This is a genomic window from Agromyces kandeliae (assembly GCF_009674665.1).
GTDB classification, from domain to species: domain Bacteria; phylum Actinomycetota; class Actinomycetes; order Actinomycetales; family Microbacteriaceae; genus Agromyces; species Agromyces kandeliae.
The window spans coordinates 338,141-393,707 of sequence record NZ_WKJD01000016.1 but is presented as its reverse complement, the minus strand read 5'-3'; the positions used below and the strand labels follow the sequence as shown (position 1 = coordinate 393,707).

The following is a 55,567-nucleotide window of genomic DNA, read 5'->3' as shown; positions in this document are numbered from 1 at the left end:
GCTGGGCGGCGGCGCGCTCACGAGCGCGTTCGGTCCGACGTCGGCGAGGCGGGCGGCCGCGTCCGGCGCCGCCAGTCCGCGCGAGCCGTCGCTCCTCGCCTCGGCGACCGCCTCGTCGGGCTGGAGCGACCACCAGGCGGTGCCGGACTCCTCCGGTGCCGGCGACTGCGGCGACTGCGGCTTCGTATCGATGCTCACCGGACCCCCTCGGGAACTCGTCTGGCCACACCCTAGCGGCGCTTCCCACGCGGCACAGCAGAATGGACGGCGGAGGTCGATGATGATCACGCACGAGGTCCTGAACCAGGCTCCGCCCCGTGAGGGCGTCGACGAGTTCGCCGCGAACGTCCCCCTCGTCGAGGCGGTCGCGCGCTGGGGGACGGCCGCGTTCCCCGGGGGAGCGGGCGTCGAGGCGGATGCCGCGCCCTCCGCGCTGCACGAGCTGGGCCGGCTGGTCGGCGGGGCGGCCTTCCAGCGCGACGCCGAGCTCGCGAACACGAACCCGCCCCGGCTCGTGACGCACGACCGGTGGGGCGCGCGCATCGACGAGGTCGAGTACGACGAGTCGTACCACCGCATCATGCGGGCCGCGCTCGCCGCGGGGGCCCACACGTCGGCGTGGGCCGACCCGCGCCCCGGGGCGAACGCCGACCGCGCCGCGGCGTTCCTCCTCCTCGCCCAGGTCGAACCCGGCCACGCCTGCCCGGTGTCGATGACGCACGCCGCGGTCGCGACGCTCGAGCACGCCGCCGACGGACTGCGGGCCGAGTGGATGCCGCGGCTGCTGAGCCGTGCGTACGAGCCGGGGCTCGACGGCCGAGGTGCCGGCTCCGTTGCGGCGGCCGAGCCCTCCGCGCTCGTCGGCATGGCGATGACCGAGAAGCAGGGCGGCTCCGACGTCCGGGCGAACACGACGCGGGCCGTGCCGCGCCCCGGAGGAGGCATCCGCCCCGAATGGGGTGCCGAGTACGGCCTGACCGGGCACAAGTGGTTCTGCAGCGCGCCCATGAGCGACGCGTTCCTCGTGCTCGCGCAGGCGCCGGCCGGACTGTCGTGCTTCTTCGTCCCCCGCGTGCTCCCCGACGGATCGCGCAACGTCTTCCGCATCCAGCGGCTCAAGGACAAGCTCGGCAACCGGTCGAACGCGTCGAGCGAGATCGAGCTCGACGACACGACCGGCTGGCTCGTGGGCGAGGAGGGTCGCGGGGTGGCGACCATCGTGCAGATGGTGACCCGCACGCGCCTCGACTGCGTCATCGGCACCGCCGCGGGCATGAGGCAGTCTGTGGCCGAAGCCGCCTGGCACGCGCGGCACCGTCGTGCGTTCGGCGCGCTGCTCGTCGACCAGCCCGCGATGGCGGCGGTCGTGGCCGACCTCGCGCTCGAGTCCGAGGCGGCGACGCTCACCTCCCTGCGGCTGGCCCGCGCGTACGACGTCGACGCGAGCGAGTCCGAGCAGGCGTTCCGACGCCTCGCCACCGCGGTCGCCAAGTTCTGGATCTGCAAGCGCGGGCCCGACCACGCCGCGGAGGCGCTCGAGTGCCTCGGCGGCAACGGGTACACCGAGTCCTTCCCGCTCGCCCGGCGCTACCGCGAGCAACCGCTGCTGGCGATCTGGGAGGGCTCGGGCAATGTCATCGCGCTCGACGTGCTGCGCGTGCTCGCGCGCGAGCCCGAGGCGTTCATGGCCTACTTCGACGTCGTCGGAGAGGCGGCCGGCGAGCACCCCGCGTTCGACCTGGCCCTCGCCGAGGTCCGCGCAGTGGTGGGCGAGCTGAGCGGGGCGGATGCCTCGGCCGCGGCATTCCGCGCGCGGGAGCTCACCGAGCGACTCGCGCTCGTGCTGCAGGCGTCGCTGCTGCTGCGGCACTCGCCCGGCCCGGTGGCCGACGCGTTCGTGCGGTCGCGGCTCGAGGGCGACGGCGGATCGATGTACGGCGCGCTGCCGCCCGGCGTCGACGTCGCCGCGATCCTCGCACGCGCCTGACCCGCGACGCGAGAGGATGGACGGGTGAGGGATCGCGCGAACTGGCTCGTCGTCGCGCAGTTCGTGCTGCTCGCGCTCCTGCTGCTCCCCGGCGATCCGCTCTGGGCCGGGCAGCAGGCGACCGTGCTCGCCGTGCTGCTCATGATCACCGGGCTCGTGCTCTCGGGCGCCGGCGTGGCCGCGCTCGGCCGCGACCTCGTGCCCTGGGTCGCGCCGCGCGAGGGTGCGACGCTGAAGACCGGCGGGGTCTTCCGGCTGACCCGGAACCCGATCTACGTCGGGCTGCTCATCGCGGCCGCCGGCTGGGTGATCTGGCGAGCGCGCATCGAACTCGTCGTCGTGTGGGTGCTCCTCGCGGTCGTCCTCGTCGTCAAGGCGCACCTCGAGCAGCATCGGCTCCTCGACCGGTTCGGCGAGGAGTACCGCGAGTACGCCGACCGCACGCCGCTGCTGCTCTGGGCCCGCGGCATCCGCTGAGCCCGCCGCACGGGCGGCACCGCGTCACCCGATCGGATCGCCCGCCGGCGGTGCCGCGGCATCCGTCGCGTCGGCCGACGCCTGCAGCGGGCCGGACTCGAGCAGGTGCGTGATCGCGCGCAGCGGGATCGGCGCCCAGTCCGGGCGGTTGCGGGTCTCGTAGATCGCCTCGTACACGGCCTTGTCGAGCTCGAACGCCGCGAGCAGGTCCCGGTAGGCGCTGAGGTCCATGCCGGATGCCCCGACGTAGCCGTCGATGAAGGCCTGCCGAGCGGATGCCGCCCACGCGCGTGCGTCGTCCGCCCGCTCCGGTTGCACGAGCTCGGTGGCCCCGGCGACGTAGTCGAACGAGCGGAGCATGCCCGCCACGTCGCGCACGGGCAGGTCGGACCGTCGCCGCTCGGACATCGGCCGCATCGGCTCGCCCTCGAAGTCGAGCAGGAACCAGCCCCGGTCGGGCGCGAGGATCACCTGGCCGAGGTGGAGGTCCCCGTGCACGCGCTGCAGGTCGGGCCACGCGCCGGCCTCGGCACGCGCGTAGACCGCGGCGATCGCCGCCTCGTGCGGCTCGAGCGCCGGGACCTCCGCGACCGCGATCGCGAGCCGCCGGCGCCACGCCGCCGCGACGGCGGCGATGAGGTCGGGCGACGCGGGTTCCCGCCCGAAGCTCGCACCGAGCGACGCGTGCACCTCGGACACGGCCGCGCCGAGCGCGTGCGCCTCCTCGGAGAAGTCCCGAGCGGATGCCGCCGCGAGGAGGGCCACGCGCCACGCGTCCTCCACGCCGGGGAGGAACTCCTGCGCGAAGGCCAGGTGTCCGCGCGCGCGACCGTCGGCGCGGCCGACGTCGTCCCACTCGCCGAGCACGTCGCCGACGACGGGCGGGATGTGCGGAGACCCGGCGACGCCGAGTGCGGTCTGCAGGGTGACGTCGGGGTTGTCGCCGTGGTGCAGCTGCCGGAACACCTTGCAGATCACCGGTGGGGCGCCCTCGGGCCGGAAGACGATCGACGTGTTCGACTGCTCGCCGCCGAGCACGCTCGCCGGGACCCGGCGCGCCGGCGACGCGGCATCCGCCTCGGGACCTCGACCGTCGGACGGTCGCGCGACCGGGTGCCCCATCGCCGTCGCCCCGTGGGCGACCGCCCGCCCGCCGCCCCGGATCAGCTCGAGGAGCGCATCGGAGAAGGCGGGGTCGTGCGGGCCGTCGTACAGGCGCGTGCCGTCGTCGAGCACGCCGATGAGGTGTGCGTCGTCGGCGGGTCCGGGCGTCGCGCGCTCGACCACGGGGACCTGGTAGAGCACGGGCGGGTCGGGGGCGTCGTCCATGACGAGCATCGTCATCGCGCGGACGCCGGGCTCGTCGACGGGGAGCTCCCACGCGCCGACCAGCCGGAGGGCCGGGGCGTGGCCCTTCCCGCCGAACCAACGCTGGTCGGGCATCCATGCGGCGATCGCGGCCAGCGCGCTGTCCATGCCTGAACGATATTGCCGCGAGTCCGCGCCGTCGAGGTGCCACACGGGGCGTGGCCCCCGGACGGGGCGCGCCATCCGCCGATCGCCGGCCGCTCGCCGGTCGCGCGCCGCCGGCTCAGGGCAGGTGGTCGGTGCCGCGGTCGCGACGTCGCGACCGCGGTTCGTCGAGGCCGATGTGCACGCGCGTGCGGTGCCGCTCGATGACGATGAAGAGCGACCCGAGCAGCCACAGCGGCACCTGCGTGAGGAAGGCGATGCGGAACGCCTCGAGCGTGTAGGTGTCGGGCGTGCCTGCGCCCTGCGCGTCCATCGCGATGCCGATGAGCAGGATCGCGAGCAGGGCGGCGAGGAAGCCGCCGACGTTGGTGATGCCGGTCGCGGTGCTCAGCCGATGGCTCGGGTTGAACGTGCGCGCGTGGTCGAAGCCGATCATCGACCCCGGGCCGCCGGTGCTCATCGCGAAGGCGAGCACGAACAGCAGCCAGAGCGGTGCCGGTCCGGGCCAGAGGATGACGACCAGCCAGGCCAGTGCCTGGATGCCGATCACCGGCAGCACGAGCAGGCGCGATCGTCGGGTCGGATGTCGCGACGAGAGCGCGCCGATGACCGGCCCGACCAGGATGCCGAACACGACGTAGACCGTGAAGAGCAGCGACGCCGTCGCCGTCGACAGCCCCTCGCCGACCGTGAGGAACGGGAAGCCCCAGAGCAGCACGAACGCGGTGCCCGAGAAGGGCGTCGTGAAGTGCGACCAGAACGCCAGTCGCGTGCCCGGGTGCGCCCACGACTGGCGGAAGCCCGTGCGCAGGTCGGCGGAGGACCGGACGACGTGGATGGCGCCGGTGACCGTGTCGACCGAGACGTCCTCCACCCGCCCCGGCGGACGATTCCGGATGACGGCGAACGTGAGCACCGTGAACAGGGCGCCGAGCCCGGCCAGCGAGCCGAACGCGATCGACCAGCTCGTCGCGTGCAGCAGGGCTGCGAGCGGGAGCACGGCGAGGATCTGCCCGGACTGGCCGATGAGGCCGGTGAGCTGGACCATGAGCGGCGCCTGCCGTTCGGGGAACCACACGGCGATCACGCGCAGCACGCTCGGGAAGACCGCCGCGTCGCCCGCTCCGAGCAGCATCCGCGCGAAGATCGCCCAGCCGACGTCGGGTGCGAAGGCGAGCACGAGCTGGCCGACGGCCATGAGCGCCATGCCGAGCGTGATCATCGGCCGGGCGCCGAACCGGTCGAGCAGCAGGCCGACGGGGATCTGCATGCCGCCGTAGACCGCCAGCTGGATGACGGCGAACATCGACAGCGTCGAGGCGTCGGCGTCGAAGCGCACTGCCGCGTCGACGCCCACGGCGGACAGCGACGAGCGGTTCGTGACCGAGACGATGTACGCGGCGACGCCGACGCCCCACACCAGCCACAGGCGCCACGTCGGGGCGATGGGGAGCGGGGTGGGGATCGTCACGGCCCTACGAGGCTACCCCGGGTGCGTCGCTCAGTTCACGGGGGCGTCCGCTGAGGCCTCCTCGGCGCCGTCGTCGAACCCGAGCACCGACTCGCCGGGGGTGCCCACCGCCGCCTCGGCCTCCATCGCGAGCTCCGCGTCGACGTCGTACGCCGCCTGCTCGAACTGCGAGTTGTACAGGCGGTAGTAGGCGCCCTCGGCCGCGATGAGCTCGTCGTGCGTGCCCTGCTCGACGATGTCGCCGTGCTCCATCACGAGGATGAGGTCGGCGTCGCGGATCGTCGAGAGCCGGTGCGCGATGACGAACGACGTGCGGCCCTCGCGCAGCGCCGCCATGGCGTGCTGCAGGAGCAGCTCGGTCCGGGTGTCGACCGAGCTCGTCGCCTCGTCGAGGATGAGCACGCTCGGCTGCGCCACGAACGCGCGAGCGATGGTGATGAGCTGCTTCTCACCGGCCGACACGTTCGACGCGTCCTCGTCGAGCACGGTGTCGTACCCGTCGGGCAGCGAGTGCACGAACCGGTCGACGTAGGTCGCCCGCGCCGCGGCCGCGATCTCGCCGTCGCTCGCCGTCTGTCGGCCGTACCGGATGTTCTCGCGGATCGTGCCCCCGAACAGCCAGGGGTCCTGCAGCACCATCCCGGTGCGGGCGCGGACGTCGTGGCGGGTGAGCTCGGAGATGTCCTGGCCGTCGATGAGGATGCGGCCGCCGTCGAGCTCGTAGAACCGCATGACGAGGTTCACGAGGGTCGTCTTGCCGGCTCCGGTCGGGCCCACGATCGCCACGGTCTGCCCGGGTTCGACGCGGAAGGACAGGTCGCGGATGAGCGGTCGGTCGGGCGTGTACGAGAACGAGACGTGGTCGAACTCGATGACGCCGCGACCGTCGACGGCTGCCGGCGCATCGGCGGCGTCGGCCTCCTCCTCGTCGGCGTCGAGGAGCTCGAACACGCGCTCGGCCGAGGCGGTTCCGGACTGCACGACGGCGGCCATCCCCCCGAGCTGCGAGAGCGGCTGCGTGAACTGCTGCGAGTACTGGATGAACGCCTGCACGTCGCCGAGGCGGAGCTGGCCGCCGGCGACCATGAGCCCGCCGAGGACCGCGATGCCGACGTAGGTCAGGTTCCCGACGAACATCATGCCCGGCATGATGACGCCGGCGAGGAACTGCGCCTTGAAGGCGGCCTCGTAGAGCTCCTCGTTCTCCGCGCGGAACTTCTCGCTCGCGTCCTGCTCGCGGCCGAACACCTTCACGAGCGCGTGGCCCGAGAACGACTCCTCGACGCGCGCGTTCAGGCGCCCGACCTTGCGCCACTGGATGCCGAACGCGGCCTGCGACTTCGGCCCGATGATGCCGAAGATGACGGCCATGAGCGGCAGCGCGACGAGCGCGACGAGCGAGAGCTGCCATGAGATGGAGAACATCATCACGAGCACGCCGATGACGGTGAGGACGCTCGTCAGCGCGCTCGAGAGCGACTGCTGCATCGTCTGGGTGATGTTGTCGATGTCGTTGGTCACCCGCGAGATGAGCTCGCCGCGCTGCGTGCGGTCGAAGTAGCTCAGCGGGAGGCGGTGGACCTTCGACTCGACCTGCTCGCGCAGTCCGTACATCGCGCGGACCATGATCACGTTGATCACGTAGCCCTGGACCCAGGACAGGATCGACGCCACCACGTAGAGCAGCAGCACGATGATCACGAGCTGGCTGAGCCGCACGAAGTCGATGCCCTCGCCGGGCGTCAGGGTGGCCGCGCCGACGATGTTGGCGAGGTCGTCCTGGCCGGTCGCCCGCAGCTGCTCGACGACCTGCTGCTGGGTGACGCCCGCGGGCAGCTGCAGCGAGATCCAGCCCTCGAAGATGACGTTCGTGGCCTCGCCGAGCACCCTGGGCGCGATCACCGTGAGCACGACGCCGATGGCGCCGAGCAGCGAGACGAACGCGAACGACCACTTCCACGGAGCCAGGAGCCCGAGCATCCGACGGAAGCTGCGGCCGAAGTCCTGCGCCTTGCCCGGCGCGACGGAGTCCCACGATCCCGAGTTGATCCGCGCCTCCTCGGCGAGCTGCTGCTCCTCGAGCTGCTCGAGGGTCGGCTGCTGCGCCGCCTGCGCCGCCGCCTCGGCGCGGCCCCGGCCGCCGCGGCGCTTGGGGGTGCTGGTGTCGCGGCTCATGCCTGGGTCTCCACTCCGAGCTGGGATTCGACGATCTCGCGGTAGGTCTGGCACGTCTCGACGAGTTCGTCGTGCCGGCCGAGCCCGACCACGCGGCCGTCCTCGAGCACGACGATGCGGTCGGCGTCGGTGATGGTCGACACGCGCTGGGCGACGACGACCTTCGTGACCTCCGGCAGTTCGCGCCAGAGCGCCTGCCTGAGCCTCGCGTCGGTCGTCAGGTCGAGCGCCGAGAACGAGTCGTCGAACACGAGGATCTCGGGGCGGTGCACGATCGCGCGCGCGATCGCGAGCCGCTGCCGCTGCCCGCCCGAGACGTTCGTGCCGCCCTGCGAGATGCGGGCGTCGAGCCCGCCCTCCATCGCGGCGACGAAGTCACGGCCCTGGGCGATCTCGAGGGCGTGCCAGAGCTCGTCGTCGGTGGCCTCCTCGCGCCCGAACCGCAGGTTGGAGGCCACGGTCCCGGCGAACAGGAACGGGCGCTGCGGCACGAGGCCGATCGTCTTCCAGAGCGCCTCGAGGTCGGCCTCGCGCACGTCGGTCCCGTTGACGAGCACTGCGCCGCCGGTGACGTCGAAGAGTCGGGGCACGAGCGAGACGAGCGTGGTCTTGCCCGCCCCGGTGGATCCGACGATCGCCACGGTCTCGCCGCGCTCGGCCCGGAACGAGACGCCCTCGACCACGGCGTGCTCGGCGCCGGGGTAGGCGAACGCGACGTCGCGGAACTCGACCGTGCCCGGCGTCGGGAACTCGTCGATCGCCTGCTCGGGGCGGGGGAGCGTGGTCTCGGTGGCGAGCACCTCGCCGATGCGCTCGGCCGAGACGGCGGCACGCGGGATCATGATCGTCGTGAAGGCGGCCATGAGCACCCCGCCGAGGATCACGCCGACGTACTGCATGAACGCGAAGAGCGTGCCGACCTGCACGCTGCCCGCGTCGACCTCGGCCGCCCCGAACCAGATCACGCCGATGACGGTGAGGTTCAGCACGAGCATGAAGAGCGGGAACAGCGTGATGAACAGCGTGCCGACGCGGCGGCCGACGTCCATGATGTCGTGGTTGGCCCCCTCGAAGCGCTGCTGCTCGATGGGCTCGCGGACGAACGCGCGCACGACCCGGATGCCCGTCAGCTGCTCGCGCAGGATCCGGTTCACGGCGTCGAGGCGCTTCTGGTAGCTGCGGAACAGCGGGACCATGCGGCTGATGACGAGGCCCGCGACCACGAGGATCGTCAGCACCGAGACCCAGATGAGCCAGCTGAGCCCGACGTCCTGCTGCAGCGCCATGATGATGCCGCCGACGGCCATGAGGGGCGCGCTCACGAGCATGGTCGCGCCCGTCATCGCCAGCATCTGCACCTGCTGCACGTCGTTCGTGTTGCGCGTGATGAGCGAGCCCGGACCGTACTTCGACACCTCGCGCTCGCTGAACGCGCTCACCTTGTCGAAGACGTCGTTGCGGATGTCGCGCCCGACCCGCATGGCGGCCTTGGCCGCGAAGTACGTGGCGATGATGGCTGCGACGATCTGGCCGAGCGAGATCGCGAGCATGAAGGTGCCGGTCGACCAGATGTAGGCGGTGTCTCCCGTGGACACGCCCTCGTCGATGATGTCGGCGTTGAGGCTCGGCAGGTAGAGCGTCGCGAGCACGGACATGAACTGGAACAGCAGCACGCCGGCGATGAGCCACCGGTAGGGCTTCAGGTAGCGGATGAGGAGTCGTCCGAGCATGATTCTCCGCGAGGTGCGTACGGGGTGTGCGAGCGCGGGATGCCGCGTCGCCGGGGCTCGGGTCGAATTCCGAGTCGCGTCGTCAAGTCTGCATCCAATCGGATGCCACCGACATCCGTCGGGCGGCCGATATCGCTGATGGCGGAATCGAAACGGAGGAGAGTCCCCGCCGTGGAAGCCGGGCGGAACCGTGCCCCGTCCGCGCCCGGACATGATGATGGGACGCGCACCCCCGCGATGCGCGCCCCATCAGTGGTGGGCCGTTACGAGTTGAAGGCGTCCTTCACGTTCTCGCCGGCCTGCTTGAGGTTGGCCGCGGTCTGATCCCTGCGGCCCTCCGCTTCGAGGCGCTCGTCGTCGGTCGCCTTGCCGGCGGCCTCCTTGGCCTTGCCCTTGAGCTCCTCGGCCTTGTTGCCGATCTTGTCGGACTCACCCATTCGGGGCCCCCTTCCGATCGTCGCGTCGCGTTCGGGTGCGACGTCGACGGCCACGTTACGAGCGCCGCGCATCCGATCACAGCCCTTGTCAGGTGCGGATGCCTCTGCTAGCGATCCGAACGCGTTCCGCGCCGATCCCCCGCACGCATGTCGAGGACGCGGCGTCGGCCTCGACATACTGATGGGGACGAACCTCGCCCCCGCACACCAGGCAAGGAGCGAACCGTGAAGTACCTCATCCTCATCCAGTCCAACCCGCAGTGGGGCGCCGCGTGGGACGCGTTCACGCCCGAGCAGCAGGTCGAGGCCATGGCGGTCTACGTGGACCTCGTCCAGGAGCTGCGATCGTCGGGGGAGCTCGTCGACGCGGAGCAGCTCGCCGGTCGCGAGACCGCACGCGCCGTGCGATCGACCGACGGCGTCGCCACCGACGCGCCGCTCGCGGAGACGAAGGAGTTCCTCTCCGGCTACTACCTCGTCGACGTCGCGTCGTACGACCGTGCCGTCGAGATCGCCGCGCGGCTGCCCGAGGCCTCGTGGGGCGGCGTGCACGTGCACCCGATCCTCGCCGAGGACGCCGAGCCCGACGTCTCGGTGGCGTGAACGTCGACGCGCCGGGGGAGTCCGCGCGCGGCATCGAGCCGGTGCTGCGCGCGGCGGCTCCCTCGGCGCTCGCAGTGCTCGTCCGGCGCATCGGCGACTTCGACTCGAGCGAGGACGCGCTCCAGGAGGCGCTCATCGCCGCCGCCGCGCAGTGGCCGAGCGAGGGCGTGCCGGAGCATCCGCGCGCCTGGCTCGTCGCAGTGGCGCATCGCCGCCACGTGGACGCCGTCCGCAGCGAGATCGCGCGCCGCACGCGCGAGGAGCGCGACGCGGTGCTCGAGCCGATCGACCAGGACGGCGGGGCCGCGGCCTCCGCACGCGACGACTCGCTGGCGCTCCTGGTGCTCTGCTGTCACCCGGCGCTCTCACGGCCGTCGCAACTCGCCCTCACGCTCCGCGCGGTGGGCGGGCTCACGACGGCGGAGATCGCGCGCGGGCTGCTGGTGCCGGAGACCACCGTCGCCCAGCGCATCTCCCGGGCGAAGCAGCGCATCCGGGCGGCGGGCGCCCGGTTCCGCCTGCCGGAGGACGCCGAGCTCCCCGAGCGGACCGCCGCCGTCCGCCAGGTGCTCCACCTGATGTTCACCGAGGGCCACACCGCGAGCTCCGGCGACGTGCTCGCCCGCCCCGACCTCTCCGCCGAGGCCGTCCGGCTGACGCGGATGCTGCGCGACGCCACGCCGCCCCAGGCGTCATGGGCGGCCGAGACCGACGGCCTCCTCGCGCTGATGCTGCTCACGGAGGCGCGCCGCCCGGCCCGACTCCGCGGATCGGGGCCGGAGGAGCTTCCGGAGCTCGTTCCGCTCGACGAGCAGGATCGGACGCTCTGGCGCCGCGACCTCATCGACGAGGGCGTCGGCCTGGTCGAGCGCGCGCTCGTCGCGGGCGAACCGGGCCCGTTCCAGCTCCAGGCCGCGATCGCGGCCGTGCACGCCGAGGCGCCGTCGACGGACGAGACGGACTGGGTCGAGGTGCTCGCGCTCTACGACCTGCTGCGCGTGGTCGGCCCGGGTCCCATGGTCGAGCTCGGCCGGGTCGTGGCCGTGGCGATGGTGCACGGTCCGGACCGCGCCCTCCGCGACCTCGAGTCCGTCGCCCTCGAGCCCGCGCTCGCCGGGCACTTCCGCGTGCACGCCGTCCGGGGGCACCTGCTCGCGCTCGCCGACCGTCCGGACGAGGCGCGCGCCGAGTTCGGCATCGCGGCGCGCACCGCGCTCAACGCGACCGAGCGCCGCTACCTCGAGGGCAAGGCACGGGGCTGAGCGCCGACGCCGGCGGCGCCGTCGCTCGCATCACAGCGGCCGCGTGAACGCGACGCGATGCTCGCCCGGGCCGTCGTAGTCCCGCCACGCGCGCACGCCGTCGATGATCTCGTCGCCCGTCGCCTCGAAGCCCATCGCGCGGTGGAAGTCCTGGGAGCGCACGTTCGGCGGCCCGGTGATCGCCTCGACCCTGCGGCATCCGCTCGCCCGCATCGCCTCGAAGAAGCGCTCGTACAGGGTGCGCGCGAGGCCGGTGCGCCGCTGGTCGGGGCGCACGCCGACGAAGTGGATGTAGGCGACCTCGGGTCGGCTCGCCGAGCGGAAGCCGATCAGGAATCCGGCGAGCTCGCCGTGCTCGTCGTCGACGACGGTGGACGTGTCGGCGAAGTGCTGGAAGAACAGCCGGGGCAGGAGCAGGGCGAGCCGGTCGGCGTCGGGTCGCTCCCACCAGGGACCGATGACCGAGACCACCCGGGCGTGGTCGCCGACCTCGGCCCGCCGGAAGGTCAGCGACGGATGCCGCGCGTCGGCGTCGAGGCGGGGGCCGGATGCGCCGCTCATGCGTCGATCCTCCGCCACGGGGTCACGCCCTGCCGGCCCGGCGGGCCCGGATCGCGCGCACGGACAGTTGGACCGCGGCCGCGACGAGCAGCACGGCGAAGAGCCATCCGCCGACCGCAGGCGGGATGAGGAACGCGAGCGCGACGCCGGGCAGCGACGCGAGGGTCGCCGCGACGCCCACGATGAGCGCGATGCGCACGTCGACGAGCCGGCCGCGCACGTTCTTCACCGACCCGCTCACCGCGGTCGGGATCATCGCGACCAGCGACGTGCCGCGTGCGATCAGGTCGCCGAGGCCGAAGACCGTCATGAACGCCGGCACCATGATGAGCCCGCCGCCGACGCCGAACAGGCCGGAGGCGATGCCGACGACGAGGCCGAGTGCGACGAGGCCGAGCGCGGGGCCGGGCTCGAGCGGCACGGGGTCGGCGGCGCGGTCGGGTGAGCCGAACGCGAGGCGGATCGCCACGACGACGAGCATCGCGATGAACAGCCAGCGCAGCCACTCGAGGGGGAGCCTCGCGAGCAGGGTCGCGCCGATCCAGCCGCCGACGATGCCGCCCGTCGCGACGAGCGCGGCGGCGATGAGGTCGACCTGGCCGTTCACGAGGTACGCGATGGAGCCGGCGAGGGCCGTCGGGACGATCGCGGCGAGCGAGGTCGCCGAGGCGCGGCGCTGGTCCATGCCGGCGAGGAGGATGAGGAGCGGGACCATGACGATGCCGCCGCCCACGCCGAAGAGTCCGGAGAGGAGCCCGCCGAGCACGCCGACGACGGCGAGCCGCCAGAGGGCGGGCGCGGCCGGTGCCGCGTCGGGGTCGGGTGCTGGGTTCGGCACCCGGTCACTCTAGCGGCGGTCGGGCCGCCGGCGGACGTGGGCCGGCGCCCACGCGAGATGACGGATGTGACGGGGGCATCCTGCGGACGCACAGGCGGATGGGATACGCTGAAGGTTCCTCCATACGCGGGCGACCGCCCGTATCACGATTGATTGCCCGGAGGCGGCACGTTCCGCAGGCATGACCCGAGACCGAGGGCAGCGCACGCGACGCGTGGCCGGCCCCTCGGACCACCGCCCGGCAGTCAAGCGTTGCCGGGCCTGCGGACGGCCGAACGGCCGAACGTGACGGGCCGAACCGTTCGGCCCGGTTCGAACGAAGGACACAGCAGTATGGCTACCGGAACCGTCAAGTGGTTCAACTCCGAGAAGGGGTTCGGCTTCATCGCTCCCTCTGACGGGAGCCCCGACGTCTTCGCGCACTTCAGCGCCATCGCGGGCAACGGCTACCGTTCGCTCGAAGAGGGCCAGAACGTCGAGTTCGACGTCGTGCAGGGCCAGAAGGGCCTGCAGGCGGAGAACATCCGCGCGATCTGATCGCTCGCGGGCGCAGGCGCCCGCACTCCCGGACGCCGGGTCGGACACGTTCCGACCCGGCGTTCGGCGTCTCCGCCCGGCCCGCGTCGAGGGTTCGGGCGAACCCCGGACGACGTCGCGATCCGACGTTCAGCCCTCCGACGGCGTGGCCTGGCCGATGTTCACCATCCACTGCACGCCGAACCGGTCGGTCAGCATGCCGAACGCGTCGCCCCACGGCGACTGCTCGAGCGGGAGGACCACGCTGCCGCCCTCGGCGAGCCCCTCCCAGTACCCGCGGAGCGTCGCCTCGTCGTCCGGGCCGCCGCTGAGCGAGACCGCGAAGTTCGTGCCGGCCTCGTAGGGCATCTCGTTCGGGGTGTCGGCGCCCATGAGCGTCAGGTGGTCCGACGTGAGCCGGCCGTGCATGATCTTGTCGGCCTCGGCCGCCTCGTCGCCCTGGCCGAATTCGGCGAAGGTGCTGAGCTCGAGTTCGCCTCCGAGCACCGACCGGTAGAACTCCATCGCCTCGCGCGCTTCGTCGCGGAAGCTGAGGTACGGGTTGAGCGTGACGGACATGGCGACTCCTTCAGGGTCGTGGGCGGGCGGAATCGCCCGCACCGCCGATCCTGCACCCGAGGGGTGACATCTGCGAGAGCCCTTGACGGGGCGGGCGGGCTCGTCGTACATTAACAACCAGCTAGTTGATCAAGCGATTGGTTGAATAATGGATGCCGCAGCCGCCGACGATCGGCTCGACCGCGCCTTCATGGCGCTGGCCGACCCGGTGCGCCGCAGCATCGTCGCCCGGCTCAGCCGTGGGCCGGCGACCGTGACCGAACTCGCCGAACCGTTCGACATCACCACCCAGGCGGTGTCGAAGCACATCCAGGTGCTCGAGGCCGCAGGGCTCGTCACCCGGAGCCGCGACGCGCAGCGTCGCCCCGTGCACCTCGACGCGGCCGCCCTCGAGACGCTCACGGAGTGGATCGACCGCTACCGCCTCATCCACGAGCAGCGATTCCGTCGTCTCGACGCGCTGCTCGCCTCCGCCGACGGCGCCGACGCCGCGGCATCCGCCGAACAGGACTGACACCATGACCACCGAGACCACCAATCCCGTCACGATCGACGCCCCCGAGGGGCTGCCCTACGTCGACATCGAGCGCGTCTTCGACGCGCCCGTGGCCGCCGTGTTCGACGCCCACCGCGACCCCGACAAGGTCCGGCAGTGGCTCGGCCCGAACGGCTACGACATGCAGATCGAGCGCTGGGACTTCCGGCCGCAGGGCGGCTACCGCTACGTGCACGTCGACCCCGACGGCGGTCGCTGGGCCTTCAACGGCACGTTCCACTCCATCCGCGAGAACGAGTTCGCCGTCCAGACCTTCGAGTTCGAGGGCGCGCCCGACATCGTCAGCATCGAGTCGATGACCTTCGAGGACCTCGGCGACGGCCGCACGCGGCTCCGCGGCCACGCCGTCTACCCGAGCCTCGAGGCCCGCGACGCCATGGTCGAGCACGGCATGGCGAAGGGCGTGATCGAGGGCTACGAGCGGCTCGACGCCCTGCTGGCGGGCTGAGCCGCGGCATCCGCCCACCCGCCGACATCGGAGAGGAGCGTCACCATGGACTGGACCCTCGAGGTCGTCGTCGTCCCCGTCGCCGACATCGATCGTGCGATCGAGTTCTACCGCGACCGGGTCGGGTTCGAGCTCGACCACGACACGCACGCCGGCGAGCACCGGTTCGCGCAGCTCACGCCGACGGGCTCCGGCTGCTCGATCGTGATCGGCACGCTGCCGGCGCAGAACGCGATGGCGCCGGGCTCGCTGAAGGGCGTGCAGCTCGTGGTCGCCGACGCCGAGGCGGCCCGTGCCGAACTCGTCGCCCGCGGCGTCGAGGCGAGCCCGATCCAGGTCATCGACCCGCGCGACGGCGGCACGTTCTTCGGGTTCGCCGACCCCGACGGCAACACCTGGGCCGTGCAGCAGATCCGGGCGCGCGCCGATCGGCCGCTCATCCCGGTCGACGCCCGCGGCCGATTCGGCGACGAGCAGGCCCTCGACGGCGGCGAGTGAGATGACGCGAACTGCTCGACGGGCGCCACCGTCGAGCAGTTCGCGTCATCTCGGGGGCGGGGCGGGCAGGCCACCGGTGCCGAATCGGACCGAGACGGGGAGGTGGCCGGGGCGCGAGCATGGAAGCATGACCGCCCCGACGCCCGAGATCCTCCGCTACGCCGCGTTCACGACCGACCCCGACGGGGGCAACCCCGCCGGGATCGTGCTCGATGCCGCCGCGCTCGACGACGCCGCGATGCTCGCCGTCGCCGGGGAGGTCGGCTACGCCGAGACCGCGTTCGTGGCAGGCGGCGACGGCGAGGTCCGCGGCATCCGCTACTTCTCGCCGGTCGCCGAGGTGCCGTTCTGCGGCCACGCGACCGTCGCGACCGCGGTCGCCCTCGCCGAGCGGGAGGGGCCGGGTCGCATCCGGTTCGCGACCCCGGTCGGCGAGGTGGCCATCGAGACCGCCGAGGTCGACGGACGCATCGTCGCCTCCTTCACGAGCGTCGACCCCCGGGTCGAGCCGATGCCGACGGCGGTCCTCGCCGAGCTGCTCGAGCTCGTCGGCCTCGACGCGGGTGCGCTCGACGAGCGCCATCCGCCTCGGATCGCATTCGCGGGCAATCGGCATCCCGTCCTCGTGGTCGCCGACGCCGGGGCGTTCGATGCGTTCACCTTCGACGCCGGGCGCGCTCGCGCGCTCATGGACGAGCACGGCTGGCCGGCGACCATCACCGTGCTGCACCGCCTCGCCGACGCCGCCGACGGCGGCCTCCGATTCGAGGCGCGCAACATCTTCCCGGTCGGGCGGATCGTCGAGGACCCCGCCACGGGGGCCGCCGCGGCCGCGGTCGGCGGCTACCTCCGCGAGCTCGGCACGGTCGTGCCGCCGGCGCGCGTCGTCATCGCGCAGGGCCGGCACGTCGGGCGCCCGAGCGGGCTCGTCGTCGACATCCCGGCCACCGGCGGCGTCGTCGTCAGCGGGTCGGCCGTGCCGATCGCCTGATCGCACGGCCGCCGAGCCACGGTCCGCCGCCGACTCGGTCGGCTCCCGATCAGTGCAGCGGATCGCGCCCGTCGTCGTCGGTGGTCCGGTCCGGGACGGCCTCGACGTCGCCGCGCGCTCGCGGGTCGTGGTCCACGATGCCGTCCACGTCCTCGGTCGGGACTCCGGTCGACTCGGCGTTGAGCGTGTCCATCGCGCGCTGCGACGCGTGCCGCGGCACGAGTTCGCCGTCGATGTGCGTCAGGACGGGGTGCAGCGGCGGCTCGACCCCCGGCACCTTCTGGATCGGCATCGTCGGCAGGTCCTGCCTGATGCCGAGACGCCGTTGGAGCTGCCGCACCCACCTCGGCCCCCGGCCGATCGCGCCCTCCTCGAGCGGCGCCTCGACCTCGAGCCCGTAGTACTCGCCGATCTGGTCGACGAACTGCGCGCGCCGCGCGAGCTCGTACGCGCGACGCTCGCGACTGAACGCGATGATCGTGGACCAGCAGATCATGAGCATCACCACGCTGAACGGGAGCGCGATGATGATCGCCGCCGTCTGCAGGGCGCGCAGCCCGCCGGCGAGCAGCAGCGAGATCGACAGCAGGGCGGTGATCAGCGTGAAGAACGTGCGCACCCACTTCCGCGGGTTGATCTGGCCGCCGGTCGCGATCATGCCCATGACGAGCGCCCCGGAATCGGACGAGGTCACGAAGAAGATCGTGATCAGCAGGATGACGCCGAAGGTGAGCACCGTCGAGCCGGGGAAGTAGCCGAGCAGGGCGAACAGCGTGCCCTCGATGTCGACCGCGCCGTCGGCGCCGACGAGGCTGCCCGGTTCGGTGAGCTCGAGGTAGAGCGCCGAGCCGCCGAGCACGCTGAACCAGAGGATGCCGATGAGGGTCGGCACGATGATCACGCCCGCGACGAACTCGCGCACCGTCCGACCGCGCGAGATGCGGGCGATGAAGATGCCCACGAACGGCGCCCACGAGATCCACCAGCCCCAGTAGAACGAGGTCCACGACGCCTGCCAGGCCTCGCCGGCTGCGCCCTGGAAGGCGCTGACGTTGAACGAGAGGCCGATGAAGTTCTGGATGTACGTGCCGATCGACTGCACGAACTCGCGCAGCAGGAACTCCGTCTGGCCGAACACGAGCAGGTAGAGCACGAGGATGCCCGCGAGCACGAGGTTCGTGGAGGAGAGCCACTTCATGCCGCGCGTGACGCCCGAGAGCACCGAGGCGAGCACGAACACCGTGATCACCATGATGATGACGACCTGCGTGGTCTCGGTCGGCTCGGCGATCCCGGCGGCATCGAGGCCGGCGCTGATCTGCAGCACGCCGAGCCCGAGCGACGTGGCGACGCCGAACAGCGTGCCCGCGAGCGCGACGACGTCGATCACGTTGCCCCAGGCGCCGCGCACGCGCTTGCCCAGCAGCGGCTCGAGCGTCCAGCGGATCGAGATCGGCCGCTTGCGCCGGTGGATGGCGTAGGCCAGTCCGAGCCCGACGACGACGTAGATCGACCACGCGTGGATGCCCCAGTGCAGGTAGGTCTGGCTGAGCGCCGACGACGCGAGCTGCTCGGGCGTGCCGGCGACGCCCGGCCGCGGCGCGACGAAGTGGCTGAGCGGCTCGCTCGCCCCGTAGAACACGAGCCCGATGCCCATGCCCGCGGCGAACAGGAGCGAGAACCACGCTCCGAGCGAGAACTCGGGCTTGTCGTCGTCCTCGCCCAGGCGGATGTCGCCGTATCGGCTGAAGCCCACGAAGAGGCTGAAGGCGACGAAGAACGCCGCGATGAGCACGTAGTACCAGTTGAACGCGTTGACGATGGACGCCTGCACGGCGCCGAAGAACGTCTCGGCGAGGTTCGGGGCGAGGAGCGCGAACCCGCTGAACGCGAGCACCACCCCCGCCGCAGGCCAGAACACCCACCTCTCGATCGACGTCTTGGGGAGTCGGGGCCGTCGCCGGCCGTCGTGGTCGCTGGGCTGGGTCCGCGGCGTCCCGTCCATGCCCGCCACGATACGCCCCGGGCTAGGCTCGGTCGGGGACATCCGTCGAGGAGGAGCACGCATGCAGACCCGAACCCTCGGCCGCACCGGCCGCACCGTCTCGGTCATCGGACTCGGCACCTGGCAGCTCGGCGCCGACTGGGGCGAGGTCGAGGAGGCCGACGCGCTCGCGGTGCTCGACGCCTCGCACGAGGCCGGCGTCACGGTGTTCGACACCGCCGACGTCTACGGCGACGGCCGCTCCGAGACGCTCATCGGGCGCTGGCTCGCCGCGAACCCCGGTGCCGGCGTCACCGTCGCGACGAAGATGGGGCGACGGATGCCCCAGGAGCACGGCAACTACGTCCTGGACAACTTCCGCGCCTGGACCGACCGGTCGCGCCGCAACCTGGGCGTCGAGACGCTCGACCTCGTCCAGCTGCACTGCCCGCCGACCTCCGTCTACTCCGACGACGCCGTGTACGACGCGCTCGACACCCTGGTCGCCGAGGGCGCGATCGCCGCGTACGGGGTGAGCGTCGAGAAGGTCGACGAGGCGCTCGCCGCGATCGCGCGGCCGAACGTGGCGACCGTGCAGATCATCCTCAACGCCTTCCGGCTGAAGCCGGTCGAGGAGGTCCTGCCCGTCGCGAGGCAGTACGGCGTCGGCATCATCGCGCGCGTGCCGCTCGCGAGCGGGCTGCTCTCCGGTCGGTACACGCTCGAGACCGAGTTCGCGGCGAACGACCACCGCTCGTACAACCGTCACGGCGAGTCGTTCGACGTCGGCGAGACCTTCTCGGGCGTCGACTACGCGACCGGCGTGCGCGCGGCCTCCGAGTTCTCGGCGCTCGCACGCGAGGCGGCGCCGGATGCCACGCCGGCCCAGGTCGCGCTCGCCTGGGTCGCCGCGCAGGACGGCGTCTCGACGGTGATCCCCGGGGCGCGCAACCCGGAGCAGGCGCGTGCGAACGCGGCCGCCGGCTCGCTCGAGCTCCCGGAGCCGTTCGGCGCGGCCGTGCGCGACCTCTACGACCGCGACATCCGCGCCTCGGTGCACCACCGCTGGTGACACGCCGGGACCCCCGCGGCGGATCGGCGTCGATCCCCGCGGGATTCCCCGCCCGGCTCCCGGGCGGCGCGGCGTGATCGACATCCTCACCGGGTTCGCGGTCATCGGCCTCGCCGTCGTGGTCGGCTGGGTCGCCGGCCGCACCGGCGTGCTCGGGCCGAACGCGCGCCCGGTGCTCGCACGGCTGAACTTCAGCGTGCTCTCGCCGTTCCTGCTGTTCTCCGTGCTCTCGACGGCCGACGTGAAGGCACTGTTCTCGGCGCTGCTCCCGGTCTCGGCGATCGCCGCGGTCTCGGTCATGCTCGTCTTCTCGATCGTGTCGCTCCTGCTGCTCCGGCGGGGCGTCGCCCGCACGACGATCGGGGCGCTCGCGAGCGGGTACGTCAACGGCAACAACATCGGCATCCCGATCGCGCTCTACCTGCTCGGCAACGCCGCGTACTCGGCGCCGATCGTCCTGCTGCAACTGCTGCTCTTCGCGCCGATCGCGCTCGCGGTGCTCGGCGCGACCGTGCAGGGCCGGACGTCGGTCGGCGGCATCCTGCGCTCGACCGTGACGAACCCGATCATCATCGGCTCGCTCCTCGGCGTGCTCGTCTCGGTGTCGGGCATCGAGCTGCCGCCGATCGTGCAGGATCCGATCCACCTGATCGGGCAGGCGGCGGTGCCGCTCATGCTCATCGCCTACGGACTGTCGCTGCACGGCACGCGCCTGCTCGAACCCGGAACGGGCCTGCGCGACGTGGTGCTCGCCGCCACGCTGAAGCTCGCCGCGATGCCGGCGATCGCGTGGGCGCTCGGCGCGTTCGCGTTCGGGCTCGAGGGGCGCGACCTCTACGCGGTCACGGTGCTCGCGGCGCTGCCGACCGCGCAGAACGTCTTCAACTTCGCGCAGCGCTACGAGACCGCCGAGGTGGTCGCCCGCGACACGGTGTTCGTGACGACCGTCGGCTCGGTGCCCGTGCTGCTGCTCGTGTCGGTGCTGCTCGGCTGACGGCCGACGCGGCAGGATGGTGCAACGCACCGAGGCGAGGAGACCCGAATGCCCTTCCTGCGCGAGGACGGCGCACCGCTCGACGAGCTGCCGCTCGCCCAACGCCCGGCCGACGGGTACCGGTTCGCGCTGCGCGCCCCGCTCGTGTACGTCGACGACCCGAGCGGTCGCCGGTACCGCGCGCCGGCGGCGGGCGAAGGGCCTCCCCCCGTCGGCATCACCGACCTCGCCTCGGTGCCCACGCCGCTGTGGGGGCTCATCGCGAGCTACGGCCGCCAGTCCGCACCTGCCGTGCTGCACGACGCGCAGTCGATCGCCGCGGCGGCGCTCGACGACGACGCGGCCGCGCTCGTGCAGCGACGCGAGGACGACGACGTCTTCCATCGCGCGCTGCGCGAGCAGGGCGTGCCGGTCCTTCGCGCCCGGCTCATGTGGGCGTGGGTGTCCGCGGACCGCGAGCGCACGTACGCCGGATGGCGCGGGTGGCTCCTGCTCGCCCAGGTCGCGCTCGGCGTCGCGGCCGTTGTGGCCGCCATCGTGCTCGCCGTGGTCGCGCACCCGGTGTGGCTGCTGCTCGCCGCCGCGCCCGCGTTCGCCGCGCTCGCGTGGGGCGGGCTCGCCCGGCTCGTGATCGCCCTCACCTACCCGCTCGCGCTGCTCGGCCCGGTGCTCCTGGTGCACCTGCTCGCGGTCGGCGTCTTCCGCCTCGTCGAGGCGACCGTCGAGCTCATCGCCGGCGGCGACGTGCAGTCGGTCGTCCGGCCGACGGTGCTGCCGCCGGACGATCGCGCGGGGCGGGCATGACGGCCGTCGGCAGGCTGCCCGGCCCCGTCGTGGTGATGGGCGTCTCCGCCTCGGGGAAGTCGACCGTGGGGAGGCTCCTCGCGGAGCGCCTCGGGGTGTCCTTCGTCGATGCCGACGACCTCCACCCGCCCGCGAACGTCGCGAAGATGCGGTCGGGCGTGCCGCTCGACGACGCCGACCGCGAGCCGTGGCTCGATCGGGTCGGAGCGATCCTGGCCGACGGCACGGAGGACGGGGTGGTGGTGGCCTGCTCCGCACTCCGACGCGCCTATCGCGCTCGCCTCCTGGCGTCGGCCCCGGCGACCCGGTTCGTGCACCTCGACCTCTCGGAGGCGGAGCTCGCGCGGCGGGCCGGCGGCCGCGTGGGCCACTTCATGCCCGCCGCCCTGCTGGAGTCGCAGCTCGCCACCCTCGAACGGCTGGCGCCCGGTGAGCCCGGCATCGTCGTGGATGCGGACGGCCCGGCCGAGCGCGTCGTCGACTCGGCGGCCGAATCGCTCTCCGCAGGGTCGTCGTCCTGACTTCGACCCGGGGCGGGTTCAGGGCTACCCCTGATGCCCCCCTCGCGCGGCATCCGTACCGTTGACCTCGGTCGCGCACCGCGGACACGCAGGGGGAACTGTCGCCGCGGAGCCGACCGGAGAGCCGGCCGCGCTGGAACCCGACCCGAACGGGCAGCGCGGGCCGGCTCCCCCCATGTCGGGCCGCGTCGCGGCCGCCGCCCGCGCGAGCGCGGCGGACGGCGATGCGGCAGACTCGGACGGATGACCGCAACCCTGCTCGACGCCGCCCCGCGCCCGTACGACGCCGACGCGATGTACGACGCGTTCGTCGAGTGGGCCGAGGGCCGCGGCTTCTCGCTCTACCCGGCGCAGGACGAGGCCGTCATCGAGCTCGTCTCGGGCGCGAACGTGATCCTGTCGACGCCGACGGGCACGGGGAAGTCGCTCGTCGCGGTCGCCGCGCACGCGGCATCCGTCGCCCGCACCGCCGCCGACCGCGACGCGGGCCGGCCGTGGGGCCGCACCTACTACACGGCGCCGATCAAGGCGCTCGTGAGCGAGAAGTTCTTCCAGCTGGTCGACATCTTCGGCGCCGCGAACGTCGGCATGGTCACGGGCGACAGCTCGGTGAACGCCGAGGCGCCGATCATCTGCTGCACGGCCGAGATCCTCGCGAACCTCGCGCTCCGGCAGGGGGCGGATGCCGCGGTCGACCAGGTCGTCATGGACGAGTTCCACTACTACGGCGACCCCGACCGCGGGTGGGCGTGGCAGGTGCCGCTCATCACGCTGCCCCATGCGCAGTTCGTGCTCATGTCGGCGACGCTCGGCGACGTGACCGCGATCGCCGACGACCTGGCGCGCCGCACCGGCCGCGACACCGCGCGCGTGACCGGCGTCGAGCGACCCGTGCCGCTGCACTTCTCGTACGCGAAGACGCCCGTGCAGGAGACCGTCGAGGAGCTCCTCGAGACGAAGCAGGCACCGGTGTACATCGTGCACTTCTCGCAGGCCGCCGCGATGGAGCGCGCGCAGGCGCTCTCCTCGATCCGGGTCGTCACGCGCGAGCAGCGCGACGAGATCGCCGAGGCCATCGGCGGGTTCCGCTTCACGACCGGGTTCGGCAAGATCCTCTCCCGCCTCGTGCGCGCCGGCATCGGCGTGCACCACGCGGGCATGCTGCCCCGCTACCGCCGGCTCGTCGAGACGCTCGCGCAGCGCGGGCTGCTCCGCGTCATCTGCGGCACCGACACGCTCGGCGTCGGCATCAACGTGCCCATCCGCTCGGTGCTCATCACCGCGCTGTCGAAGTACGACGGGCAGCGGATGCGCCAGCTCAGCGCGCGCGAGTTCCACCAGGTCGCGGGGCGGGCGGGCCGGGCCGGCTACGACACGGCGGGCACCGTCGTCGTGCTCGCCCCCGACCACGAGATCGAGAACGAGACCGCGATCCGCAAGGCGGGCGACGACCCGAAGAAGCTGAAGAAGATCGTCCGCAAGAAGCCGCAGGCCGGGTTCGTCACGTGGGGCGAGGGGTCGTTCGAGCGCCTCGTCGCCGCGGAGCCCGAGCCGCTCGTGCCGCAGCTGTCGCTCAGCGCGGCGATGCTGATCAACGTGATCGGTCGCGGCGGCGACGTGGCCGGCGCCATCCGCTCGCTCGTCTTCGACAACCACGAGCCGCGGGCGCGGCGGTTCGAGCTCGCGCGTCGCGCGCTCGGCATCCTGCGCACGCTGCGCGACGCGGAGGTGGTCCACATCGTCCCGGCCGTCGAGGCCGGCCGGACGTACGGCGTCGACCTGCGGCTCACCGTCGACCTGCAGCCGAACTTCGCCCTGAACCAGCCGCTGTCGCCGTTCGCGCTCGCCGCGATCGAGCTGCTCGACCCGACCACGAGCGAGCAGGGCACCGGGCACTACTCGCTCGACGTCGTGTCGATCATCGAGTCGACGCTCGACGACCCTCGGCCGATCCTGTCGCAGCAGCAGTACAAGGCCCGCGGCGAGGCCGTCGCCGCGATGAAGCGCGACGGCATCGAGTACGACGAGCGGATGGCGCTGCTCGAGGAGGTCACCTGGCCGAAGCCGCTCGACGAGCTGCTCGCCCACGCCTTCGAGACGTTCGCCTCGAGCCAACCGTGGGTGCGCGACTTCGAGCTCAGCCCGAAGGCGGTCGTGCGCGACATGTTCGAGCGGTCGATGTCGTTCGGCGAGTACGTGTCGTTCTACCAGCTGCAGCGCAGCGAGGGCCTCGTCCTCCGCTACCTCTCCGACGCGTTCCGCGCGATCCGTCAGACCGTACCGGACGAGCACAAGGACGAGGAGCTGCTCGACCTCATCGAGTGGCTCGGCGAGCTCGTGCGGCAGGTGGACTCGAGCCTCGTCGACGAGTGGGCCGAGCTCGTCGACCCGACCGCGCACCTGCCCGAGGACGAGGCGCCGGTCGTGCCGCCCGCGCCGCCGTCGGTCGTCACGAACCGCCGCGCGTTCACCGTGCTCGTGCGCAACGAGCTGTTCCGCCGCGTGCAGCTCGCCGCGCTCGAGCGCGACGAGGAGCTCGCCGAGCTCGACCCGGACGTCGGCTGGCCCGACGTGCTCGACCGGTACTACGCCGAGCACGACGACATCCTCACGGGCGGGCCCGCGCGCTCGCCGCGGCTCGTCACGATCGACGAGACGGACGCCGCCGCCGGCACCTGGCGCGTCGAGCAGGTGATCGACGACCCCGCGGGCCACCACGACTGGCGGATCCGCGGCGAGGTCGACCTCGAGGCGTCGGCGGAGGAGGGCACCGCGGTCGTGCGCATCGCGGAGGTCGTCCGGCTCTGACGCCGATCACGTCGTGCCGCCGGTCCGCGTGCCGTCGGGGGACCGTGCCGCTCAGGCCACCGCGAGCAGGCCGGCCGCGACGAGCGCCAGCGCGAGTCCCGCCCACTGCACCGGCGCGATACGTTCGCGCAGGACGATCGCCGCGAGGAGGATCGTGCCCGCCGGGTACATGGCACCCAGCACGGCCGCGACGGCGAGGTCGCCCGCGCGGATGCCGAGGAGCAGCAGCACGTTCGCCGTCGCGTCGACGACGCCGCACGTGAGGGCGAGCGCGAGTGCCACGCGGAGGTCGCGGAAGCGCGTCGCGCCGGCCGTCGCCGTCCCGGAGGCGGTCGGCACCGCGCCGCGATCGGCCGACGCCTCCGCCGCTCCCGATCGGGCGGTGCCCGCCTCCAGCGCGCCGGACCGTGCCCGCACCGCGGCGAACACGGTCACCGCGCCGAACGCGGCGAACAGCACGGTCGCCGAGACGACGCGGTTCGCGACGAGCGGGACGACGCCCGAGGCATCCGCCGTGTGGGAGATCGCGATGTAGTACCCGCCGATCGCGAGCCCGGAGCCGACCGCGAGCAGCAGGCCGCGCGCGCTGGGCCGGACGGCACCGCGCTCGGGCACGAACCCGACGAGGACGACGGCGACCAGCGCGATGCCGATGCCCCAGGCCCCGAGCGGTCCGAACCGCTCGGCACCGACGAGCGTGCCCCAGAGCATCGGGGTGACGGCCGACATCAGCGCGGTGAGCGGCGAGAGGATGCTCATGGGGCCGATCGCGAGGCACGCGTAGAGCAGGGCGATCGCGACGGCGCCGATCACGCCGGAGAGCGCGCCCCACCCGAGGTCGGCGGCGGTCCAGGCTCCGCCGAGCACGGGCAGCGCGGCCACCATCGCGACGAGTCCCGCGACCGAGGCGACCGCCGTGGCCAGGAGCGCGCCCAGGCGACGTGCGGCGAGGCCGCCGAGGAAGTCCGCAGCGCCGTAGACGATCGCGCCGGAGAGCGAGAGGACCGCGGTGAGCATCGTCGTTCAGCCTAGGCCCGACGGCCGATCCTGCTCATCTGAGCACGGATCGCTGCTCATCTGAGCAAAATCGGCCGATTCGTTGAACGCCGCGTGACGAGTGGGTCAAGTCCCTTCCCTCGGCCGAGCCCCCGCCATAGGCTGCGAAGCAGTGCCCGCCCGAACCCGGGGCGGTCACGTGCGACGCCGGGGGAGCGCGAAGGCCGGTCTCCCGCATCCGCCCTTGCAGAGGAGATCACGCAATGCAGCAACGTTCCCCCGGTGCGGCTCGGACCCGCGCCACGTCCCCCATGCGCTCCCGCGGCCGCGCGGCCGCAGGAGCGCTCGCCGGAGCCACCGCTCTCGCGCTCGCCCTCGGCGGCGTCGCCTCGGCCCAGGCCGTCCCGCCGGACGGGCTCCCGCCGCAGGCGAAGGCGAAGGCCTTCGTCGACCTCAACCTCGTCACCGTGAACGACTTCCACGGCCGGATCGAGCAGAACGGCTCCGCAGCGGGCATCGCGCGGCTCTCGACGGCGGTGAACGAGATCCGCGACGCGAACCCGAACACCGTCTTCGCCGCAGCCGGAGACCTCATCGGGGCATCGACCTTCACCTCGTTCATCCAGCAGGACGTCCCGACGATCCAGGCCTTCAACGAGGCGGGCCTCGACGTCAGCTCGGTGGGCAACCACGAGTTCGACAAGGGCATGGACGACCTCACCGATCGCGTCATGCCGCTCGCGCTCTGGGAGTACCTCGGCGCGAACGTCTACGACAAGACCACCGGCGAGGCCGCGCTGCCCGAGTACTGGGTGGCGGAGTTCGAGGGCGTGCGCCTCGGCTTCGTCGGCGCCGTGACCGACGAGCTTCCGTCGCTCGTGAGCCCCGCGGGCATCGCCGACATCGAGGTGGGCCCACCCGTCGAGGCCGCCAACCGCGTTGCCGACCAGCTGAGCGACGGCGACGACGCGAACGGCGAAGCCGACATCGTCGTCCTGCTCGTCCACGAGGGCGCAGCCGACACGACCGTCGCGTCGGCGACCGACCCGAACTCGCGGTTCGGCGACATCGTGCTGAATGCCAACGACAACGTCGACGCGATCGTCTCGGGCCACACGCACCTCGCGTACAACCACGTGATCGACGGCCGACCCGTGATCTCGAGCGGCCAGTACGGCGAGCGCTTCTCCAACATGGAGATCACCTTCAACAAGAAGAGCGGCAAGATCGCGCGGATGAAGAACACCATCTACACGATGGCGGTCCGCGACGCGAGCGGGAGCATCACCGGCTACATCGCGGAGCCCGACCCGGCGCTCGTCCCGCTCGTGGCCGAAGCCACGGCCGTCGCCCAGGAGCTGGGCAGCGTCGTGCTCGGCGAGGCGACGGCGAACTTCGGCCGCGCCGTGCGCGCGAACCCCGTCGGGGCGCCGTCGTTCCCGGAGAACCGTGGAGGCGAGTCCACGCTCGGCAACTTCGTGGCCGACGTGCAGGAGTGGGCGCTGAACGTGGACGGCACGCGTGACGTGCAGATCACGTTCATGAACCCCGGCGGCCTGCGTGCCGACCTCGCCTCGGGTGAGGTCACCTACGCCGAGGCCGCGGCCGTCCAGCCGTTCGCCAACACGCTGGTCTCGTTCGACCTCACGGGAGCGCAGATCAAGCAGGTGCTCGAGGAGCAGTGGCAGCCCGAGGGCGTCAGCCGTCCGTTCCTCAAGCTCGGCGTCAACGAGGAGTTCACGTACACGTACGACCCGACCGCGCCGAAGGGCTCGCACGTGACCGAGATGTGGCTCGATGGCGTGGCGATCGACCCCGCGGCGACGTACTCCGTCGGTGCGAACTCGTTCCTCGCGTCCGGCGGTGACAACTTCTTCACCCTGGCCGACGGCACGAACAAGGCCGACAGCGGCAAGATCGACCTCGAGTCGATGGTGGACTGGTTCGACACGTTCGGCTCCGCGACGCCCGACCTCATGCAGCGCGCGGTCGGCGTCCACCTGCCGGGCGGCACCTCGGTCGCGGCGGGCGCCTCGGTGACCGTCGAGCTGTCGTCGCTCGACTTCTCGCGCGACGAGATCGACGCGGACACCGCGGTCGTCTCGAGCGGCGGGGTCGAACTCGGCAGCGCGCCGATCGACACCGCGTACACGCCGAACTTCGACGAGATCGGCCAGGCGAGCGTCATGTTCACCGTCCCGGCCGGCGCGAGCGGTCCGACCACGTTCGACGTGTTCGTGCCCTCGACCGGCACCACCAGCTCGTTCACGCTGAACGTGAGCTGACGCCGGTACCCAGTGGAACGGCCCCGGGCGCATGCCCGGGGCCGTTCCCGTGCGCGCCGGGCGGCTAGGCTGGTCGGGTGACTTCCCGGGGTGCGCGCACGGCTCGTGGAGCCGCGGTCGCCGCGTTCGCGGTGCTCGCGGCATCCCTCGCGCACACGGTCGGCGGCGGCACGCCGCCCGGGCCCGTCGCACTGGCCCTCGCGTTCGCCTTCTCCGTCCCCGTCGCGATGCTCGTCGTCGGCGGGCGGATGCCGCTGCTCCGCGCCTCGGTCGCCGCACTCGTCGCACAGGCCGCCCTGCACCTGCTCTACGCGGTGGGCACGCCCGGGTCCGACGCACTCGGCGCCGCGGCCGTCGATGCCCACGCACTCCACGCGGGCGGCACCATCCCGCTCGACGCGTTCGTCGCCGTCGACCACGGGCATGCGGCCATGCCCGTGGCGCACGTGGCCGCCGCGGCGCTCACGGTCGCGTTCCTCGCGGTGCTCGGCAGGTCCGTCGCCGCCGTCGCCGCGGTCGCCGGCGCGCTGGCGCGCGGCATCCGCCTGCTCGTCACGGTCCTCACGGGTGCGGCCGCGCCCGCCCCGCGCGACGTGGCGCGCCCCGTCTCGCGGCGCGACGGCCCGTCGGCCCTCGGCATCCTGCTCCTCTCCTCGCTCCGCCATCGGGGTCCGCCGGAGGTGCTCGCGGCCGCCTGAGCGGTCACGACACCGAATCCGTTCGCGCCGACGCGCCGAACCACTGCCGACGATCACGGCAGCGCGTCCGCGCACCCCCTCTTGGAGAAGAACACACCGATGCGATCCATCACCCGCACGACCGCCGCCGCCGCGACCGCACTCGGCGCCGGCACCCTGCTCGCCCTCGCGGCGCCCGTCGCCGCGCAGGCCCACGTCAACGTCACGCCCAGCTCGACCGCCGCCGGGTCGTACTCGGTGCTCGAGTTCGCCTCGGGCCACGGCTGCGATGCGTCGCCGACCACGTCGTACACCGTCGAGATCCCCGAGTCGATCCTGTCCGTCACCCCGACGCTCAAGTCCGGCTGGGACGTCGAGAAGGTCATGGTCGAGCTCGACGAGCCGGTCGACGGCGCGCACGGCGACGTCGTCGCCGAGCGCGTGGGCCAGGTCGTCTACACCGCCTCGACGCCGCAGCCCGACGGGTATCGCGAGACGTTCCAGATCCAGGTGCTGCTGCCGGAGGACGCCGCGGGCGAGCGCCTCGAGTTCCCCGTGCTGCAGTCCTGCGTCGAGGGCGAGAACGACTGGAGCGAGTCGGCGGGCGCCGACGGCGCCGAGCCCGAGCGCCCGGCCCCGGCGATCGAGGTCACCGAGTCGACGGGCGACGCGCACGGCCACGACGACGCCGAGGCGTCGTCGGACGAGCACGCCGAGGAGCACGAGGCCGAGCAGACCGCGGCATCGCAGGGCTCGGTCGACGTCGTCGGCCGGGTGCTCGGCATCACCGGCCTGGCCGTGGGCGCTGCCGGTCTCACCGTGGCGATCGCCGCACGGCGCGGGAAGAAGGCCTGACCATGGTGTCGCGCCGGAGCATCCCGCTCGCCGTGGCCGGGGCGGCGCTCGCCGCCCTGGCCACGGTGGCCGGCCCCGCACTGCCCGCATTCGCGCACAACACCGTGATCGCGGTCTCGCCCGACGGCGAGGAGACCGTCACGGAGCAGCCCGGCGTCGTCTGGCTCGAGACGAACGACGCGCTGCTCGATGCCGAGGGTGCGGCGGCCATGGACGTGGTCGGGCCCGACGGGCTGCACTACGCCACGCAGTGCGCGACGGTCGACGGCGCGATCGCGAGCGTGGCGGCCGAGCTCGGCGAGCCGGGCGAGTACACCGTCGTGTGGCGCGTCGTCTCGGCGGACGGTCACCCGATCTCCGGCGACTTCGAGTTCGAATGGCAGCCCGCCGACGGCGAACCCGTGGGCCCCGGGGCGGACGACTCGCCGTGCGCCGACGTCGCGGGAACGGCCGAGGGTGTCGACGACGGAGAGGCCGGCGACGCCTCGTCGAGCGGTGCCGCGCAGGACCTCGTGTGGATCGGCGCAGGCGTGCTGGCGGTCGCCGTCGCCGCGGTGGTGGCGTTGCTGTTCGTCCGTCGGAAGCCGGCGGGCGCGGATGCCGCCGACGGCTCGCCCGAGCCCGACGCCGGGGAGGCGTCCGGAGACTCGGAGCCGCGCGACTGACGCGCGCGCTGCCGCCCGGTGCCGCGTCGGCGCCGACTCAGGCTCCGGTGAAGGCGTCGGGCGGCAGCGTCGTCGAGCCGTCCTCGATCGCCCGCACGAGCCGATCCGCGACGATCGCGGGATCGTGCCCGTGCGGGAAGCGCGGCGCCGCCCCGAAGAGGGGGCGCTCGGCGAGTCCCGTCTCGGTATGGCCGGGCCGGGCATCGACGAGGCGGATGCCGCTGCGCCGGAGCTCTCGACCGGCGGCCGCGACGTACGCCGCGAGTGCCGCCTTCGAGGCCGAGTAGCTCGCGAGCCCGGCCGTCGGGAACTCCGAGACGATTCCCGAGATGGTGAGCACGACCGGCTCGTTCCCTGCGGCGGCCGAGTCGCGCAGGCTCGGCAGCGCGACCGAGATGATCCGCATCGGAGCGAGGGCGTTGACGGTGAACATCGTCTCGAGGTCCTGCCCGGCCGTCTCTGCCACGCCGTCGAACCCGACGACGCCTGCCGCGACGACGATCGCGTCGAGGCCGCCGAGTGCCTCGACGGCACGATCGACGATCGTCTCGGGTGCGTCGGCCTCGGTGAGGTCGATGGCGACCGTCGCGCCGCCCGGCGGGTCGCCGAGCCGTGCCGCGTCCCGGCCGTGGAGGACGAGCCGGGCTCCGCGCTCCGCGAGGCGCTCGGCGATCAGGGTTCCCAGCGCGCCGCTGGCCCCGACGACGAGGATGCGCGCCTGCTCGATGCGGGTCATGGCGCGAGCCTAGGTCGGCGCGGCGCACGCGACGGAGCTTCACAGCAGACTCGCACCGCGACCCGTCCTCCCCGTCGCGCCCGAGCCCTCGGGCTTCCGGGGAACCGGCGGACCTGTCGGGGCCGCCGGGTAGGGTCGACGGGTGACGTGGAGCGAGCACCCCGATTCCGCCGGCGCACCCGCGTGGGCCGACGAGGTCCCGTGGGATCCCGACGAGCTCGCGCCGCCCGAGGAGGAGTGGGCGCCGCCACCGCCGTCCGACCCGGCCGTCCGGTCCGAGGCGAGCGAGCGGATGCCGCCGGCGGGCGCCGTGACGGCCGCGCCCGCCCGCTTCGCCTCGGCGATCGACGCGCTCCGCACGGTCTACGGGTACGACGGGTTCCGCGGCGAGCAGGCCGCGATCATCGACCACGTGGCGGCGGGCGGCGACGCCGTCGTGCTCATGCCCACGGGCGGCGGCAAGAGTCTCTGCTACCAGGTCCCCGCGCTCCTCCGCGAGGGCACGGGCGTCGTGGTCTCGCCGCTCATCGCGCTGATGCACGACCAGGTCGACGCGCTCGTGCGCAACGGCGTGCGCGCGGGCTACCTGAACTCCTCGCAGTCGCCGGCCGAGCGGGCGAGCGTCGAGCGCGCCTACCTGTCCGGCGAGCTCGACCTCCTCTACGTCGCACCCGAGCGGTTGGGCTCCGAGCAGACCAAGCGGTTCCTCGAGCGCGGCACGATCGCGCTGTTCGCGATCGACGAGGCGCACTGCGTCGCCCAGTGGGGGCACGACTTCCGTCCGGACTACCTGGCCCTCGCCGAGCTCGCCGAGCGCTGGCCCGAGGTGCCGCGCATCGCGCTCACTGCCACGGCGACCGAGGCGACGCATCGCGAGATCACGACGCGGCTCTCCCTCGGCAACGCGCGGCACTTCGTCTCGAGCTTCGACCGGCCGAACATCCAGTACCGCATCGCCCCGAAGCTCGACGTGCGTCGGCAGCTGCTCGACTTCGTGCGCACCGAGGGTCGCGACGCCGACGGCAACCCGGTCGCGGGCATCGTCTACGCGCTCTCGCGCGCGAGCACCGAGAAGTTCGCGGCCTTCCTCGCGGCGAACGGCGTCGACGCGATGCCGTACCACGCGGGCCTCGACGCGGCCACGCGCCGCCGCACGCAGGAGCGCTTCCTCCGCGACGACGGCGTGGTCGTCGTGGCCACGATCGCCTTCGGCATGGGCATCGACAAGCCCGACGTCCGCTTCGTCGCGCACGTCGACCTGCCCAAGTCGGTCGAGGGCTACTACCAGGAGACCGGCCGTGCGGGTCGCGACGGCCTGCCGTCGACGACCTGGCTCGCCTACGGCCTGCAGGACGTCGTCCAGCAACGCCGGATGATCGACGAGAGCCCCGGCGACCTCGCCCACCGACGCAGGCTCGCGTCGCACCTCGACGCGATGCTCGCGCTCTGCGAGACGGTGCAGTGCCGACGCCAGAACCTGCTCGCGTACTTCGGCGAGCAGAGCACGCCGTGCGGCAACTGCGACACCTGCCTCGAGCCCCCCGCCTCATGGGACGGGACCGTCGCGTCGCAGAAGCTGATGTCCACGATCGTCCGGCTCCAGCGGGAGCGCGGGCAGCGGTTCGGCGCCGGCCACCTGGTCGACATCCTCCGGGGCAAGCGCACCGCGCGCGTCGAGCAGTACGGCCACGACGGGCTCTCGACGTGGGGCATCGGCGACGACCTCTCCGAGGCGCAGTGGCGGGGCGTCGTGCGCCAGCTGCTCGCGCAGGGGCTCCTGCAGACGGTCGGCGAGTACGGCGTGCTGACCCTGACGGATGCCTCGGCCGAGGTGCTCTCGGGTTCCAGGCAGGTCTCCTTCCGCACGGAGCCGGAGCGTCCGGTGCGCGCCTCGCGGTCGAGCCGCGCTGCGGCGCCCGCGGCGGCCGACCTCGAGCCGCGCGACGCGGAACTGTTCGAGGCGCTCCGGGCGTGGCGCGCCTCGGAGGCGCGCGAGCAGGGGGTGCCCGCCTACATCGTGTTCGGCGATGCCACCCTGCGAGCGGTCGCGGTGCGCCGGCCGGCCGCGGTCGCCGAGCTCGACGGCATCTCGGGCATCGGAGCGAAGAAGCTCGACGCCTACGGCGAGGCGCTCGTGCGCGTGGTCGCCGAGCACGCCGGCTGAGCCGAGCGCCTGCTGGAGCTCCGACGACGTGAACGCAGCCGACCGCAGGGCGGGGTCCGGTCGCGGCATCCGGTTCACGACACGTCAGCGGCGACCCTCGCGCTCGCGGCGCCCGCGTCGATAGCATCGGGCCAGAGGCCGTCACTGCGGCGGCGCGGATTCGGGGGATGCGCATGTCGGCAGCACAGGGAAGCCGTCCGGTCACGATCACGATCATCGGCGTGCTCGCCTTCATCGCGGGTGCGATCGACATGGTGAGCGGCGTCATCCTCTTCTTCCTCCTCGCGGTTCCGGAGGTCGTCGACGGGTTCGGGGGCACCGGGCAGCTCATCACCGCGGCGATCGCGTCCATCGTCGTCGGCCTGATCACCGCGGTGCTCGCCGGGGGCCTCCTGAGGGGCAGCCAGCCCGCACGCCTCATCGTCACGGTGCTCCAGGTGATCTCGATCATCGGGTCGCTGTTCCTCGCGGTCGCCTACCTCGGCATCCCCGTCGGCGAGTGGATCGGCCTCGCGGTCTCCGCCCTCGTCGTGATCCTGCTCTGGACGCCGAAGGCGAGCGCGTTCTTCACCCGATGACGACCCGGCGCTGCCGAGCCGACGACACGACGACCTGAGGAGGACGCATGAGTGGACAGGGCATGGAACGGGTTCGCCGACCCGTGGCGGTGACGGTGGTGGGTGCGCTCGTCTGGGTGAACGCCGCGCTCGACCTGGTGGCCGGGTTCTTCCTGCTGGTCCTCGCCACGATCGGAGGGGACGATGCCGCGACGCGGACGACGTGGGCGATCATGGGTTCGGTCTCGCTCGTGCTCGGCGCGATCGCGGCCGTCGTCGCGTTCGGGCTCATGCGCGGCAACTCCGTGGCGCGCATCGCGATCACCGTGATCGAGGTGTTCTCGATCATCGCCTCGGTGAGCGCCGCGATCGCCAACCCGGCGAGTGCCGTGAACGAGATCGTCAGCGCCCTGATCGCGGTCGCGATCCTGCTGCTCCTGTGGTCGGGCGAGGCGACGCGCTTCTTCCGCGGGTTGGCGCCCGATCAGCCCTCGGAGCCCTGAACCGCTCCGATCGTTGTCGATCATCCAAGAGCGACCGGCAGTCGGTTTGTAGGGTTCCGCAACCGCGTTCGGAAGGCCCGAACCGGCGTTTGTAGGCGACGAACGCAGTTCTCCGTCCGTGACGACGGCCGCCGTACCGTGGAATCAGCCCTATCCCGCGTACGAAGGACGAACCGACGATGGTCGACACGGCATCCCGAACCGACGCTGCACCCGCTCCGAAGGCGGAGCGCCCCGCGACCGCCGACGGCGCGGCGGCAGCCACTCCCGCGAACACGCCGATCGACGCCAGCGACGCTCCCGTCGTCGACGTCGACGCACTCGCGCGCCAGCTCCTCGGAACCTGGCCCGAGGCTCGGCTCGCCGCGCGGGAGCGCGCCGCCCAGCCCGCATACCAGCGCATCGACGGCCAGGACATGTCCGAGCACCGCGAGCGCGTGCTCGGCCAGCTCAAGCTCCTCGTCGAGTCGGGCGCCGTGCACAAGGCGTTCCCCAAGGGCCTCGGCGGCGAGGACGACCACGGCGGCAACATCGCCGCGTTCGAGGAACTGGTCCTCGCCGACCCGAGCCTGCAGATCAAGTCCGGCGTGCAGTGGGGCCTCTTCGGCGCCGCCGTCCTGCACCTCGGCACCGAGAAGCACCACGAGAAGTACCTGCCCGGCATCATGACCCTCGAGGTCCCCGGCGCGTTCGCCATGACCGAGACCGGGCACGGCTCCGACGTCGCGTCCATCGGCACGACCGCGACCTACGACCCCGAGACCGAGGAGTTCGTCCTGAACACGCCGTTCCGCGGCGCGTGGAAGGACTACCTCGGCAACGCCGCGCTGCACGGCATCGCGGCGGTGGTCTTCGCCCAGCTCATCACCAAGGGCGTCAACCACGGGGTGCACGCCTTCTACGTGCCGCTCCGCGACGAGCAGGGCGCGTTCCTGCCGGGCATCGGTGGCGAGGACGACGGCCTGAAGGGCGGCCTCAACGGCATCGACAACGGTCGCCTGCACTTCACCGACGTCCGCGTGCCGCGCGAGGACCTGCTCAACCGCTACGGCGACGTCGCCGCCGACGGCACGTACTCGAGCCCGATCTCGAGCCCGGGCCGCCGGTTCTTCACGATGCTCGGCACGCTCGTGCAGGGGCGGGTGTCGCTCGACGGCGCGGCGACCCTCGCGAGCGCGATGGGGCTCGCGATCGCCATCACGTACGGCACGCAGCGTCGCCAGTTCAACGCCGGCAGCGACACCGACGAGGAGGTGCTGCTCGACTACCAGCGCCATCAGCGCCGCCTGCTGCCGAAGCTCGCGACCACGTACGCGCAGGTCTTCGCGCACGACGAGTTCCTCGTCAAGTTCGACGCGGTGTTCTCGGGCGAGGCCGACACCGACGACGATCGCCAGGACCTCGAGACGATCGCTGCGGCGCTGAAGCCCCTGTCGACGTGGCACGCGCTCGAGACCCTGCAGGAGGCCCGCGAAGCCTGCGGCGGTGCCGGCTTCCTCGCCGAGAACCGCCTCGTGGGGCTCCGCCAGGACCTCGACATCTACGTCACCTTCGAGGGCGACAACAACGTCCTGCTGCAGCTGGTCGCCAAGCGCCTGCTCACCGACTTCTCGAAGCAGTTCGCGAACGCGGATGCCGGTGCGATGGCGCGCTACGTCGTCGCCCAGGCCGCCGACCGCGCCTACCACGGCACGGGCCTGCGTCGCCTCGCCCAGACCGTCGCCGACTTCGGCTCGACCGCACGGTCGGTGCACGAACTGCGCGACGAGGAGACGCAGCGGGAGCTGCTCACCGAGCGGGTCGAGACCATGGTCAGCGAGATCGCCGGTCGCCTCCGCGACGCCCGGAAGCTCTCCAAGCCCGAGCAGGCCGCCCTGTTCAACCGGAACCAGAACGAGCTGATCGAGGCTGCCCGCGCCCACGGCGAGCTCCTCCAGTGGGAGGCGTTCACGCGCGGCATCGCGCGCACCGAGGACCCCGGCACGAAGCAGGTCCTCACGTGGCTCCGCGACCTCTTCGGCCTCGGCCTGCTCGAGCAGCACCTCTCCTGGTACCTCATCCACGGCCGGCTCTCGCCGCAGCGCGCGCAGGCCGTGACCGCGTACATCGACCGCCTGGTCGAGCGCCTGCGCCCGTACGCGCTCGACCTCGTCGACGCGTTCGGCTTCGCGCCGGAGCACCTCCGTGCGTCGATCGCGTCGGGCGCCGAGCAGGCGCGACAGGACGAGGCGCGCGCCTACTACGCCGCGCAGCGCGAGGCGGGCACGCTGCCCACGCCGGAGAAGTCCGAGAAGCCGAAGCGGTAGGCGGAGACGGGACGGGCCGGGCGCGCAGCGCCCGGCCCGTCGTCGCGTGCGGCGGGGTCAGCGCCGCGACGAGCGCTGGGAGCCGTCGTCGTCCCCGGGCGGCTTCATGATGGCGCCGGCGGCGAGTCCGACGGCGAGTCCCGCGGCGAGCCACAGCCAGAACCCGGTCCAGAGGCTCACGACGAGCCCGATGATGAGCCCGACGACGAGCCCGACGATGAGCTGGCGTCGACGTGCTGGGGAGAGGGGTTCGCGAGCGGGCATGCTGCCAGCGTAGGCGCTGCGGTCGTGCGGGCGGCCCCTCTGGGAGCGACGGACCGGTGGATGCCGCGCGGCGAGCCGCGGCATCCGTCGACGTCAGATCAGCCCGAGCGAGCGCACCGCCTCGCGCTCGTCGACGAGCTCGGCGACCGACGCGTCGATGCGCGCGCGTGCGAACCCGTCGAGGCCGAGCCCCTCGACGACGGTCCATGCGCCGCCGTCGGCCACGACCGGGAACGACGAGATCACGCCCTCCGGGACGCCGTACTCGCCGTTCGACCAGATCGCGGCGCTGGTGCGCCCGCGCTCGCCCGTGCCGAGCATCCAGTCGCGCATGTGGTCGATCGTCGCGGCCGCCGCCGACGCGACCGACGACGAACCGCGGACCTCGATGATCTCCGCGCCGCGCTTGGCGACGCGCGGGATGAACTCGTCGACGATCCACTCCCGTGCCGCATCCGTGCCGCCCAGCCGCGCGGCGAGCAGCCCGGGGACGGGGTCGCCGTCGGCCGTCGCGTGCGCGACGTCGGGGAACTGGGTCGCCGAGTGGTTGCCCCAGATCGTGACGCCCCGGATGCCGCCGACCGACGTGTCCACCGCGGCGGCGAGCTGCCCGAGCGCGCGGTTGTGGTCGAGCCTCGTCAGCGCCGTGAAGCGGTCCTTCGGCACGTCCGGCGCGTGCGACGCGGCGATGAGCGCGTTCGTGTTGGCCGGGTTGCCGACGGCCACGACGCGCACGTCGTCGGCCGCGTGGTCGTTGATCGCCCGACCCTGCGGCCCGAAGATGCCGCCGTTCGCCTCGAGGAGGTCCCCGCGCTCCATGCCCGCGGTGCGGGGCCGCGCGCCGACGAGGAGCGCGGCGTTCGCTCCGTCGAAGGCGACGTTCGGGTCGGCGGTCACCTCGACGTGCGTGAGGAGCGGGAACGCCGAGTCCTGCAGCTCGAGCGCGGCGCCCTCCGCGGAGCGGAGGCCCTGCGGGATCTCGAGGAGGTTCAGGCGTACGGCGGTGTCGGGACCGAGCAGGGCGCCCGAGGCGATGCGGAACAGCAGCGCGTAGCCGATCTGCCCCCCGGCGCCGGTGATCGTGATCGTGACCGGTCTGCGGCTCATGCCCACGAGCCTACGCCGCGGCGGTCACCACCCCATGGTGCCGGGCGCGCCCTTGACGGGTCCCGCGACCATCGACGTGACCCACCCGCCGTAGAAGCCGCCGGGCTGGGGGAGCGCGCGTTCGCCGTCGACCGTGCAGGCGTCCATCGGCCCCGCGTAGACGGCGACGCGGTCGCGGAGCACCTCGAACCCCGGGGACGGCGTCGGGTAGTTCCAGGCGGCGCGGTGCGCGGCCCGATCGCCGCCGCGCACGTCGAAGTACCTCGCCGCACCCTTGAACTCGCAGAACGACGAGCCCGCGGTCGGCACCAGCGCACCGGGCGCGAACGCGTCGATCGGCAGGTAGTACACGGGCGGATGACTCGTCTCGAGCACTCGGACGACATCGCGCGTGTCGACGATGCGGGCACCGCCGAGGTCGATCGTGACCCGCACGTCGACCGCCTCGGCGCGCGGCGGCCGAGGGTAGTCCCAGACGGACTCCTGGCCGGGGCCGACGGGCTCTCGGATCGGGCGCATGCCCGCACGCTAGGCGGCGACGCTGGGAGGCCGCCGACACCGCCCGACCGGGGGTGCCGCGGCGGCGCGCCGCGAGCGCGGCACCCGCTCGTTCGCTAGCGTGAGCGGACAAGGGGGAACGATGAGGGAACTGTATCCGGAGATCGAGCCGCTCGAGACCGGGATGCTGGACGTGGGCGACGGCCAGCACATCTACTGGGAGGTCTCGGGCAATCGCGACGGCAAGCCCGTGGTGTTCCTCCACGGCGGGCCGGGCGGGGGCACGTCGCCGGCGCACCGGCGCCTGTTCGACCCCGCCAAGTACCGCATCGTGCTGTTCGACCAGCGCGGGTGCGGCCTGTCCATCCCGCATGCCTCGGAGCCCGGGGCCGTGCTGTCGGCGAACACGACCTGGCACCTGATCGCCGACATGGAGCGCCTGCGCGCGCACCTCGGCATCGATCGTTGGCAGGTGCTCGGCGGCTCGTGGGGCAGTGCGCTCGCGCTCGCCTACGCCGAGACCCATCCCGAGCGCGTCACCGAGATCGTGCTGCGGGGAATCTTCACCCTGCGTCGCCAGGAGTTGGACTGGTTCTACGAGGGCGGTGCGTCCGCGCTCTTCCCCGACCTCTGGGAGGACTTCCTCGCGCCCGTCCCGATCGGCGAGCGCGTGCACCTGATCGAGGCCTACCACCGGCTCCTGACCGACCCGGACCCGGCCGTGCACCAGCCCGCCGCGATCGCGTGGTCGCGATGGGAGTCCTCGACGATCACCCTGCTGCCCCAGGCCGACACCATCGCCCGCTTCACCTCGCCCGAGTACGCCACGGCGTTCGCGCGGATCGAGAACCACTACTTCCGCCACGGCGGGTGGTGGGACGAGGGCCAGCTCATCCGCGACGCGCATCGCCTGCGCGACATCCCCGCCGTGATCATCCAGGGGCGCTACGACATCTGCACGCCCGTCATGACCGCGTGGGACCTCCACCGGGCCTGGCCGGAGGCGGAGTTCCGGATCATCGACGACGCCGGGCACGCGTTCGACGAGCCCGGGATCCTGGATGCGCTCATCGCGGCGACGGATCGCTTCGCCACCGACGCCGACGGATTCGACGCGGACGACGCGGCGGACGCGGGAGTCGATGACGACGTCGAGGACACGGACGACGCCGACGACGTCGAGGACGAGGAACGCGAGGACCTCGAGGGCGACGGTGACGACGAGGACGATGACGACGACGCGGACGATGACGACGACGACGATGCGGACGATGACGACGTCGTCGACGATGAAGGCGACGACGACGAAGACGACGACGACGAAGAGGAGGAAGAGGACGACGCGCCCTCGTCCTGACCTCGACCGTCGAGCGTAGCCCCCGTCGGCGACGAGCGGAAGGCGCAGCCCGGCGGCGATCCTGCGCGGTAGCTTCGTGCCATGACGTTCAACCCCAAGGCCGACATCGGCAGCGGCCGGACCTCCCGACGCGGACGGAACACGGGCATCGCCGTGGGCGGCGGCCTCGGCGTCCTGGCGCTCGTGCTGGTCGGCTCCTTCCTCGGCGTCGACCTGACCGGCCTGCTCGGCGGCACCGGCGGCGGCACCACGAGCGAGGAGTCGACGCTCGAGCAGTGCCAGACCGGTCAGGACGCGAACGAGCAGGTCGACTGCCGCATGAAGGGGGCGGATGCCTCGCTCGACGCGTACTGGTCGGAGGCGTCGCCCAGCATCGGCGTCGACTACGTCCGGCCGCAGGGCTTCGTCCTCTTCGACCAGGCCGTCGCGACCGGCTGCGGCAACGCGTCGTCGGCGACCGGGCCGTTCTACTGCCCGCCCGACCAGACGATCTACATCGACACCTCGTTCTACGACCAGCTCGAGCAGCGCTTCGGCGCCGAGGGCGGACCGCTCGCCGAGATGTACGTCGTCGCGCACGAGTACGGCCACCACATCCAGAACATCGCGGGCGTGCTCGACTCGACCCGCGACGGGCAGACCGGTCCGACCTCGAACGCGGTGCGGGTCGAGCTGCAGGCGGACTGCTTCGCCGGCGCGTGGGCCGGCGCCGCAGCGAGCACGGAGGACGCGAACGGCGAGACCTTCCTGCAGCCGATCACCCGCGACGAGTACCAGCAGGCGATCGACGCCGCAGCAGCGGTCGGCGACGACCGCATCCAGGAGGCGACGCAGGGCCAGGTCACGCCGCACACCTTCTCGCACGGCACGAGCGAGCAGCGCGTGCGCTGGTTCGCGACCGGGTACGAGGACGGCGTCGGCGCCTGCAACACCTTCCGGGTCGACGGTTCGGAGCTGTGACGCGTGGCAGCTGTGCCGTGATCGTCGGGACTTGCGGCCGATCGCGCGGTCGGGCCCGTCGGCTCAGGCGTCGAGCGCGACCGGGGCGGCCGGTACGGCGTCCGTCCGCGGAGCAGCGCGGCGCGGCATCCGTCGACTGCTCGTGACGGTGAGGAGCACGATGCCCGACGCCAGCACCGCGAGCCCGATCACGGCCGTCGTCGGGAGTCGCTCCTGGAGCAGGACCACCCCGAGCAGCGTCGCCGTGAGCGGCTCGGCGAGCGTCAGGGTCGACACGGTCGCCGGGGTGAGGCGCTTCAGGCCCGCGCCGAAGAACAGGTAGGCGACCGTCGTCGTCACGAGTCCGAGCCAGAGCGCCATCGCGAGCCCGGGCCCGGTCGCGAGCCAGCCGGTGTCGGTCGCGAGCAGCACCGGCAGGCTGAGCGCCGCGGCGACGCCGAACATCGCGCCCATGCTCGCCGACGACGTCCAGCCGCGGTCGAGCAGGGACTTGCCCGCGAGCGTGTAGACGGCGTACGAGGCGCCGGCGGCGACGGATGCCGCGATCCCGATGGGATCGACCGCGCTCGGTCCGGTGCCGCTCGCCGAGGCGAGCGCCGCGACGCCTGCGGTCGCGAGCGCCGTCGCAACGACCCAGCTGCCGCCGGGGAAGCGGCGCCGAAGCGCCCAGTCGAGCACCCCCGTGAGGACGGGCGCCGATCCGAGCGCGACGACCGTTCCGACCGCGACGCCGTTCGACGCGGTCCCGGCGAAGAACGCCGGCTGGTAGGCGAGCACCCCGGCTGCTCCGACGACCATGGCCACCCCTGCGGGCCACCGGCCGGTGCGGCCACCGGACGTCGGGGCGACGGATGTCCCGGTCGCGCCGCGCCGACGTCCGGCGACGTGCAGGGCGAGCGCCACCGCTGCCAGGGCGCCGCCGCCGACCAGGATGCGCACGGCCCCGACGGAGACCGGGTCGGCGTCGGGTCCGAGCGCCTGCGCGGTGCCCGTCGTGCCGAAGCACACGGCGGCGGCGAGCACCAGCAGGACGGAACGCATGCGAAGATTGTTACACAATTTCGGAGCACTGGGAAGCCCACGACGGAGCAACGGACGGCGGAGGCGCCACGCCCGATAGGATTCCGTGGGTCGCCTCGCCGCGGCATCCGTCACGTCATCGCCGAGGGGGCGCGCGACCCGGCGCACGGTGCCCGCGATGCGAGCGGCCGGCCACCACCCGGAGGAGGACCTGTGCGCGCCGTCATGTACCGCGGATTCGGCGACGAACCCGAACTCGTCGAGGTCGAGCGCCCGGCCTGTCCGCCGCGCGGCGCGATCGTGCGCGTGCGCGCGACCGGGCTCTGCCGCAGCGACTGGCACGGGTGGATGGGACACGACGCCGGCGTCGCGCTGCCGCACGTGCCCGGCCACGAGTTCGCCGGCGAGATCGCCGAGCTCGGGACCGACGTGCCGGACGACTCCGGCTGGACCGTCGGCGACCGGGTCACCGCCCCGTTCATCTGCGCGTGCGGTCGCTGCGCCGAGTGCCGCTCCGGCAACGAGCAGGTCTGCGACGCCCAGCGACAGCCCGGCTTCACGCACTGGGGCTCGTTCGCCGAGTACGTCGTCGTCGACGAGGCGGCGCTCAACCTCATCCGCCTGCCCGACACGCTCGGCTTCGTCGAGGCCGCCTCCCTCGGGTGCCGCTTCGCGACCGCGTACCGCGCGATCATCACCCGCGGCCGACTGCACCCGGGTGAGCAGGTCGCGGTGCACGGATGCGGCGGCGTGGGCCTCTCGGCGATCATGATCGCCGTCGCAGCCGGCGTCCCGGTCTACGGCGTGGACGTCTCGGACGCCGCGCTCGCCGCGGCCGCCGAACTCGGCGCGACGCCGATCCGGGGCGGCGAGGGCGCGGCAGACCGGGTGCGCGCCGCGAGCGACGGCGGCGTGGACCTCTCGGTGGACGCGTTCGGCAGCCCGGCGACGTCGTTCGCGTCGGTGCGGAGCCTCAGGAAGCGGGGCCGGCACGTGCAGATCGGCCTGATGCTCGCCGACGACGCCACGGCCGCGATGCCCATGGACGCGGTCATCGACGGCGAGCTCGAGATCCTCGGCAGCCACGGCATGGCCGCGCACGAGTACCCCGACATGCTCGGCGCCGTCGCGAGCGAGGCGTTCCGGCCGATCGAGCTCGTCGGCCGCACCATCGCGCTCGACGCGGTGCCCGCGGCGCTGGCGGCCATGGGCCGCGCCGGGGGAGCGGGCTCGGGGATGACCGTCGTCGAGCTCTAGCCCTCAGCCCACGTCAGGCGACGTCGGGCAGCCGCGCCGGTCGGGGCCGTCGGACCGGGTTCACCGGCTTCGTCGTGGGCTTCGCGGGCGAGCGCGGGATCGACCGTCCGTCGGTCGCGTCGTCCGGCTCGGGCGCGATCACGAGGCCGTCGCGCGAGGCCGCGACATCCGCCAGCAGTTCGAGCCAGGTGCGGTTCATGGCGGGTCGACGCCGGTCGGCGTACCGGAACTCGAGGGCGACCGACGGGCCGAGCCACAGGCCGACCTCGCGACCGTCGACCGACGCCGTGAACGCGAAGTGCTCGCGACGACGGAGCTTGCCGAGGATCACGACCTGCAGGTGTGCCAGCGTGCGGTCGTCCACGGGGATCGACAGGCGGCTGTCGTAGACGAGGGTTCCCATCTCGGCCGGACTCCTTCCGACGGTGCGGGGCGGGGATTCGCGAGCGGTGCCGATCGTCGCGGTCCCCCTCCGTCGAGGTCGCGCACCGCTCGCACTCGGAACGCTACGCCCGCGCAGAAGAGCACGGGCCCGGAGGCGGCGAACTCTTCCGATTCCGGATATCCCGAACCCGGGGTCGGGGACGTACACTGGCGAAACCCGGTTCGCCCCCGACCCCGGGTACGAGGGAGATCCATGGTCGGACTCGCCCGGTCCGCGATCGACACGCGCGACCCCGAAGCTGCTCGCCGCGCCTTCGAGCCGATGGTTCCGCGCCTCGCCTTCGGTCGAGCCGACCCGGCCGAGTTCCGGGTGCAACTGCGGTTCGACGCGGCGCCCTCGTTCACCGTGATCGAGTACGCGTTCTCCGCGGTGGGGGCATCCGTCGCGGGGGCCGACGACCTCGTCGTGATCTCCGCCAAGGGCCGGGGCTTCGACCTGCGCCACGGTCGCACGGCCGTCGACACCTCGCTGCCGTACCTGCAGGCGCCCGAGGGGCTCGCCGCGCGCTGGAACGCGGTCGCCGCGCGCGCCATCATGCTCGACCGCGGCAGCGTCGCCGCCGTCGCCCGCGCGATCACGGGCGACCCGGGGGCCGAGCTGGGCTTCGTGACCGTCGCGCCGCGAAGCCCCGAGCTCGGCCGCCACTGGGAGCGCATCGCGCACCGGGTGCGGCAGGCGATGCTCACCGCCCCCGAGGCGTTCGCGGAGCCGATCGTCGCCGGAGCCGCGTTCAACCGGCTCGCCATGGCCTACCTGTACGCGTTCGAGGTCGTCACCCTCGACCTCGAGGGGCGACGCACGTCGTTCGGCGCGCGCTCCGACATCGTGCGGGCCGCCGTCGACCACATGCACGCGCACGCTGCCGAACCCATCACGGTGGAGGGAGTCGCCGCCGCACTGCACATCACGGTCCGCGGGCTGCACGCGGCGTTCGCCGCGGAGCTCGGCCAGTCGCCGTCCGAGCACCTCCGGGGCATCCGCCTCGCCGGCGTGCGCGACGAGCTGCGCTTCGCGCCACCCGAGCAGGGCATCGCCGCCGTCGCCCGTCGATGGGGCTTCGTGCACCTCTCGCGATTCGCCGAGTCGTACGCCCGCCAGTTCGGCGAGCTCCCCTCGGAGACCGTCGGAGCACGACGGCGCGCGGTGACTACAGCCGCCTGAGGATGAAGTCCACGCGCTCCGGCGGCGGCACCACGGGGACGCGGACGACCGGGATCGGCAAGGACAGGTAGACCTCGAGCAGGAGGTCGTGGACGCGGCGCTGCGCAGCGGCATCCTCGGTCCTCGCGTAGTCGGCGTGGAGCGGCAGCAGGTCCATGACGAAGGCCTTGCGGTAGGGCACGTGCGCGAGCGCCTCGAGGAGGGCGCCGTCGGGCTCGAGGCCGAGCAGGCGATAGTAGGCGAGCGAGTCGGGGACGGCGCGATCCAGGAACACGACCTCCTCCGGGTCGAGATCGGCCTCCTGCGCGAGTTGGAGGGCCAGCACGTTCTGCTGGAACTCCGCCTGACGGGACCGGATCTCCTCGACCGAGCGCCCGCCGAGTCGCTGGAGGTCGATGTAGTGCCGACTCTCCTCGATCGTGGTCCGGTAGCCGCGCTGCCGCAGGAGGTCGACGGTGGTGGTCTTGCCCGAGCTCGGGCCGCCGGTGATGACGTACCAGTGGGTCATGTCCGCCCCCTCGAGGTGCCGTGAACGGATGGTATCGCCGAGCGCCCGTCATCGCCGCCCCCGCGTGACGGAACCCTCGTCGATGACGGCACCGGGCGGTCGACCGTCACGGGATTCCCCGTGAGGTCCGCCGTCGCCGTACGCTGGCGTGACGGCGAGGGCGCCGGAGGACGCATCGGCAGGAGGCACGGCGCATGACCGGGTGGCGGATTCGCGAGTTCCATCGGGACGACCTCGACGGCATCCTCCATCTCTGGGAGCATGCGACGACCTCGCCGATCGAGCCCGTCTACGGGCTCAGCGAGGTGCTCGCCTCCTGCGAGAAGGACGACGCGTTGGTCGCCGTCCACGGCGAGGAGGTCGTGGGCGCCGTGGTGGGCCGGGCGGCCCACAACCAGGGATGGATCGTCTTCCTGGCGACCACGCCCGAGTGGCGGGGGCGGGGGATCGGCACCGGGCTGCTCGCCGCGCTCGAGAAGAAGATGGAGCCGCACGGCCTCGGCAAGCTCTCCGCGCTCGTGCCCGAGTCCGAGGAGACGCGCGTCGACGCGTTCCGACGCCAGGGCTTCGGGCTCCGGCAGCACCTCCGCTACTACGAGCGGCGCATCCCGGTCCAGCGCGAGGAACTCAGCTCCCTCGCGGAGCTCGGCGGTCGCATCCTCCCGCGCGACCTCTGGGAGGCCGTCGCCGGCATGCGCCGCGAGAAGGAGATCCTCGAGCAGCGGCTCGTCATGCCCCTCGCCGAGCCGGACCTCGCGGAGCGGTTCGGCGTGGTCCCCCCGCGCGCCGTCGTGCTGTTCGGCCCGCCCGGGACCGGCAAGACGACCTTCGCGAAGGCGATCGCGTCACGGCTGGAGTGGTCGTTCGTCGAGGTCTTCCCGTCGCGGCTCGCGGCCGACCCGGGCGGGCTGGCCGGGGCGCTCCGCGAGACGTTCACGAAGATCGCGGAACTCGAGCACGCGGTCGTGTTCATCGACGAGGTCGAGGAGATCGCGGCGCAGCGCTCCGGTGAGCCGCCGTCGCCGCTGCAGGGCGTGACGAACGAGCTCCTGAAGATCATCCCCGCGTTCCGCGAGCAGCCCGGCAGGCTGCTCGTGTGCGCGACGAACTTCATCCGGGCGCTCGACACCGCGTTCCTGCGCCACGGCCGCTTCGACTACGTCATCCCCATCGGCCTGCCGGACGAGACGGCACGGACGGCGATCTGGCAGCGCTACATCCCGGAGACCGTGGCCGACGACGTCGACCTCGACGTGCTGGTCGAGCGCACCGCGGGGTTCTCCCCGGCCGACATCGAGTTCGCCGCCCGCAGCGCGTCGCAGCGCGCGTTCGAGGCCGCGCTCTCGAGCGGGACGGATGCCGCGTCCGGGCGTCCCGGGCCGACGACCGGCGACTACCTCGAGGCGATCTCCGGCACGCGAACGACGGTGTCCGCCGAGACGACTGCGGCGTTCCTCGAGGACATCGAGGCGCTCGCGCGGGTGTAGGGGGAGCGTGCCTCGGCCGGGCGCCGCCGGCTCCCTGCCTGGTCGGAGCGGCCGCGCTCAGTTGGGCGGCCGCGAGCCACCCGGGGCGCCGGGGCTGCTCGGCGGCGCGCCCGGCGTCCCGCCCGGGGGCGGCGGAAAGCCCGCACCGCCGGTCGGGACCTGGCCGGCGGGGTACCCGCCGACGATGGCCTGGGCGCCCGACGGCGTGGTCCCGACGCCCTGCGCTCGCTGCGCCTGCTGGGCCCGGCGGACGAGCGCCATCCGTTCCATCGCCTCGCGGTGCTCCCGCTCGGATCGTTCGATGCGCCGGCCGATCGCGGCGACGCCGGCGCCGACGGCGCCCGCGAGCAACGCGTAGATGATGATCGCGAAGATCGCCGAGATGTCGAGGTACCCGCCGTCGCCGAGGTCGCGTGTCGGGAAGATGTCACGGAACGGGTGCAGGTAGGCGTCCGAGACGCGGTAGACGAACGCCGCGAATCCGGCGTCGGGGTTCGCGGCGAAGAGCAGCAGGAACACGCGGAGCAAGAGCGCGATCACGCCGATCAGCACCCAGATGTAGAGGATCCATGTCGCGACCTTCAGCAGCCGGAGGTACCACGGCGGCTTCCATTCGGGCTCGGTGGCGGTGTCGGTGCGGCTCATCGGGGTCCCCCTTCCCCTCGCGGTCGCGAGGCGACCCGCCCAGCCAACCGCGCCCGCGGGGTTCGACGCAAGGGGCGTGGGTCCCGGCGCCAGTTCAGACGGCGGCGAGGAACGCCGTGACCCGCTCCATGAGCAGTGCCGCCGCCTCCGGGTCGTAGGCGTCGAGCGAGGAGTCGGCGAAGAGGTGCTGGTCGCCGGGGTAGATGAACAGCTCGGCGGATGCCGCGGAGCCGGCGAGTTCGCGAGCGGCCGGCAGGTCCTCCTGGAAGAACTCGTCGTCCTCCTTGCCGTGGATCTGCACGGGCACCCCAGCGGGCCACGCCGGACCGAATTCCGAGACCGGGATGCAGGAGAACATGAGCAGGGCGCCTCGGGCGCCGGCGCGTGTCTGCGCGAGCTGTTGGGCGATCGTGACGCCGAAGGAGAAGCCGGCGTGGACGAGGTCGGGACCGAGGTCGTCGGCCGCCGCGGCGCCGCGTTCCCGGATCGCGTCGAACCCCGTGTCGCGCGCGTACGCGAACCCGGCATCGATGGTGTCGAAGGTGCGACCGTCGAACAGGTCGGGCGTGTGCACGGTATGGCCGGAGCCTCGCAGCTCGTCGGCGAAGGCACGCACCCCGTCGGTCAGGCCCTGGATGTGGTGGTACAGCAGCACGTCGGCCATGTCGGCACCGTCCTCCGATCATTGATCCACAATTCCCGAACATTCCGTGATGCTAGTCTGATCGTCCATGGCGGACAACCCCCCGGACTACGAGCTGGCCGATCGGATGGCGCTGACCGAGCCGGGCCAGGTCAGGGCGATCGGCCACCCGCTCCGCACCACGATCCTGCAGCTCCTCCATGAGCGCGCCGCGACCGTCACCGAGCTCGCCGCCGCCGTCGAGCGGCCCAAGAGCACGGTCGCGCACCACGTCGAGGTGCTCACCCGGGCCGGGCTGCTCCGGGTCGTCCGCACGCGGAAGGTGCGGGCGATCGAGGAGCGCTTCTACGGGCGGACCGCGCGGCTGTTCTTCGTGGCCGCCGAGCCGGCGCCCGCGGGCGAGGAGATGCCCGTCGACTTCAACGACTTCGAGGTCGCCGCACGCGAGTCCGCAGCGGCGTTCGAGCAACGGCGGCTCTGGGGCTTCATCCGCCACGCACGCATCTCCGAGGACCAGGCCTCGCGGTTCTGGGATCGGATGGCCGACCTCGTCGCCGAGTTCGACCGCATGCCGAGGTCCGGCGAGACGGTGTACGGCTTCGCGATCGGCATCTACCCCACGGATCACCCGGTGCTGCCGGTCGTGGAGTGATGCCCACCGGTCCACGCGGCCGTCGATCGCATCGCGGTCAGGAGGCGGACCGCAACTCGAGCCGGGCGAGGGCGGATGCGGCTCGGCGAGCGTCGGCGTGCGCGCGGTCCCGTCCGGCCGAGGCATCCGCCGTGGCCAGGTTGGGCCGGAAGGCCGCCGAGGCGACGGCGTCGATCCCGGCCCATCGCAGCCAATCCTCGAAGTACGGCTGCTGGAAGTCGTTGCCGAAGTCGGATCCCCGACCCGGTCCGTAGACGGCGCTCGTGTAGACGACCGCGGCTCGCCTGCCGCCGAGCAGGCCGGTGTAGCCCTGCTCGCCGTCGAACGAGAAGACGGCGCCGGGCTGGCTGACGACGTCGATGAACTGCTTGAGGATGTACGGGATCCCGTGGTTCCACATGGGGACGCTGAACAGGTAGAGGTCCGCGGCCGCGAAGCGCTCGAACGCGAGCCGGCTGCGGTGCCAGGCGGTCTCCTGCGGCCCGACGGGCGTCTCGCCCGCGAAGATCCGCATCTTGGCACCGGCGCCGTCGGGCCCGAACGAGGGGAGCGCGCCGTCCCAGAGGTCCCAGGTCTCGATATCGACCTCCGGCCGCGCGGCGTGGAACGCCTCGAGGAACGTGCGCGCGAGCGCGAGCGACTCGGATGCCTCGCCCCGAGGTGAGGCGGAGAGGTGGAGGAGCGTGGTCATGGTGGTGTCCGATCCGCGGCGCATCCGCCGCTGTTACTTATGTGCGTGTGCACGCTATCAAATAGGTGCGCGCGCACGCAAATGAGTTATGCTGGGAACATGCCGAGCGATGCGGAACGAGCCTGGGAGGCGCTGCTCCGGGCGCACGCGCGCCTGGTCCCTCGCTTCGACCGCGAGGTCCAGCAGGCGACCGCGCTGCCGCTCACGTGGTACGACGTGCTGCTCGAGCTCAATTCGGCCGGGGGGCGGATGACGATGGGGCGGCTCGCCGAGCGCGTGGTGCTCAGCCGCACCAGGGTGAGCCGACTCGTCGACGAGCTCGCCCGTGCGGGCATGGTCGGGCGCGAGGCGAATCCCGCCGACGGCCGGAGCGCGTTCGCCGTGATCACCGAGGAGGGTCGCCGACGGTTCCTCGACGCCGCCCCGGTCTACCTCGACGCGATCGAACGGGAAGTCGGCGGTCCGCTGACGGGGGACGAGCTCCGAACGCTGACGACCACGCTCGAGAAGCTCGGCGGTGACCTCGGCCGGTCGACCTAGGCGGCCTCGGCCGCCGCCCCCGCGGCCAGCGGCCCGTGCGGTCGCAACGGCAGGGCCGGTGCGTGCGCGGAACCGAGCGCCTCGCCTCGCGTCCAGAGGAGTTGCGCCCCGACGGCGCCGACCGCTGCCAGGACGGCGAGCGCCGACCAGGTGATCGTGAGCCCCGCGCTCGTGCCGAGCCATCCGGCGATCGGGTAGGTCAGCAGCCAGGCGAGGTGCGACAGCGAGAACTGCGCCGCGAAGACCTCGGGCAGCTTCTCGGACTCGACCGACGCGCGCAGGATCCGTCCCGTCGGGGTGACGATCGTCGCCATCCCGGTTCCGATGAGGAACCACAGGATCGCCGTGCCGGCCCAGGTGATGACCCCGGCGGCGGTGAGCGCGGCCGCCGTGATCGTCGCGAGCGACAGGATCGCGGCGCCGGTCAGCATGACGGTGCGCTCGGCGATCCGGTCGAGCACGCGGGGGAGCGCGAGCGCGGCGATCAGCGAGCCCGCACCGGACGCGGCGAGCATCCATGCCACCGCCGATTGCGAGCCGCCGAGTTCGTCGCGGACGTACGTGACGGTGTTGACGATCACGATCGAGCCCGCTGCGGCGACGACGAGGTTGAGCGCCATCACCCCGCGGAGCTTCGGCGTGCGGAGGAAGGTCTTGATCCCGGAGGTGGCCCGGTCCCAGGCGCTCGAGCGGGCACCGCGACGGGCGTTCGGGATGCGGGTCGAGAGCACGAGCAGCGTCGAGATGACGAAGCCGAGCGACGTGCCGAGGAAGAGCCACGTGAAGCTCATGAAGCTGAGCGCGATGGCGGCGAGCACCGGGCTGAGGAGGCTCTCCATGGTGTAGGCGACCTGGGAGGCGGAGAGCGCCCGCGTGTAGTCGGCCTGGTCGGTCACGATGTCGGGGATCACCGCCTGGAACGTCGGCGTGAACGCCGCGGAGGATGCCTGGAGGAGTCCGATCAGGACGTAGACGTGCCAGACCTCGGTGATGAACGGGAGGGCGAGGACCACTCCGGCACGCACCACATCCAAGGTGACGAGGAACGCCCGCCGGGGGAGCCGGTCGATGTACGCCGCCGCGATGGGGGCGATGACCACGTAGAGGACCATCTTGATCGTGAGGGCGGTGCCGAGCACCTGACCGGCCCGCGGGCCGGCGAGGTCGTAGGCCAGCAGGCCGAGGGCGACCGTGGTCAGCCCGGTGCCGAACAGCGCGATCACCTGCGCACTGAAGAGGTGGCGGTAGTCGCGGATCTTGAACAGTCGCATGGTCGTCCTCCTGCACGGACCGGGTCGGGATATACCGTCTTCAACCTGATACCCCATAGGGGTATTCCCGATTCGCTCGGTCGAGCCTCGCCCCTCGGGCGCGGCATGCCTGGGATTCGCGGACATCGCGATTGCGGGGAATACCCAATAGGGGTACACGTTGATACCCCACAGGGGTATTACCCCGGAAGGAGAAAGAGATCATGTCCACACCAACCGCGGCCGCTTCACGGCGCCGCTGGCTGGGCCTCGCGCTCATCGCGGCGGCCCAGTTCGTCGTCATCATGGACACGTCGATCATCGGCGTGGCCCTCCCGGAGATGCAGGCGGAGCTCGGCTTCACGCCGGAGTCCCTCTCCTGGGTGTTCAACGCCTACGTGGTCGCCTTCGGCGGCCTGCTGCTGCTCGGTGGTCGGTTGTCCGACCTGTTCGGCGCACGGCGGGTGTTCCTGACCGGATGGGCCGTCCTCGCCGCCGGGTCGATCCTCGCGGGTGCCGCTTCGGGCGTCGGCATGGAGATCGGCGGCCGCGCGATCCAGGGCGCCGGGGCCGCGCTGATCGCACCCGCAGCCCTGAGCCTGCTGATGGCACTCTTCGGCGGAACCCCGCACCTTCCCAAGGCGTTCGCGGTGTACGGCGCTGCGGCCCCGCTGGGCGGCACCGCCGGCGTCTTCCTCGGCGGCGTGCTCACCGAGTACACGAGCTGGCCGTGGGTGTTCTACGTCACCGTCCCGATCGCCCTCGCGGTGATCCTCCTCGCACCGAGCGCGCTGCCGCGCGTTCCCGGCCAGCGCGGTTCCGTCGACGTGCTCGGCGCCGTGACCGGCACTGCCGGCCTCGCCGCCCTGGTCTACGGCATCGTGCGCGCACCGGAGACCGGATGGGCCTCGGCCGAGGTGCTCATCGCACTGGCGGCAGGCGTCATCCTGCTCGGCCTGTTCTTCATCGTGCAGCGTGCGGCCCGGCAGCCGCTGCTGCGCCTCGGGATCTTCCGCACGCCGCAGCTCGGCGCCGCCAACACGGCGCAGTTGCTGCTCGGGGCCGCGTGGGTGCCGATGTGGTTCTTCCTGAACCTCTACCTCCAGCAGGTCCTCGGAGCGAGCTCATTCGCCGCGGGTGCGGCGCTCCTGCCGATGACCGTGCTCATCGTGGTCGGCATGACCACGGTCGCCCCGCGACTCCTGGCGCGATTCGGTGCGAAGTCCCTCATCATCGCCGGGTTCGCGTTCCTCGCGGCCGGGCTCGTCTGGCTCGGCTTCGTCCGCCCCGACGGGAACTACGTCGTGGACGTGCTCCCCGCGTCGCTGGTCGCCGCGTTCGGCATGGCGCTCGCGTTCATCCCCTCGCTCGGCACTGCGATCGGCGTGGCCCGCCCCGAGGAGACCGGTGTCGCCTCCGGGCTCGTGAACACGAGCTACCAGATCGGGTCCGCAGTCGGCCTGGCCGCCGTCACGGCGCTCAGCTCGGCCGTGGTCGGGACCGGCACCGGCGTGGTGGCCCTGACCGACGGGTACTCCGCCGCGTTCATCGGCGCCGCGGCGATCGCCGTGGTCGGCGGCCTCATCGCCGTCGTGACGCTCCGCGGAGCGAAGCCGGCGGGCGCCACTGGCGCCGCCCAGGACGAGCAGGTCCCCGTGGGTGCCTGACCTCGTTCAGCGACGGGAGGCGCGGGCCGAACGGTCCGCGCCTCCTCCGTGTCTCCGTCGTCCGATCGGCATCGAGCGCGGGATCGGCCTCGCATCGCGGGGCCGAGGGCTCGGTGGGCGGACCGGACCGACCCCGCGCGCCGGCTCAGGAACGCACCAGGCGCGCGATCGCGTCGGATGCCTCCTTGAGCTTCGCCTCGGCCTCGTCGCCGCCACGGACTGCGGCGTCGACGACGCAGTGCGTGATGTGGTCGTCCAGCAGGCCCAGTGCCACCGACTCGAGGGCCGAGGTGAGCGCGGAGATCTGCGTGAGGATGTCGATGCAGTACTGCTCCTCGTCGACCATGCGCTGGATGCCGCGGGTCTGGCCCTCGATCCGGCGCAGCCGTGCGAGGTACTTCGCCTTGTCGGTGATGTAGCCGTGCTGTTCGGTCTCGGCTGCGTCCGTCATGGGTCTCCTTCGGTCGGGCTATCGCCGGGACGGGGCCGGTTCGGGGGTGCTCCGGCCGACCCGATCCCCGATGATCGCGCGGGTGCTGCTCTCGGGGCGCAGGTCGAGTCGGCGGAGGAGCTGCGCGTTCCCGGCGACGATGATCGTCGAGAGCGACATCAGGATGGCGCCGACCGACATGGGCAGGACGAACCCGATCGGGGCGAGCACGCCGGCGGCCAGCGGCACCGAGATGAGGTTGTATCCGGCGGCCCACCACAGGTTCTGCTTCATCTTGCGATAGGTCGCCCGCGACAGTTCGATGACCGAGAGCACGGAACGCGGGTCGTCGCTGGCGAGGATGACGCCGGCGGAGGCGATCGCGACATCCGTGCCCGCGCCGATCGCGATGCCGACATCGGCCTGGGCGAGCGCGGGGGCGTCGTTGACGCCGTCGCCCACCATCGCCACCCTGCGTCCCTCGCGCTGCAGTTCCTGGACCTTCGCGGACTTGTCCTCGGGGCGGACGCCCGCGAAGTAGCGGTCGATGCCGAGGTCGGATGCCACGGACCGGGCCACCGCATCGGCGTCGCCGGTGATCATGACCACTTCGATGTCGAGCTCGTGCAGCGCGTCGACCGCCTCACGGGACTCGTCGCGGATCGCGTCGGCGAGCTCGAGCGCGCCGATCACCGTGCCGTCCTCGACCACGTGCAGGATGATCGCGCCGTGCTCGCGCCAGTCCTCCGCGATCGGGAGCTCGTCTTCGCCCTCCTCGGCGAGCAGGTGCGGACCGCCGACGCGGATCGTGGCGCCGTCGACGGTCGCCGTCACGCCCACCGCGGGTGCGGACTCGAATCCCGTCGCTGCGGCGATCTGCAGGCCCCGTTGCGTCGCCGACTCGACGATCGCACGTGCGAGGGGATGCTCGGAGTCGGTCTCGGCTGCCGCCGCGAGCGCCAGGACGTCGTCGGCGTCTCGTCCTGGCACGGTCTCGACGGCGACGACGGTCGGCTGGCCCTTGGTGAGCGTGCCGGTCTTGTCGAAGAGGACGCTGGTCACCGTGCGCATGCTCTCGAGCGCCAGGCGGTCCTTGATCAGCACGCCGCCGCGGGCGGCGCGCTCGGTCGCGATCGAGACCACCAGGGGGATCGCGAGGCCCAGGGCGTGCGGGCACGCGATCACGAGGACGGTGATCGTGCGCACGACCGCCTCGTCCGGGAGTCCGATCATGCTCCAGACCGCCGCGGTGATCACGGCCGCGCCGAGTGCGAACCAGAACAGCCACGCGGCCGCCCGGTCGGCGATGCGCTGCGCGCGCGACGAGGAGTTCTGGGCGTCCTCGACCAGCCGACGGATGCCCGCCAGCGCCGTGTCGTCGCCAACCGCGTCGACCTCGATGCGGATGCCCGAATCGGTGGCGACGGTGCCGGCGACGACGTGGTCGCCGTCGCTGCGCCGGACGGTCTTCGATTCGCCGGTGATCATGGACTCGTCCATGCTCGCCGTGCCGGCGATGACCGTTCCGTCGGCGGGCACCCGTCCGCCCGGGCGGACGACGACGACGTCGCCGACGCGGAGGTCGGCGGGAGCCACGGTGACCGTCTCGTCGCCCTCCACGCGCTCCGCCTCGTCGGGCAGCAGTGCGGCGAGCGAGTCGAGCGCCGACGTCGTCTGCGCGAGCGAGCGCATCTCGAGCCAGTGCCCGAGCAGCATGATCACGATCAGCAGGCCGAGTTCCCACCAGAAGTCCAGCTCGTGGTCGAGCAGTCCGATGGTCGCGCCCCAGCTGGCGAGGAACGCCACGGTGATTGCGAGGCCGATGAGGAGCATCATGCCGGGCTTGAGTGCCCGGAGTTCGCTCACCGCGCCGGTCAGGAACGGGCGTCCGCCCCAGACGTACATGACGGTGCCGAGGACCGGCGAGATCCAGGCGGCCCACGCTCCGGCGGGCAGTTCGTAGCCGAGGAGCATCGCGAACATGGGGGAGAAGGCGACGACCGGTACGGCGAGCACGAGGTTGATCCAGAACAGCCTGCGGAACTGCCCGACGTGATCGCCGTGGCCGGCGTGGCCGCCGTGCCCTTCATGGCCGGCATGGCCGCCGTGGCCGCCGTGCTCGGAGTGCTCGCCGTGACCGCCGTGCTCCTCGTGCTGCTGCATCGAGGGGCCCGCGCCCGTCGACCCGGCGTGTGCGGCGTGGTCGGCGTGATCGTGATGCTCGTGCCCGACCCGTACGGTCTGGTCCGTGTCGCTGCGTGCGCGCTCGTCCATCGTCTCGCCCTCCCGCGTCGTCAAGCGAACGGCGATCGCCGTTCGTCGGCGCCGACGAGAGCGATTATACCCCTATGGGGTACTGACGCAACGGTTCGCGCAGGTCTCGACGTGCCGACTCCGCGATGCTGCGCACCGTTCCGGCGGCATCGATGCCCGCGACGGCGGTGACCTGCCCGAAA

54 protein-coding genes and 1 pseudogene (2 of these 55 cut by a window edge) are annotated in these 55,567 nt (G+C 72.5%); 30 read left to right on the top strand and 25 right to left on the bottom strand.

Annotation, left to right across the window (positions count from 1 at the left end; all coding sequences use genetic code 11):
• Positions 1–198: the 5' end (the start) of a cation-translocating P-type ATPase gene (locus GJR97_RS12070; protein WP_154346710.1), read on the bottom strand. Its footprint begins 2,580 nt before the window's first position; only the first 198 of its 2,778 coding nucleotides appear in the window; its start codon is at positions 196–198; the stop codon falls past the left edge of the window.
• A gap of 79 nt (positions 199–277) precedes the next feature.
• Between GJR97_RS12070 and GJR97_RS12065 the strand changes: the two genes are divergently transcribed.
• Complete coding sequence (locus GJR97_RS12065; protein ID WP_324613445.1) at positions 278–1,987, top strand: acyl-CoA dehydrogenase family protein; 1,710 nt, start codon at positions 278–280, stop codon at positions 1,985–1,987.
• Between the two features lie 24 nt (positions 1,988–2,011).
• Entirely contained in the window at positions 2,012–2,464 is a 453-nt protein-coding gene (locus tag GJR97_RS12060) for a methyltransferase family protein (RefSeq protein ID WP_154346708.1), read from the top strand.
• A 24-nt stretch (positions 2,465–2,488) separates the two neighbouring features.
• On the opposite strand, the gene GJR97_RS12055 is transcribed toward GJR97_RS12060, so the two are convergent.
• The 5 genes from GJR97_RS12055 to GJR97_RS12035 all read right to left on the bottom strand — a co-directional run bounded on the left by GJR97_RS12055 (position 2,489) and on the right by GJR97_RS12035 (position 9,750).
• The gene (locus tag GJR97_RS12055) at positions 2,489–3,940 is read right to left on the bottom strand and encodes a maltokinase N-terminal cap-like domain-containing protein (protein ID WP_195760688.1); all 1,452 of its coding nucleotides are present in this window, start codon (positions 3,938–3,940) and stop codon (positions 2,489–2,491) included.
• Positions 3,941–4,055: 115 nt separating this feature from the next.
• Positions 4,056–5,408, bottom strand: coding sequence for an MFS transporter (locus GJR97_RS12050; RefSeq protein WP_324613444.1), 1,353 nt, complete (start codon positions 5,406–5,408; stop codon positions 4,056–4,058).
• A 30-nt stretch (positions 5,409–5,438) separates the two neighbouring features.
• Positions 5,439–7,583 (bottom strand): ABC transporter ATP-binding protein, encoded by a 2,145-nt coding sequence (locus GJR97_RS12045; protein ID WP_154346706.1) that lies wholly within the window; start codon positions 7,581–7,583, stop codon positions 5,439–5,441.
• The gene (locus tag GJR97_RS12040) at positions 7,580–9,313 is read right to left on the bottom strand and encodes an ABC transporter ATP-binding protein (RefSeq protein ID WP_154346704.1); all 1,734 of its coding nucleotides are present in this window, start codon (positions 9,311–9,313) and stop codon (positions 7,580–7,582) included. Before GJR97_RS12040 ends, GJR97_RS12045 begins: the two co-directional genes overlap by 4 nt.
• A gap of 263 nt (positions 9,314–9,576) precedes the next feature.
• Positions 9,577–9,750, bottom strand: coding sequence for a CsbD family protein (locus GJR97_RS12035; RefSeq protein ID WP_154346702.1), 174 nt, complete (start codon positions 9,748–9,750; stop codon positions 9,577–9,579).
• 225 nt (positions 9,751–9,975) lie between these two features.
• Here GJR97_RS12035 and GJR97_RS12030 point away from each other — a divergent pair, with 225 nt between their 5' ends.
• Both GJR97_RS12030 and GJR97_RS12025 read left to right on the top strand, forming a co-directional pair.
• Positions 9,976–10,353: a YciI family protein gene (locus GJR97_RS12030; protein ID WP_195760687.1), complete on the top strand. Its 378-nt coding sequence runs from the start codon at positions 9,976–9,978 to the stop codon at positions 10,351–10,353.
• Entirely contained in the window at positions 10,350–11,615 is a 1,266-nt protein-coding gene (locus GJR97_RS12025) for an RNA polymerase sigma factor (RefSeq protein ID WP_324613443.1), read from the top strand. Before GJR97_RS12030 ends, GJR97_RS12025 begins: the two co-directional genes overlap by 4 nt.
• 30 nt (positions 11,616–11,645) lie before the next feature.
• Here the strand turns inward: GJR97_RS12025 and GJR97_RS12020 are convergent, their stop codons facing one another.
• Both GJR97_RS12020 and GJR97_RS18805 read right to left on the bottom strand, forming a co-directional pair.
• Complete coding sequence (locus GJR97_RS12020) at positions 11,646–12,176, bottom strand: GNAT family N-acetyltransferase (protein WP_154346698.1); 531 nt, start codon at positions 12,174–12,176, stop codon at positions 11,646–11,648.
• Positions 12,177–12,198: 22 nt separating this feature from the next.
• A complete protein-coding gene (locus GJR97_RS18805) occupies positions 12,199–13,014 on the bottom strand; it encodes a sulfite exporter TauE/SafE family protein (RefSeq protein WP_324613442.1) in 816 nt (271 codons plus the stop codon).
• 333 nt (positions 13,015–13,347) lie between these two features.
• Between GJR97_RS18805 and GJR97_RS12010 the strand changes: the two genes are divergently transcribed.
• Positions 13,348–13,551, top strand: coding sequence for a cold-shock protein (locus tag GJR97_RS12010; RefSeq protein ID WP_154346697.1), 204 nt, complete (start codon positions 13,348–13,350; stop codon positions 13,549–13,551).
• Positions 13,552–13,680: 129 nt separating this feature from the next.
• Here the strand turns inward: GJR97_RS12010 and GJR97_RS12005 are convergent, their stop codons facing one another.
• Entirely contained in the window at positions 13,681–14,109 is a 429-nt protein-coding gene (locus GJR97_RS12005) for a VOC family protein (RefSeq protein WP_154346695.1), read from the bottom strand.
• Between the two features lie 148 nt (positions 14,110–14,257).
• Between GJR97_RS12005 and GJR97_RS12000 the strand changes: the two genes are divergently transcribed.
• The 4 genes from GJR97_RS12000 (at position 14,258) to GJR97_RS11985 (ending at position 16,602) form a co-directional block, all read left to right on the top strand.
• A complete protein-coding gene (locus GJR97_RS12000) occupies positions 14,258–14,623 on the top strand; it encodes an ArsR/SmtB family transcription factor (protein ID WP_154346693.1) in 366 nt (121 codons plus the stop codon).
• A 4-nt stretch (positions 14,624–14,627) separates the two neighbouring features.
• Positions 14,628–15,113 (top strand): SRPBCC family protein, encoded by a 486-nt coding sequence (locus GJR97_RS11995; protein WP_154346691.1) that lies wholly within the window; start codon positions 14,628–14,630, stop codon positions 15,111–15,113.
• Positions 15,114–15,158: 45 nt separating this feature from the next.
• Positions 15,159–15,611 carry a VOC family protein gene (locus GJR97_RS11990; RefSeq protein WP_154346689.1) on the top strand — a complete coding sequence of 151 codons (453 nt, stop codon included), beginning with the start codon at positions 15,159–15,161 and terminating at the stop codon, positions 15,609–15,611.
• A gap of 127 nt (positions 15,612–15,738) precedes the next feature.
• On the top strand, positions 15,739–16,602 hold the full coding sequence (locus GJR97_RS11985) for a PhzF family phenazine biosynthesis protein (RefSeq protein WP_154346687.1): 864 nt from the start codon (positions 15,739–15,741) through the stop codon (positions 16,600–16,602).
• Between the two features lie 49 nt (positions 16,603–16,651).
• Here the strand turns inward: GJR97_RS11985 and GJR97_RS11980 are convergent, their stop codons facing one another.
• The gene (locus GJR97_RS11980; RefSeq protein ID WP_154346685.1) at positions 16,652–18,607 is read right to left on the bottom strand and encodes a BCCT family transporter; all 1,956 of its coding nucleotides are present in this window, start codon (positions 18,605–18,607) and stop codon (positions 16,652–16,654) included.
• 61 nt (positions 18,608–18,668) lie between these two features.
• Between GJR97_RS11980 and GJR97_RS11975 the strand changes: the two genes are divergently transcribed.
• From GJR97_RS11975 to GJR97_RS11955, 5 genes are all read left to right on the top strand, one after another.
• A complete protein-coding gene (locus tag GJR97_RS11975; RefSeq protein ID WP_154346684.1) occupies positions 18,669–19,658 on the top strand; it encodes an aldo/keto reductase in 990 nt (329 codons plus the stop codon).
• Positions 19,659–19,731: 73 nt separating this feature from the next.
• Positions 19,732–20,652, top strand: coding sequence for an AEC family transporter (locus GJR97_RS11970; RefSeq protein WP_324613441.1), 921 nt, complete (start codon positions 19,732–19,734; stop codon positions 20,650–20,652).
• A 48-nt stretch (positions 20,653–20,700) separates the two neighbouring features.
• Complete coding sequence (locus GJR97_RS11965; RefSeq protein ID WP_154346682.1) at positions 20,701–21,456, top strand: DUF1353 domain-containing protein; 756 nt, start codon at positions 20,701–20,703, stop codon at positions 21,454–21,456.
• On the top strand, positions 21,453–21,977 hold the full coding sequence (locus tag GJR97_RS11960; RefSeq protein WP_154346681.1) for a gluconokinase: 525 nt from the start codon (positions 21,453–21,455) through the stop codon (positions 21,975–21,977). The genes GJR97_RS11965 and GJR97_RS11960 overlap by 4 nt, the downstream gene beginning before the upstream one ends.
• Positions 21,978–22,220: 243 nt before the next feature.
• The gene (locus tag GJR97_RS11955) at positions 22,221–24,785 is read left to right on the top strand and encodes a DEAD/DEAH box helicase (RefSeq protein WP_154346679.1); all 2,565 of its coding nucleotides are present in this window, start codon (positions 22,221–22,223) and stop codon (positions 24,783–24,785) included.
• Positions 24,786–24,836: 51 nt separating this feature from the next.
• Here the strand turns inward: GJR97_RS11955 and GJR97_RS11950 are convergent, their stop codons facing one another.
• Positions 24,837–25,802 carry an EamA family transporter gene (locus GJR97_RS11950; RefSeq protein ID WP_154346677.1) on the bottom strand — a complete coding sequence of 322 codons (966 nt, stop codon included), beginning with the start codon at positions 25,800–25,802 and terminating at the stop codon, positions 24,837–24,839.
• 242 nt (positions 25,803–26,044) lie between these two features.
• On the opposite strand from GJR97_RS11950, the gene GJR97_RS11945 reads away from it, so the two are divergent.
• The 4 genes from GJR97_RS11945 (at position 26,045) to GJR97_RS11930 (ending at position 30,263) form a co-directional block, all read left to right on the top strand.
• A complete protein-coding gene (locus GJR97_RS11945; protein ID WP_154346675.1) occupies positions 26,045–28,066 on the top strand; it encodes a bifunctional metallophosphatase/5'-nucleotidase in 2,022 nt (673 codons plus the stop codon).
• Between the two features lie 77 nt (positions 28,067–28,143).
• Positions 28,144–28,764, top strand: a complete 621-nt coding sequence (locus GJR97_RS11940) for a hypothetical protein (protein WP_154346673.1) — start codon at positions 28,144–28,146, stop codon at positions 28,762–28,764.
• Between the two features lie 99 nt (positions 28,765–28,863).
• Entirely contained in the window at positions 28,864–29,598 is a 735-nt protein-coding gene (locus tag GJR97_RS11935; RefSeq protein ID WP_154346671.1) for a YcnI family copper-binding membrane protein, read from the top strand.
• Between the two features lie 2 nt (positions 29,599–29,600).
• Positions 29,601–30,263 (top strand): copper resistance CopC family protein, encoded by a 663-nt coding sequence (locus GJR97_RS11930; RefSeq protein ID WP_154346669.1) that lies wholly within the window; start codon positions 29,601–29,603, stop codon positions 30,261–30,263.
• 37 nt (positions 30,264–30,300) lie between these two features.
• On the opposite strand, the gene GJR97_RS11925 is transcribed toward GJR97_RS11930, so the two are convergent.
• The gene (locus tag GJR97_RS11925) at positions 30,301–30,999 is read right to left on the bottom strand and encodes an SDR family NAD(P)-dependent oxidoreductase (protein ID WP_154346667.1); all 699 of its coding nucleotides are present in this window, start codon (positions 30,997–30,999) and stop codon (positions 30,301–30,303) included.
• A 292-nt stretch (positions 31,000–31,291) separates the two neighbouring features.
• Between GJR97_RS11925 and recQ the strand changes: the two genes are divergently transcribed.
• The 4 genes from recQ (at position 31,292) to GJR97_RS11905 (ending at position 36,529) form a co-directional block, all read left to right on the top strand.
• Entirely contained in the window at positions 31,292–33,163 is a 1,872-nt protein-coding gene (gene recQ, locus GJR97_RS11920; RefSeq protein WP_154346976.1) for a DNA helicase RecQ, read from the top strand.
• A 173-nt stretch (positions 33,164–33,336) separates the two neighbouring features.
• A complete protein-coding gene (locus GJR97_RS11915) occupies positions 33,337–33,741 on the top strand; it encodes a hypothetical protein (protein WP_154346666.1) in 405 nt (134 codons plus the stop codon).
• Positions 33,742–33,788: 47 nt separating this feature from the next.
• Positions 33,789–34,223, top strand: coding sequence for a DUF7144 family membrane protein (locus tag GJR97_RS11910; RefSeq protein ID WP_154346663.1), 435 nt, complete (start codon positions 33,789–33,791; stop codon positions 34,221–34,223).
• A 179-nt stretch (positions 34,224–34,402) separates the two neighbouring features.
• On the top strand, positions 34,403–36,529 hold the full coding sequence (locus GJR97_RS11905; RefSeq protein ID WP_154346661.1) for an acyl-CoA dehydrogenase family protein: 2,127 nt from the start codon (positions 34,403–34,405) through the stop codon (positions 36,527–36,529).
• Positions 36,530–36,586: 57 nt separating this feature from the next.
• Here the strand turns inward: GJR97_RS11905 and GJR97_RS11900 are convergent, their stop codons facing one another.
• The 3 genes from GJR97_RS11900 to GJR97_RS11890 all read right to left on the bottom strand — a co-directional run bounded on the left by GJR97_RS11900 (position 36,587) and on the right by GJR97_RS11890 (position 38,419).
• Entirely contained in the window at positions 36,587–36,793 is a 207-nt protein-coding gene (locus GJR97_RS11900) for an HPP family protein (RefSeq protein WP_154346660.1), read from the bottom strand.
• Positions 36,794–36,886: 93 nt separating this feature from the next.
• Entirely contained in the window at positions 36,887–37,900 is a 1,014-nt protein-coding gene (locus GJR97_RS11895) for a malate dehydrogenase (RefSeq protein WP_154346658.1), read from the bottom strand.
• A 24-nt stretch (positions 37,901–37,924) separates the two neighbouring features.
• Positions 37,925–38,419: a DUF427 domain-containing protein gene (locus GJR97_RS11890; protein WP_154346656.1), complete on the bottom strand. Its 495-nt coding sequence runs from the start codon at positions 38,417–38,419 to the stop codon at positions 37,925–37,927.
• A gap of 121 nt (positions 38,420–38,540) precedes the next feature.
• On the opposite strand from GJR97_RS11890, the pseudogene pip reads away from it, so the two are divergent.
• Positions 38,541–39,491 (top strand): annotated as a pseudogene (gene pip / locus GJR97_RS11885) (prolyl aminopeptidase); the annotation flags it as partial.
• A 345-nt stretch (positions 39,492–39,836) separates the two neighbouring features.
• The gene (gene ypfJ, locus GJR97_RS11880; RefSeq protein ID WP_154346652.1) at positions 39,837–40,715 is read left to right on the top strand and encodes a KPN_02809 family neutral zinc metallopeptidase; all 879 of its coding nucleotides are present in this window, start codon (positions 39,837–39,839) and stop codon (positions 40,713–40,715) included.
• 63 nt (positions 40,716–40,778) lie between these two features.
• On the opposite strand, the gene GJR97_RS11875 is transcribed toward ypfJ, so the two are convergent.
• Complete coding sequence (locus tag GJR97_RS11875; RefSeq protein ID WP_154346650.1) at positions 40,779–41,756, bottom strand: EamA family transporter; 978 nt, start codon at positions 41,754–41,756, stop codon at positions 40,779–40,781.
• A gap of 192 nt (positions 41,757–41,948) precedes the next feature.
• Here GJR97_RS11875 and GJR97_RS11870 point away from each other — a divergent pair, with 192 nt between their 5' ends.
• Positions 41,949–42,992 (top strand): alcohol dehydrogenase catalytic domain-containing protein, encoded by a 1,044-nt coding sequence (locus GJR97_RS11870; RefSeq protein ID WP_324613440.1) that lies wholly within the window; start codon positions 41,949–41,951, stop codon positions 42,990–42,992.
• 13 nt (positions 42,993–43,005) lie between these two features.
• On the opposite strand, the gene GJR97_RS11865 is transcribed toward GJR97_RS11870, so the two are convergent.
• Positions 43,006–43,395 carry a DUF7882 family protein gene (locus tag GJR97_RS11865; protein WP_195760686.1) on the bottom strand — a complete coding sequence of 130 codons (390 nt, stop codon included), beginning with the start codon at positions 43,393–43,395 and terminating at the stop codon, positions 43,006–43,008.
• Between the two features lie 234 nt (positions 43,396–43,629).
• Between GJR97_RS11865 and GJR97_RS11860 the strand changes: the two genes are divergently transcribed.
• Positions 43,630–44,598 (top strand): helix-turn-helix transcriptional regulator, encoded by a 969-nt coding sequence (locus GJR97_RS11860; protein ID WP_154346648.1) that lies wholly within the window; start codon positions 43,630–43,632, stop codon positions 44,596–44,598.
• Here the strand turns inward: GJR97_RS11860 and GJR97_RS11855 are convergent.
• Positions 44,585–45,106, bottom strand: coding sequence for an AAA family ATPase (locus GJR97_RS11855; RefSeq protein ID WP_154346646.1), 522 nt, complete (start codon positions 45,104–45,106; stop codon positions 44,585–44,587). The two genes, GJR97_RS11860 and GJR97_RS11855, sit on opposite strands and share 14 nt — an antisense overlap.
• A gap of 194 nt (positions 45,107–45,300) precedes the next feature.
• Between GJR97_RS11855 and GJR97_RS11850 the strand changes: the two genes are divergently transcribed.
• On the top strand, positions 45,301–46,593 hold the full coding sequence (locus GJR97_RS11850) for an ATP-binding protein (protein WP_154346644.1): 1,293 nt from the start codon (positions 45,301–45,303) through the stop codon (positions 46,591–46,593).
• 57 nt (positions 46,594–46,650) lie between these two features.
• Here the strand turns inward: GJR97_RS11850 and GJR97_RS18565 are convergent, their stop codons facing one another.
• Positions 46,651–47,238 (bottom strand): YggT family protein, encoded by a 588-nt coding sequence (locus tag GJR97_RS18565; protein ID WP_154346642.1) that lies wholly within the window; start codon positions 47,236–47,238, stop codon positions 46,651–46,653.
• A gap of 94 nt (positions 47,239–47,332) precedes the next feature.
• Positions 47,333–47,902: a dienelactone hydrolase family protein gene (locus GJR97_RS11840; RefSeq protein ID WP_154346641.1), complete on the bottom strand. Its 570-nt coding sequence runs from the start codon at positions 47,900–47,902 to the stop codon at positions 47,333–47,335.
• A gap of 67 nt (positions 47,903–47,969) precedes the next feature.
• On the opposite strand from GJR97_RS11840, the gene GJR97_RS11835 reads away from it, so the two are divergent.
• Positions 47,970–48,533, top strand: a complete 564-nt coding sequence (locus GJR97_RS11835; RefSeq protein ID WP_154346639.1) for an ArsR/SmtB family transcription factor — start codon at positions 47,970–47,972, stop codon at positions 48,531–48,533.
• Between the two features lie 37 nt (positions 48,534–48,570).
• Here the strand turns inward: GJR97_RS11835 and GJR97_RS11830 are convergent, their stop codons facing one another.
• A complete protein-coding gene (locus tag GJR97_RS11830; protein WP_154346637.1) occupies positions 48,571–49,224 on the bottom strand; it encodes an FMN-dependent NADH-azoreductase in 654 nt (217 codons plus the stop codon).
• Between the two features lie 99 nt (positions 49,225–49,323).
• Here GJR97_RS11830 and GJR97_RS11825 point away from each other — a divergent pair, with 99 nt between their 5' ends.
• Positions 49,324–49,764 (top strand): MarR family winged helix-turn-helix transcriptional regulator, encoded by a 441-nt coding sequence (locus GJR97_RS11825; protein WP_154346634.1) that lies wholly within the window; start codon positions 49,324–49,326, stop codon positions 49,762–49,764.
• Here the strand turns inward: GJR97_RS11825 and GJR97_RS11820 are convergent.
• The gene (locus tag GJR97_RS11820) at positions 49,761–51,035 is read right to left on the bottom strand and encodes an MFS transporter (protein ID WP_154346633.1); all 1,275 of its coding nucleotides are present in this window, start codon (positions 51,033–51,035) and stop codon (positions 49,761–49,763) included. The genes GJR97_RS11825 and GJR97_RS11820 overlap by 4 nt on opposite strands.
• Positions 51,036–51,238: 203 nt before the next feature.
• On the opposite strand from GJR97_RS11820, the gene GJR97_RS11815 reads away from it, so the two are divergent.
• Positions 51,239–52,681 carry an MFS transporter gene (locus GJR97_RS11815; protein ID WP_154346631.1) on the top strand — a complete coding sequence of 481 codons (1,443 nt, stop codon included), beginning with the start codon at positions 51,239–51,241 and terminating at the stop codon, positions 52,679–52,681.
• Between the two features lie 145 nt (positions 52,682–52,826).
• Here GJR97_RS11815 and GJR97_RS11810 read toward each other — a convergent pair whose 3' ends face one another.
• The 3 genes from GJR97_RS11810 to GJR97_RS11800 form a co-directional block, all read right to left on the bottom strand.
• On the bottom strand, positions 52,827–53,132 hold the full coding sequence (locus GJR97_RS11810; RefSeq protein WP_154346630.1) for a metal-sensitive transcriptional regulator: 306 nt from the start codon (positions 53,130–53,132) through the stop codon (positions 52,827–52,829).
• Positions 53,133–53,150: 18 nt separating this feature from the next.
• The gene (locus tag GJR97_RS11805) at positions 53,151–55,385 is read right to left on the bottom strand and encodes a heavy metal translocating P-type ATPase (RefSeq protein WP_154346628.1); all 2,235 of its coding nucleotides are present in this window, start codon (positions 55,383–55,385) and stop codon (positions 53,151–53,153) included.
• 64 nt (positions 55,386–55,449) lie between these two features.
• Positions 55,450–55,567, bottom strand: the 3' portion of a protein-coding gene (locus tag GJR97_RS11800) for an FAD-dependent oxidoreductase (RefSeq protein ID WP_195760685.1). It continues 1,052 nt past the right edge of the window; the window shows 118 of its 1,170 coding nt (coding positions 1,053–1,170); its start codon lies beyond the right edge, outside the window; it ends in the stop codon at positions 55,450–55,452.

Bases quoted from the DNA above. Each gene is read 5' to 3' on its own strand.
- GJR97_RS11980 (WP_154346685.1), bottom strand. From the start codon at position 18,607: ATGGACGGGACGCCGCGGACCCAGCCCAGCGACCACGACGGCCGGCGA.
- GJR97_RS11945 (WP_154346675.1), top strand. From the start codon at position 26,045: ATGCAGCAACGTTCCCCCGGTGCGGCTCGGACCCGCGCCACGTCCCCC.
- GJR97_RS11850 (WP_154346644.1), top strand. From the start codon at position 45,301: ATGACCGGGTGGCGGATTCGCGAGTTCCATCGGGACGACCTCGACGGC.
- GJR97_RS18565 (WP_154346642.1), bottom strand. From the start codon at position 47,238: ATGAGCCGCACCGACACCGCCACCGAGCCCGAATGGAAGCCGCCGTGG.
- GJR97_RS11950 (WP_154346677.1), bottom strand. From the start codon at position 25,802: ATGCTCACCGCGGTCCTCTCGCTCTCCGGCGCGATCGTCTACGGCGCT.
- GJR97_RS11965 (WP_154346682.1), top strand. From the start codon at position 20,701: ATGCCCTTCCTGCGCGAGGACGGCGCACCGCTCGACGAGCTGCCGCTC.
- GJR97_RS11900 (WP_154346660.1), bottom strand. From the start codon at position 36,793: ATGCCCGCTCGCGAACCCCTCTCCCCAGCACGTCGACGCCAGCTCATC.
- GJR97_RS11935 (WP_154346671.1), top strand. From the start codon at position 28,864: ATGCGATCCATCACCCGCACGACCGCCGCCGCCGCGACCGCACTCGGC.
- GJR97_RS11865 (WP_195760686.1), bottom strand. From the start codon at position 43,395: ATGGGAACCCTCGTCTACGACAGCCGCCTGTCGATCCCCGTGGACGAC.
- GJR97_RS12010 (WP_154346697.1), top strand. From the start codon at position 13,348: ATGGCTACCGGAACCGTCAAGTGGTTCAACTCCGAGAAGGGGTTCGGC.
- GJR97_RS12040 (WP_154346704.1), bottom strand. From the start codon at position 9,313: ATGCTCGGACGACTCCTCATCCGCTACCTGAAGCCCTACCGGTGGCTC.
- GJR97_RS11805 (WP_154346628.1), bottom strand. From the start codon at position 55,385: ATGGACGAGCGCGCACGCAGCGACACGGACCAGACCGTACGGGTCGGG.
- GJR97_RS11875 (WP_154346650.1), bottom strand. From the start codon at position 41,756: ATGCGTTCCGTCCTGCTGGTGCTCGCCGCCGCCGTGTGCTTCGGCACG.
- GJR97_RS11820 (WP_154346633.1), bottom strand. From the start codon at position 51,035: ATGCGACTGTTCAAGATCCGCGACTACCGCCACCTCTTCAGTGCGCAG.
- GJR97_RS12020 (WP_154346698.1), bottom strand. From the start codon at position 12,176: ATGAGCGGCGCATCCGGCCCCCGCCTCGACGCCGACGCGCGGCATCCG.
- GJR97_RS11835 (WP_154346639.1), top strand. From the start codon at position 47,970: ATGGCGGACAACCCCCCGGACTACGAGCTGGCCGATCGGATGGCGCTG.
- GJR97_RS12045 (WP_154346706.1), bottom strand. From the start codon at position 7,583: ATGAGCCGCGACACCAGCACCCCCAAGCGCCGCGGCGGCCGGGGCCGC.
- GJR97_RS11990 (WP_154346689.1), top strand. From the start codon at position 15,159: ATGGACTGGACCCTCGAGGTCGTCGTCGTCCCCGTCGCCGACATCGAT.
- GJR97_RS11960 (WP_154346681.1), top strand. From the start codon at position 21,453: ATGACGGCCGTCGGCAGGCTGCCCGGCCCCGTCGTGGTGATGGGCGTC.
- GJR97_RS11925 (WP_154346667.1), bottom strand. From the start codon at position 30,999: ATGACCCGCATCGAGCAGGCGCGCATCCTCGTCGTCGGGGCCAGCGGC.
- GJR97_RS11895 (WP_154346658.1), bottom strand. From the start codon at position 37,900: ATGAGCCGCAGACCGGTCACGATCACGATCACCGGCGCCGGGGGGCAG.
- GJR97_RS11905 (WP_154346661.1), top strand. From the start codon at position 34,403: ATGGTCGACACGGCATCCCGAACCGACGCTGCACCCGCTCCGAAGGCG.
- GJR97_RS11890 (WP_154346656.1), bottom strand. From the start codon at position 38,419: ATGCGCCCGATCCGAGAGCCCGTCGGCCCCGGCCAGGAGTCCGTCTGG.
- recQ (WP_154346976.1), top strand. From the start codon at position 31,292: ATGCCGCCGGCGGGCGCCGTGACGGCCGCGCCCGCCCGCTTCGCCTCG.
- GJR97_RS11910 (WP_154346663.1), top strand. From the start codon at position 33,789: ATGAGTGGACAGGGCATGGAACGGGTTCGCCGACCCGTGGCGGTGACG.
- GJR97_RS11860 (WP_154346648.1), top strand. From the start codon at position 43,630: ATGGTCGGACTCGCCCGGTCCGCGATCGACACGCGCGACCCCGAAGCT.
- GJR97_RS11930 (WP_154346669.1), top strand. From the start codon at position 29,601: ATGGTGTCGCGCCGGAGCATCCCGCTCGCCGTGGCCGGGGCGGCGCTC.
- GJR97_RS12000 (WP_154346693.1), top strand. From the start codon at position 14,258: ATGGATGCCGCAGCCGCCGACGATCGGCTCGACCGCGCCTTCATGGCG.
- GJR97_RS11810 (WP_154346630.1), bottom strand. From the start codon at position 53,132: ATGACGGACGCAGCCGAGACCGAACAGCACGGCTACATCACCGACAAG.
- GJR97_RS11985 (WP_154346687.1), top strand. From the start codon at position 15,739: ATGACCGCCCCGACGCCCGAGATCCTCCGCTACGCCGCGTTCACGACC.
- GJR97_RS12065 (WP_324613445.1), top strand. From the start codon at position 278: ATGATGATCACGCACGAGGTCCTGAACCAGGCTCCGCCCCGTGAGGGC.
- GJR97_RS12035 (WP_154346702.1), bottom strand. From the start codon at position 9,750: ATGGGTGAGTCCGACAAGATCGGCAACAAGGCCGAGGAGCTCAAGGGC.
- GJR97_RS12005 (WP_154346695.1), bottom strand. From the start codon at position 14,109: ATGTCCGTCACGCTCAACCCGTACCTCAGCTTCCGCGACGAAGCGCGC.
- GJR97_RS12055 (WP_195760688.1), bottom strand. From the start codon at position 3,940: ATGGACAGCGCGCTGGCCGCGATCGCCGCATGGATGCCCGACCAGCGT.
- GJR97_RS11815 (WP_154346631.1), top strand. From the start codon at position 51,239: ATGTCCACACCAACCGCGGCCGCTTCACGGCGCCGCTGGCTGGGCCTC.
- GJR97_RS11825 (WP_154346634.1), top strand. From the start codon at position 49,324: ATGCCGAGCGATGCGGAACGAGCCTGGGAGGCGCTGCTCCGGGCGCAC.
- GJR97_RS11855 (WP_154346646.1), bottom strand. From the start codon at position 45,106: ATGACCCACTGGTACGTCATCACCGGCGGCCCGAGCTCGGGCAAGACC.
- GJR97_RS11995 (WP_154346691.1), top strand. From the start codon at position 14,628: ATGACCACCGAGACCACCAATCCCGTCACGATCGACGCCCCCGAGGGG.
- ypfJ (WP_154346652.1), top strand. From the start codon at position 39,837: ATGACGTTCAACCCCAAGGCCGACATCGGCAGCGGCCGGACCTCCCGA.
- GJR97_RS11955 (WP_154346679.1), top strand. From the start codon at position 22,221: ATGACCGCAACCCTGCTCGACGCCGCCCCGCGCCCGTACGACGCCGAC.
- GJR97_RS11915 (WP_154346666.1), top strand. From the start codon at position 33,337: ATGTCGGCAGCACAGGGAAGCCGTCCGGTCACGATCACGATCATCGGC.
- GJR97_RS11975 (WP_154346684.1), top strand. From the start codon at position 18,669: ATGCAGACCCGAACCCTCGGCCGCACCGGCCGCACCGTCTCGGTCATC.
- GJR97_RS11830 (WP_154346637.1), bottom strand. From the start codon at position 49,224: ATGACCACGCTCCTCCACCTCTCCGCCTCACCTCGGGGCGAGGCATCC.
- GJR97_RS11840 (WP_154346641.1), bottom strand. From the start codon at position 47,902: ATGGCCGACGTGCTGCTGTACCACCACATCCAGGGCCTGACCGACGGG.